We start from the raw sequence: 57,342 nt of genomic DNA, 5'->3' as shown, positions 1-57,342 counted from the left end.
TCAGCCGAGGCGGAAACAGCCGCCGGCGAGAAGAAGCCGGCAAGGCGCTCCCGCAAGAAGGCTGCCGCCGAGCCGGAGGCCGTTACGGCTGTCGAAGCGGCACCTCCTGCGGAAGAGCCGACTTCCGAAGCCGCTGCCGTCTCGAGCGAAGGCGGGGACGGACTGGATTCGGCCGCCGAACCGGTTGCCGCCACGGAGGCGGCCGCGCAGTCGACCGCCGCCCAACCCGCTCCGGCATCGGACGAGGCCGAACCTGCGGTGGAGACCAATTCCCAAAGGCCTTCGCAGTCTGCGCCGGTCGCGGCGGAACCTGCCCCCAACCGCCCCAAGAAGACGGGCTGGTGGCAGCGCAAGGGGTTTTTCTGATCGCCGCAAACTGACGCGAGAACAATGTAGGCCGGCGGGGCTGTGGCTCCGCCGGCCTTATCATTTTGACCATCCTCTCAATCCGATCCGGCTGCTGCACCTTTCAGTCGGCTTCGAGCCTATTGATGCCTTCTCGAAATCCGGAAGGCCATCTACAGCTTCACAGTAGGCTCCCGCGCCCAAAGCCGGAGCTTCGAGCAGGCTTCGATGAACGGCGAAATGTCGGCCTTGGAAGCCAGGGGTATCACGCCCTCGTCGGGTTCTACACCGGCCTTGTCGAGCAGCGGCTGCGCTGCCGCGACGTAGCCTATGAACTTGCAATGTGCGAAGGCGTCCGCCACGAAGTCCCGCGTGGCAGCCTCCTTGGTAAGTTTCTCCGCGCCTTCCGGACTGACGATGAGGGCGACGGCGTCGTAGAGCACGGACGGGCCGCCGTCGATCATCTGCTTGCCTTCGATGTGACTGCCGTCGGACGCTTCGACGCCTCCCACACGGGGGGCAACGATCTCCATCGTCGCCCCTTCCTTGGCCAGCGCAGTCTCAAGATCGCTGACAAGAGTCGCATCGCAACCGTCGCTGACCAGTACGCCGACCTTGCGTCCCTTGAAGCTTTCCGGGCCGTTCTTGATGATCGACAGAGGGTCCGAAGGCGGAAGGTCGTCCCGCGGCTCCACCGCGGGATCGGCCCGCTTAGGTAGTTTCCTGATCCCAAGCTTTTCGGCGACGGTCTCGGCCAGCCCTTCGTCGATGTTGAGCAGATGCGAGACCATCCGCTCGCGGATACTCGGCGTCTCCACCTTGGACAGTTCGAAGGTAAGCGCCATAGCGATATGGCGCTGCTCCGTCACGGTCTGGCTGACAAAGAACTGCCGCGCCTGGCTGTAGTGGTCGGCGAAACTTTCGGCGCGCAGCCTCACCTTCTGGCCTTCCTCCTGATTCGGGAAGGTTCGGAAACCCTTTTGCGGATTCTCCCGCGGCCCCATTCCCCACGAGTTCGGCTCATAGTTGGCGCGCCCCACCGGATTGCGCATGGCCATGTGGCCGTCTTGCTGGAAGTGGTGGAACGGACATTTGGGGGCATTGATGGGGATATGTGTGAAGTTTGGGCTGCCAAGCCGCTTCAACTGGGTATCGAGATAGGAGAAGTTGCGCCCCTGCAGCAGTGGGTCGTTCGAAAAATCAATGCCGGGGGGCACGTTCTGCGTCATAAAGGCGACCTGCTCGGTCTCAGCGAAGAAATTGTCCGGCATGCGGTCGAGGACGAGCCGGCCCACGGGCATCGCCTTGATGATCTCCTCGGGAATGATTTTGGTCGGGTCGAGAATGTCGAAATCGAACGAGTCCGCGAAATTCTGATCGAACAGTTGGACGCAAAGCTCCCATTCCGGAAAGTTGCCCGACTGGATGGCATCCCAGAGATCCCGTCGATGGAAGTCGGGTTCAGCGCCGTTTATCTTGACCGCCTCGTTCCAGACTACCGACTGCAATCCGAGTTTCGGCTTCCAGATGAATTTGACGAAGGTCGACTCGTTCTTCGCGTTGACGAACCTGAACGTGTGGACGCCGAAGCCTTCCATGAAGCGGAAGGAGCGCGGGATCGCGCGGTCCGACATCACCCACATGATCATGTGCATGCTTTCCGGGGTTAGGGAGATGAAGTCCCAGAAATTGTCGTGAGCCGACTGCGCCTGCGGGAACGCCCGATCCGGCTCGGGCTTCACCGAGTGGATGACGTCAGGGAACTTGATCGCGTCCTGGATGAAAAAGACGGGTATGTTGTTGCCGACGAGGTCCCAGTTGCCTTCCTGGGTGTAGAGCTTCACCGCGAAACCGCGGACATCCCGTGCAAGGTCGAACGACCCTTTCGAACCGGCCACGGTCGAAAAGCGCACGAAGGCCGGAGTCCGCTCGCCGGCTCGCTGGAAGATGTCAGCGCGGGTGTACTTCGCCAGCGACTCGTAGGTTTCGAAATAGCCGTGGGCGCCGTAGCCCCGCGCATGCACCACGCGCTCGGGAATGCGCTCGTGGTCGAAGTGAAAGATCTTCTCGCGGAAATGAAAATCCTCGATCAGCGTCGGGCCACGCTGGCCCACCCGCAAAGAATTCTGGTCATCGGAAATAGGCGCGCCCTGCGCGGTCGTCAGCACTTCGGTGGCGCCGTCGGTCACCTGGTGCAGTTCGCCGCCGTTGCCGCGGGAAAGCTCCTGATCGTGGATCGTGGCCTTAGCTCCGCGGGCGCTCCCATTCGAGGCGGAGGCTTTGCTGTTCCTGCTGGACTTTGCCATGTGCTTCCCTATCGGTTGTGATGCTTGGGGGCGTCGTTGTTGCTTGCGCCGGCCAGAAACACGCAGAATGGATTGGGTCGCGGCGTTGGGAGGCCATTCGCTTTCCGGTCAGGGAAGATCGCAAGCGGGAGACCAACCAACGCCTGATGCGTCACTATGTTCCCGCAGGAGTTGCAGCGGCCTTGAGCGTCCGGCTGGAACTCGTCACCCCGCTTCCTGGACTCCGATCGGATGACACCAGAAATGTCGCCTCCACGCGACAGGGCCAGGGCGGGTTGCAGCCGTATCTAGGCGGCAGTCACAATCAGGCGGACCGCTCTCGACGGTCCGGCGACGGCCCGAGTAAGGGCGATTGTCAGCAGGAATTTGGCTAGGCCAACCAGCGCTCGATTCGGTCGAGTGCCTCGATCATGTCCTCGTGCCGGCCGGCATAGGAGAAGCGCATGAAGCGGCTGCCCTGAGCCAGGTCGAAGTCGCGCCCCGGAGTGGCCGCAACATAAGCTTCGGCAAGCATGCGCCTTGCGAAAGCCATGCTGTCATTGGTGAGCTTCGAGACGTCACAGAAGGCATAGAACGCGCCGTCCATTGGCGCCGCTAGCGAAAAGCCGAGTTCCGGCAGCCGGCGCATCAGCAGGTCGCGGTTCGTAGAATACCGCGCCTTCACCACATCGAGGTCAGCGCTCACTCCGAACGCCTCGATTGCGGCGATCTGCGAAAGCTCCGGCGGCGAGATGTAGAGGCTCTGCTGGATCCGCTCGACCGGGCGGACCAGCGCCTCGGGCAGAACCATCCAGCCGATTCGCCAACCCGTCATGCAGTAGTATTTGGAGAAGGAGTTGATGACGGTGACATCGTCGTCGAGCGACAGCGCGGTCACATCCGGGCCGACGAAATTCAGCCGATGATAGATCTCGTCCGAGATGACCGAGATGCCTAGTCTCTTCGCTGTTTCAAGCAGGTCGCGCATGGCGTCTTCGGGCACGACGGCGCCGGTCGGATTCGCGGGGCTCGCGAACAGCAGTCCTTTGAGCTTATGGCGCTTGCTGGCCTCCTGAAGCTGTTCGGCGGTGAGGTAGGGGGCGTCCTCCATCTCGATCTCGACCACCTCGATCCCGAGCGCGGTCATGATGTTGCGATAGGCCGGATAGCCGGGCGAGGCGATCGCCACTGCATCGCCGGGATCGAACATCGCCAGGAAGACCAGGTTGAAAGCCGCTGAAGACCCGGTGGTTGCGACGACGCGCTCCACAGGAACCTCAATGCCATAATGCTCAAGATAGTGCCGCGCGACAGCGGAGCGGAATGCGACGGTGCCGAGCGCGTCGGTATAACCGATGTTGCCGTCGCGCAGTGCCCTTGCCGCTGCTTCCCTGACCGCGGCCGGAGCAGGATCCGACGGCTGGCCCACCGCCATCGAGATGACCGGGGCCCCGGCCGCCTTCAACCGATTTGCTTCGGCAAGCACATCCATTGCATGGAACGGCTCGACCTGACCGCGCCGGGAAACCAACACCATTCTTGCGTCCTGCACCTTGTTCCTCTGCCCGCCACGCCGCACAAATGCCCGAAAGGTATGAGGATCACAAGTTGATGAAAATCGGAGCATATCCTTTGCTTGCGCACCGCGCTCGGATAGCACTTGTTCCCGACATGTCGGAATCTCATCCTCGGGGGAAATTTTCGATGCCAGGCCGGTTGATGAGTGCCCTTGTCGCGGCCGCGCTCGTTGCCGCCTCCTGCCTGCCATCGCATGCGCAGCGGCGAATCCCGCTCGTGCGCGACGCCGAGATTGAAGCGCTGGTGCGCGACTATGCCCGGCCGATCTTCAAGGCGGCGGGGCTGTCCAAGGCGGGCGTGGAGATCATCCTCGTCAACGACCAGAGCTTCAACGCCTTCGTTGCCGGCCGGCGGATGTTCATCAACACCGGCGCGCTGCTCCAGGCGGAGACGCCGAACGAGATCATCGGCGTGATCGCGCATGAGGCAGGGCATCTGGCGGGCGGCCACCAGGAGCGCCTCAGGGATCAGATCGCCCGCGCGCAGACGATGGCCATCGTCGGCAGCCTGCTCGGCCTTGGCGCCATCGCAGCGGGAGCGGCGACCGATTCGCGAGAGCTTGCGGGCGCCGGAGGCGGCATCATGATGGGCGGTGGCGAGGCGGCCAGGCGCAGCCTTCTCGGCTACCAGCGCAGCGAGGAGACCACCGCCGATCGCTCCGCGATCACCTATCTCCAAGCAACCGGCCAATCGGCCAAGGGCATGCTCAAGACGTTCGAGCGCTTCCAGAGCGCCCTTGCGCTGTCCGGAACGAAGATCGACCCCTATCGGGTCAGCCATCCGGCCCCGCGTGACCGAATCGCCAACCTCCAGGCCCTAGCGACCGCCAGCAATTACTACGATGTCGTGGATCCCCCTGCCCTGCAGCAGCGCCATGACATGATGCGCGCCAAGATCGCAGTGTACACCCAGGGACAGGCCGGAGCAGCGCGGCTGCTTCGCAAAGGTGGCGACGGCCTCGCGGCGCAGTATGGCGACGCGATGGCGACCCATCTCTACGGCAATCTGCAGTCCGCGGTGAAGAAGGCAGATGCGCTAGTCAAGGCACAGCCGAAGAACCCGTACTTCCACGAACTGAATGGCGACGTGCTGATGAAGGCGAACAAGCCTGCGCAGGCGGCGGAAGCCTACCGCAACGCCGTTCGCCTGGATCCCGCCAAGTCGGGGCTGCTCAGGATCGCACTCGGGCAGGCGCTTATCGCAACCGGCGATCCGGCCTCGCTCAACAAGGCGCTGACGGAGCTCGAGGCTGGTCTCGAGCGCGACCGCGAGAACCCGACTGGCTACCGCTATCTGGCGCAGGCTTATGGCCAACTCGGCAATATCCCCGAAGCGGAACTGGCGACAGCCGAGGGTTACTACTACTCCGGTGCCTTCCAGGACGCGAAAGTCATGGCGGCCCGTGCCCAGTCGAAGATGAAGCGCGGCTCGCCTGGATGGGTGCGCGCCCAGGACATCATCAACTTCAAGACACCGAAATCAAACAAGAACTAGCGACGCGCAGTGCAGCCGAATCGCATTGGAGACCGGACCTGATGAACAAGGCAATCCTGCTGGGCACGACCGGGCTGGCTGCGGCCTTCGCGATGCTGGCCATCGGCTTCGCGGCCGGAAAGACCGGAACGGCTTCTGACGATCCGCCCCGACCACAGATCGTGGCCGAGGCCGGTCTCGACCGTGGCAAGGTTGAGCAGATCGTGCGCGACTATCTTCTGGCCAACCCGGAAGTGATGCTTGAGGTGCAGACCGCCCTCGAGGACAAGCAGAAGCAGGAGTTGCAACTCGCCGCCCTCAAGGTCATCGACGATTCCAAGAACGAGATCTTCAATTCGGTGCATGACGGCGTCGTCGGCAATCCGAACGGGAAGATCACGATCGTCGAGTTCTACGATTACAACTGCGGCTTCTGCAAACGCGCGCTGCAGGACATGGTCGACCTGACCAAGAGCAACCCGGATCTCCGCTTCGTCCTCAAAGAGTTCCCGATCCTAGGACCGGATTCGCAGAAGGCCCACATGGTTTCGCAGGCGTTCCTTAAGCTGATGCCGGACAAATATGGCGAGTTCCACAATGCGCTGCTGGGCGGGCAGGGACGCGCCACGGAAGAAAGCGCAATAAGGCTTGCCGTTTCGCTCGGCGCCAACGAGGCGCAACTGCGCGATGCAATGAACGACCCGCAGATCCGCGAGACCTTCGCAAGCACCTACGAACTCGCCAACAGGCTCTCGATCACCGGCACCCCTTCCTATGTGGTGGGCAAGGAAGTGGTGTACGGTGCACTCGGACGCGACGTGCTCGCCGAAAGAATTGCCGAGGCTACGGCCTGTCTGGAAGCGTCTTGCTGATTCCTGCCTCTTGCCAAGTCGCAAGAGCAGGGGTGAAAGACGCCAACGCTCTTTCCGGGATCGGACTTGCCGTTTATAGAGGGCGCCTGCGCGGTTGGGGAATCCAGGCCGCGCGGATCGGGGTCTAGTCATTGAAGACAGTTTACGTTCTCAACGGTCCTAATTTGAACATGCTGGGCAAGCGCGAGCCCGGCATCTATGGCGGCATGACGCTCGCCGAGATCGAGACGCTGTGCACGAAGGCGGCTGAGCCGCTGGGTCTTGCCGTGGAGTTCCGCCAGTCCAATCATGAAGGTGATCTGGTCGACTGGCTGCACGAAGCGGCCGACAATGCATTCGGCGTTGTCCTCAATGCAGGCGCATATACGCACACTTCAGTCGCGCTTCACGACGCAATCCGCGCCATCGCGCCGCTGCCGGTGATTGAAGTACATCTTTCCAATATCCACGCGCGAGAGGCGTTCCGCCACAAGTCGATGATCGCGCCGGTCGCTATAGGCATGATATGCGGCTTCGGCCCGACCGGGTATTCGCTCGCGATCCAGGCACTCGCTGCCCGGCTCTAACGCCACGCATCAAGAAGGGGAAAAGGGCTCACATGTCGACAAAGAAAACGGATGTTGATCAGCAACTCATCCGCGATCTGGCCGGGATTCTAAACGATACGAATCTCTCGGAAATCGAAGTCGAGCTCGGCGATCTTAAGCTGCGCGTCGCACGTCATGCCACCCCGGTCCATGCCATTGCACAAGCCGTTCCGGCACCGCTTCCCGTCCCGGCCGCCGCCGCGCCGGCTGCCGCTGCGGTGCCCGTAGCGGCCGGCAGCGAGGCCTCCAAGAACGCGGTCACCTCCCCCATGGTGGGCACCGCTTATCTCGCGCCCTCGCCGGATGCGAAGCCGTTCGTCGAGATCGGCCAGACGGTTCGCGAAGGCCAGACCCTGCTGATCATCGAGGCCATGAAGACGATGAATCAAATCCCCTCGCCCCGCTCCGGCGTGGTGACGGCGATCCTCGTCGAAGACGCGCAGCCGGTAGAATACGGCATGCCGCTCATCGTCATCGACTAGGCCGCGAGAGCAGATGTTCCACAAGATCCTCATCGCCAACCGGGGCGAAATCGCTCTCAGGGTGCTCCGCGCCGCCAAGGAATTGGGCATCAAGACGGTCGTCGTCCATTCGACCGCCGACGCCGACGCCATGCACGTGCGGCTGGCTGACGAAAGCGTCTGCATAGGCCCGCCGCCGTCGCGCGAGAGCTACCTCAACATCCACCAGATCGTGGCGGCCTGCGAGATCACCGGCGCCGATGCCGTGCATCCGGGCTACGGCTTCCTGTCGGAGAATGCAAAGTTCGCCGACATACTCGCCGCCCATCACATCACGTTCATAGGCCCCTCGGCGGATCATATCCGCACCATGGGCGACAAGATCGAGGCCAAGCGGACCGCCAAGCGCCTCGGCATCCCCGTCGTTCCGGGTTCCGACGGAGCCATCTCCGACGAGCGCGAGGCCAAGCGCCTGGCCGCCGAGATCGGCTACCCCGTCATCATCAAGGCCTCCGCCGGCGGCGGCGGCCGCGGCATGAAGGTGGCCCGCACCGAGGCGGATCTCGTCGAGGCGCTGCACACCGCCCGCACGGAAGCCGGCGCCGCTTTCGGCGACGACTCCGTCTACATCGAGAAGTTCCTCGAGAAGCCGCGGCACATCGAGCTTCAGGTTTTCGGCGATGGGTCCGGCAAGGGCGTCCATCTCGGCGAGCGCGACTGTTCGCTGCAGAGGCGCCACCAGAAGGTCTGGGAGGAGGCCGGGTCCCCTGCCCTCAACGCAGAGGAACGCGCGCGAATTGGCGAGATCTGCGCCAATGCCGTGGCTGAGCTCGGCTATTCCGGCGCGGGCACGATCGAGTTCCTTTATGAGAACGGGGAATTCTACTTCATCGAGATGAATACCCGCCTCCAGGTGGAACATCCGGTGACCGAGGCGATCACGGGCCTCGACCTGGTCCATGAGCAGATCCGCGTGGCCTCTGGCGGCGGCCTTTCGATCAACCAGGCGAACGTGAAGTTCCGCGGTCACGCAATCGAGTGCCGAATCAACGCGGAGGACCCGCGCACCTTCATGCCGTCGCCCGGCACCATCACGCACTTCCATACGCCTGGAGGTCTGGGGGTGCGGGTCGATTCCGGCGTCTATTCCGGCTATCGCATCCCGCCCTACTACGATAGTCTTATCGGCAAGCTCATCGTTCACGGCCGCAACCGGGTCGAGTGCATGATGCGCCTGCGGCGTGCTTTGGGCGAGTTCGTGGTGGATGGCATCAAGACGACCCTGCCACTGTTCCAGGACCTGGTGGGCAACAGCGACATCGCCAATGGCGATTACGACATTCACTGGCTGGAAAAGTACCTTGCACAGAGCGCCGACTAGGGCGCTGGAAAAATGACCCGCCCATTTGCACCTGGGCATCGCATACCGACAGACCTCCTGCTGAAGGCCTACGCGTCGGGCGTCTTCCCGATGGCCGAAACGGCGGACGACCCCGACGTCTTCTGGGTGAGGCCGGAATCCCGGGGCATCATTCCGCTCGACACGTTCCACGTGCCGAAAAGCCTGCGCAAGACGATTCGCCAGGGCCGGTTCGAGATGCGCATCGACACGAGTTTTGCGGGCGTCATCGACGCCTGCGCGGAGGAGCGCGAGGATCGCAGGACGACCTGGATCAACGGGCCGATCCGCGAGGCCTATATCGAACTCAACCGCATCGGCCATGCCCATTGCGTGGAGGCTTGGCGCCAGGAGCGGCTGGTCGGTGGCCTCTATGGCGTGACGCTGGGTAGGGCCTTCTTCGGCGAGAGCATGTTCTCGCGCGAGACGGACGCTTCCAAGGTCTGCCTGGTTTACCTCGTGGAGCGGCTGCGAGCGCGCAACTTCGTGCTGCTCGACACCCAGTTCACCACGGAGCACCTTAAACGCTTCGGGGCGATCGATGTGCCGCGGCGCCAGTATGAGATGCTGCTGGCTGAGGCACTCGAATCGAACGCGAAGTTCTACCCCTGATTTCGATAGTTGAGGGTCAGTTCTCGCCCTCGCCCGCCGGCTTGCCCTGCGGCGCCTTGGCCTCCTCAGGAGCAGGAACGTCCGAGCTCTGCGTGCAGCTCTTCAGCCACACGTCATAGACGGCGTGCTCGACGGCGTTGAGGCCGGGGCTCTCGGCGAACATCCAGCCGGTGAAGATACGCCTTATCTTGCGGTCAAGGGTGATCTCGTCGACTTCGACGAAGGAGTCGGTCTTCGGCTCCTCTTCCTTCGGCCGGGAGTAACAGACCCGCGGTGTCACCTGCAGGGCGCCGAACTGGACGGTCTCGTTCACATAGACGTCGAAGGTGATGATGCGACCCGTGATCTTGTCCACGCCGGTGAACTCGGCCACAGGATTGGTCACACGCTCGGCCAGAACCGGTCCCGTCGCGCCGAGAAGGACGCCCGCTGCAAGCGCCGCCGCGACAATCTTGCGGCGCGATGTAGGAAGGAACATCCGCATAGGAACCATTCCGGAAAGTATCCCCCAACCGACGGCTAGGCCGCCGTCATACAGCATGCGGTTAATCCGGGATTGTGGCGAGAAACGATCGGTCACCCACCCGGCGTCCAAGCGTCGTAGTCGCCCGTGACCTGGGGACGGCGAAGGCCGTGCGCGATCGACCCCTTTGGCCGATAGGCACTGGGAGAGCCCGTGAGGTTCGGCTCATGCGGCTTCTGCCACTCACGCGGCCAGTAGTTCTCCTCGGAGGGCGCCAAGTTGGTGCGGTGATGCATCCAGCCATGCCAGCCGGGCGGGATGCGCGAAGCCTCGGCCTCGCCATTATAGATGACCCAGCGGCGCGTACGGCCTTCGGAGTCGACGCCGCCTTCGTAATAGATGTTGCCGAAATCGTCCTGGCCCACCTTCTTGCCCTTGCGCCAGGTATGGAAGCGCGTGCCGAGGGTCTGGCCGTTCCACCAGGTGAAGAACTGGACGAGGAAGTTTTTCATTCGGATCCCTGCCGTTTAGCGGTCCGGCACACAAAGCCCGCTGCGTTATGACCGCCTGCGGCCCCGGTTTCAAGGGGGTGGCCTTCGCGCAGATCGCCGCGCGCTCCTTGCGCACCTCGGAACCAAGCGAGGGCCGGACAGTTGAGTTCCTAATCACCCGTTCAAGGAGGACGGCCATGAGACTCATCTCTTCGATGCTACTTGCCACAGCGCTGTCGCTGTCGGGCGGTGCGGCATTCGCGGCCTGCCCCGATCATTCAACCAGCGCCGGCACCGACATGGGTACGACCGGCTCGGTCACGAAGGACACCTCGCCCGGAGCCGCCGGCCACGGCACGGAAAACAAGATCGCAAAGAGCGGCTCGCAGGCTCCGATGGAAGGCGCGAGCCAGCCCGGCACGCAGACCTATGGACAACCCGGTAACAAGATCGCCAAGGAGGGCAAAAACTTGCCGCTTGGCACCGAAGCGAACCGAGCGACCTCACAGCAGGACGTGAACGCCCAGCAGCACGGCGGCAAGACCGCCGCAGCTACAGGCATGGACAAAGACTGCGTGAAGTGAACTTGGTAGACAGCGGCGCCGACCGGCATGAAGTCGGTCGGCCGCTGCGGCCTTTAGCCCTCTATTCCGAGCTTTGACTTGACGAGTTCGTTCACGGCCTGCGGATTGGCCTTTCCGCCCGTCGCCTTCATCACCTGACCGACGAACCAGCCCGCGAGGGTGGGCTTCGCCCGGGCCTGCTCGACTTTGTCGGGATTTGCGGCGATCACGTCGTCCACCGCCTTCTCGATCGCACCGGTGTCGGTGACCTGCTTCATCCCGCGGCTTTCGACGAGTTCGCGGGGGTCGCCGCCCTCGTTCCAGACGATCTCGAACAGATCCTTTGCGATCTTGCCGGAGATCGTGCCTTCCTTGATGAGGTCAACGATCGCGCCGAGTTGGTCCGGCGACATGGGCGCTTCCTCGATGCCCTTGCCCGCCTTGTTCAAGGCACCGAGCAGATCGTTGATCACCCAGTTCGCGGCGCTCTTTCCGTCCCGGCCGGCAGCCACCTTCTCGAAATAGTCGGCGATCGCCTTTTCCGAGACGAGGATCGACGCGTCGTAAGGCGTCAGGCCAAGGCTGGAGATGAGACGCGTACGCTTCTCATCCGGCAGTTCCGGCAGATCGGCCGCGAGCGCATCGACGTAGGCCTGGTCGAATTCTAGCGGCAGCAGGTCCGGATCGGGGAAGTAGCGGTAGTCGTGCGCCTCTTCCTTCGAGCGCATCGAGCGGGTCTCGCCCTTGTTCGGGTCGAACAGGCGAGTCTCCTGATCGATCGATCCGCCATCCTCCAGGATCGCGATCTGACGGCGCGCCTCGTACTCGATCGCCTGGCCGACGAAGCGGATCGAGTTGACGTTCTTGATCTCGCAGCGGGTGCCGAACGGCTCGCCCGGCCGGCGCACGGAGACATTGACGTCGGCGCGCATCGAGCCTTCGTCCATGTTGCCGTCGCAGGTGCCGAGATAGCGCACGATGGTGCGAAGCTTGGTCAGATAGGCCTTTGCCTCGTCGGACGAGCGCATGTCCGGCTTTGAGACGATTTCCATGAGCGCCACGCCCGAACGGTTCAGGTCGACATAGGACATGGTCGGGTGCTGGTCGTGCATGGACTTGCCGGCGTCCTGCTCAAGGTGCAGCCGTTCGATCCCGACCTCTATGTCCTCGAAATTGCCCTTCGAGTCCGGTCCGACCGAGACCGCGACGGTACCCTCGCCTACGATCGGCTGCTTGTACTGCGAGATCTGATAGCCCTGAGGCAGGTCGGGATAAAAATAGTTCTTGCGGTCGAAGACCGAGCGGTGATTGATCTGCGCCTTCAGCCCGACGCCGGTGCGGATGGCTTGGCGCACGCACTCCTCGTTGATGACCGGCAGCATGCCCGGCATGGCGGCGTCAACGAGGCTGACATTGGCGTTAGGAGCCGCGCCGAACGCGGTCGAGGCGCCCGAAAACAGCTTGGCCTCGGACGTGACCTGGGCGTGCACCTCCAGGCCGATGATCACCTCCCAGTCGCCGGTGGCGCCGGGGATGAGCCTCTTCGGGTCGGGCGTGCGGGTATCGATGATGGTCATGATCTCGCTCAAGGGCAGACTTCCTGGCACTCGCTAAGCGAAAGCCGATGAGCTTGGCAAGAGCGGAATTGCCGTGGGCGGCCTAGGGCTCGGACCCGGGATCCCATTTTCGCGAGCAAAGAGCGTGGCCGCCAGGCTGAAACACGCGACGGTGTGCTCTGGCTAATCACCAACGCCTGCGACTAGCGGCAGAGCACCCGCTGGCGGCCTATCAAGCCGTCGCGATATACTCCTTGATCTGCTCCGTCTCGCGCTCGGCGTCCTCGATCCGGCGCTTCACCACATCTCCGATCGAGACGATGCCACTCAGTTTCCCGTCCTTTTCGACCGGCAGGTGCCTGAAACGGTTCTTGGTCATGATGCTCATGACCTCGTGCACCGTGTGATTCTCGTTGCAGATGCTGACCTTCGGCGTCATCACGTCCCGCACCAACTCGTCCAGCGCAGCGGCGCCCTTCAGGCCGACCACCCTGACGATATCGCGTTCCGACAGGATTCCGACGATCTTCTCGTCGGAGTTGGTGATCACCAGCGCGCCGATCTTGTGATCGACCAGCATCCTCGCGGCCGTCGAGAGTTTCTCGTTCGGACCAAGCGTGACCACGTCGTGGCCTTTCGCCTCCAGGATTGCCTTGACCGTCATGGCGTCCTCCATGCCAACTAATCCGGACGGCTCACGCGGACGGCGCTTCGCCGGCCCTGGGGAGCATCGTGCCTTCCGCTTCCGCCTATTGCAAGCGAACTCTCCGGGACCGGTTAAGGCGGACCGGTCGTCAGCCGGAGCGGGGCAGGAACCAGCGCAGGCCGAAAAAGCCGACCACGAAGCCGCCGATATGGGCCTCCCAGGCGATGTTCGCCTCAGGTCCGGCTCCGAGGCCGACCAGGCCGGTCACCAGATTGATCGCGAACCAGACGGCCAGGAAGGTGACCACGGCTCGCAGCCGCAGAGCCAGCCCGATCGGCAGAACCGGGCCGGCAAAAGCTGCGCGCCCGTCGCGCCGTTCCATCTGAAAACCGAACCGTGCGGCCGCTCCCATCATGCCCGATATCGCGCCCGAGGCGCCGACCAACGGCGCCTGATCCAGCGGGTGGACAGCCCAGTGCAAAGCGGCCGCGGCCAACGACGTCACCGCCCAGAAGGCGAGGAAGCGAATGGTGCCGAGCCGGTTCGCCAGCGGCGATCCAAAAGCCGCCAGCCACACCATGTTGATCGCCAGATGCGCCAGATTGCCGTGCAGGAAGGCGTAAGTGAAGGGCGTGGTGAAGGCGTAAAGGTCGAGCTCGAAGCGACCGGAATAGCGGACCGGAATGAAGGCCGCGCGCACCAGCAGCCCGATGTCCTGGTCGAGAGTAAGGACATGGAACTGCACCACGTACACCCCGGTGCACAGCGCAACGAGGCAGAGGACGACGGTGGGTATGTTGAATAGGGGCTCCCGCCGAGTTTCGGCGGGTTCGGAGGGCAATTCTTGAGGAGCATCGTTCATCCGAGCGCTAGCTAGCGCATCGGCGGCGAAAGCTGAATGGGTTGCGCGAGGATTTTATTTGCAGCACCGGCGGCAGACCGACGAAAACTCCTGCCCGACATGGTCGGACAGTTCTGCAGCCCTTTATTCAGCGGCATACACTATTGGGCCAAACAGCGACTTCGGCGGAAAACCTATTCCTGCTTCTGCCGGAGGTGCTGGCGCGGTGGGACACGCTTCCTCAGCGCCGTGGCGGGGACAGGCTTCTCGAGTATGGTCGTGATCTCGGCGGGAAGGCCGGCGCGAAGCGGCCGCTTGGTCGCAACACCGTCGGCGATACGCAGCACGCTGTCGTAGAAATCCTCTCCCGAGGCGGATTTCGGCGGCTCGGCCTCGTGCATGATGCTGATCACCGTGATGGCAGGGCAGGCATCCTTCAGCGCCTGGTGGAAGACCGCCTTTGCTTCGACATCGAGGGCGGACGTGGCCTCGTCGAGGAACAGCAGCCCCGGCTGGTGCAAGAGGATCCGGGCGAGCACCAGCTTCTGCTTCTGGCCACCCGACAGCACCTCCTCCCAGATCTTGCCGTCACGGCTCGGCTCCAGCAGGAACTCGATGAACTCCCCCAGCCCCGCCTTGTGCAGCAGCGCCGCCACCTTGGTATCGGAGTGCTCATCCTCATGAGCGGGCAGGCAGACCAGTTGCTTCAGCGATACCGGCGGCAGCCGCACATCCTGGGTCGCATAGAAGGTGGTCGCCCCCTCCGGCAGAGTGATCTCGCCGCCGCCGTGCGGCCACAGCCCATTGAAAGCCTTGATCAGGCTGGTCTTGCCGGATCCGGACTCGCCCTTGACGAAGGTCCACTCGCCACGCCGGAACCGCAGATGGGGTACAGAGAGGAAGGGCTGCGCATCCTCGCCGGTGTGCACGAGTTCCAGATCCTTGACGGTCAGCCCGAAGACGGAATGCTGGGTGCCGAAGCGGAAGTCCGAGCGGCCGGTCTGACGATAGAAGTCGTCCGGGCGCTGCACCCGCTCGATCGCCTCGGCCAGTTCGGTCACGCGGCGTGCGTTGGTCCTGAGCGTGGCGATCTCCGGCATCACATGGATGAACCATGAGCACTGCGATATCAGCGAGTTCACCAGTTCGGCCCCGGTGATGTAGCCTTTCAGGCTGATTTTCTCGTTCATGTACGGGACGAGACCCGGCGCGTAGGAGACGATCCGCGCCGCCATGAAATTATAGATCAGCTCAAAGGACATATAGCCCGCGTTGAACCAGTTCAGGCGCGACCAGGTACGGTCGATGTCTGAATAGAGCCGATCGTGCGTGGCCTTCTGCACTGCCTCGCCGCGCGTGGCGGCGACGTGGAAGCTGCGCCTCAGGAAGGTGGTGAGTTCGCCGCGGTAGCTGCCTTCGGCCTGCTGCATGGTATTGGTGAGCCGCTGCAGGGCACGCCCCACCTTCACGGCGATGTAGGTGTTGAGCGGCACGTAGAGGACGACCGCCGTAAGCGCCAGCACCGCGCTACCGTAGCTGCCCAGGAAGTCCAGGCCGCTTACCGGCCCGGAGGTCTCGATCAGTTTCTCGCCGACGAACCAAAGCGAGGTGAACACGCCGATCACGCCCATTGCAAGGCCGATCGCGCCCCCGGTCATCCCCTTGATCGATTCCTGGAGGCGCTGCTCGATATTGTCAGGTGTTGGGACCGGAGTGCCGTCAGCGGCGCGGGTTGCATGCTGGATGTGGAAATGGGTGTGATTGCGGTCGAGCAGAGCCTGATTGAAGCGCTCGTCGAGCCAGCCCCGCCACTTGCGATGAAGGGTGGTCGAGAAGAGATGCCGCGTCCCGATCAGGCCAAGGTCCTTGAACAGGACGAGCAGCATCAGAAGCCCGGCGCTCGTCAGTACCGTCTGCAGCGGCGTGGCATTGTCGGGGTGGTGGAAAAAGGCGATCCCGTTGACCAGTTCAGCGGAGGCCTCGGCCATCCATACACTGGTTTTGCTGGCCAGCGCCGTGATGCCGATGATCACGGCCGTCAAAGCCCAGGCTTCCCGCCATCTTTCCGAGACCCAGTAGGCCCTCATCAGGCCCCAGAAGCCTCGCATCGAAGAGACAGGCGTCAACTGCGGCTGAGCTTTTCGACGGTGCCATGCACCTGCGAGACTTGGCCAGGGTCTGGCGACCCTCGTCCGAATCAAACCGATATACCCCCTTGGCCCAATATTTTGTCAGAACGTAACATGATTTGGGCCTATTCAAACCGATTTCCGGCAGAACGAAATGTCGCCCCCGATCACTCTTTATTGTTTTGTAGGCTTCGATTCGTCACAGATTGGGCGTCGGCACTGAGGCGCCGCGACATTGTCTTGATACGAACAAAGCCTATCCAAGGACCGGGTCGGCGGAAGCTGCCGCCAACAAGTGCGAAGTCGCGCGCCGGGAGCCGCTGGGCAAGACAGCGCACCCTATAACGAAATGGGAGTCGACGCCGTCGAACTGCTGAGCCGCAGCAGCCTTACCGTAAGTCCATCTAGGGCGCTGAGCTTGCTCACGAGTGCAATGCGGCCCGCACGCGCTCCAGTCCGGTGATGATGACCGCCTCCATGGCGGCGCGGGCCCCTGCCCGGTCGCGCCGGCGAATCGCCTCGACGATCGCGCGGTGGGACTGCGATGCGTCGAGGACCGCCTGCCTGTCGGTAGTCGGCGAGCTCAGCCTGAAGACCCCGACGAGCGCCGCCTCGATCAGGCTGCCCACGGAACGCAGGAACGGATTGCGCGAGGCTTCGGCCACCGCGAGATGAAAACGCAGATCCGCGAGCGTGTGGCTTTCGGGCGTATGATCCACCCGGCCCATATCGTCCGCGAGTTGGTCCAGCCGAACGATGTCCTCGGGCGTGGCGCGCTCGGCAGCCAAGGCTGCGGCGTAAGGCTCGAAAGCCAGCCTGATCTCGCTGAGATGAACGAGGAAGGCCTCGTCGATGCCGCAGTCGAAATGCCAGTTTAGGATGTCCGGATCGAACAGGCTCCAGTTCTCGCGCCCCGTCACCCGCGTCCCGATACCGGCCCGCGGCACGATCAGCCCTTTTGCGGCAAGCGTCTTCAGGGCCTCGCGCAGCACCGTGCGGGAGACGCCGAAGCGCGCCATCAGCTCGGCGTCGCCCGGCAGTGTCGCGCCGCTGGGAATGGCTCCGGAGACGATGTCGCGGCCGAGCGAACCCACGATATGCGCATGATTGCTGCGCACTCGCTGGCCGGAAATCGCCGTCTGAAGAAGTCCCATCATTCGGTTCGCGCGGCCTTCAGATTGAGGTCGCTCTTGTGGTGCGTCCTTCGAGGAGCCTCGAGGGGCGCACCATGACGCGCCTCAGTGATTGTCCCGCGGAATGCCCTTGGTTTGGGCGATGCGCTGGTAGCGCACCGCCGGCTCCAGGACCGCGCCAGTCTCGAGCTGGCTGACGATGCCGCGCTGGATTTCCTGCCAGGGCGTCTGGTGGTCGGGATATTTGTAGCCGCCGGCCGCCTCCAGTTCGGCGCGGCGCCGCTCCAGTTCCTCGTCGGAGATCAGGATGTCGGCCGTGCCTTTCTCAAGATCGATGCGGACGCGGTCGCCAGTCCGCAGCAAAGCGAGCCCGCCGCCGGCCGCAGCCTCCGGAGAGGCGTTGAGGATCGAGGGCGAGCCGGAGGTGCCCGACTGCCGGCCGTCGCCAATGCAGGGCAGTGAGTGGATGCCCCTCTTCAGCAGGTAGTCGGGCGCGCGCATGTTCACGACTTCCGCAGCACCCGGATAGCCGATCGGGCCGGCTCCGCGCATGAACAGCACCGTCTTCTCGTCGATCTTGAGGTCCGGATTGTCGATGCGTGCGTGATAATCCTCCGGGCCATCGAACACGACCGCCGGTCCTTCGAAGGCGTTCGGATCGTTTGGATTGGAAAGATAGCGGTCGCGGAACTCCTGCGAGATCACGCTGAGCTTCATAATGGCAGAATCGAAGAGATTGCCGCGCAGCACCCGGAAACCGGCATGATCCTTGAGCGGCCGATCGATCGGACGGATCACGTTCTCGTCCATGATCGTCGCATCGCGGCAGTTCTCGCCGATGGTCTTGCCGTTGGCGGTGAGGGCGTCCTCGTGGATAAGATCTTTCTTCATGAGTTGGGCAACCACGGCGGGCACACCGCCGGCATGGTGATAGTCCTCACCAAGATAATCGCCCGCCGGCTGCAGGTTGACCAGCAGCGGGATCTCCTCGCCATAGGTCTGCCAATCGTCGATCGTGAGTTCGACGCCGACATGGCGGGCAAGGCCGTTCAGGTGGATGGGGGCATTGGTCGAGCCGCCGATTGCGCTGTTGACGCGGATGGCGTTGATGAAGGCCTCGCGCGTCAGGATGTCGGAGGGTTTCAGGTCTTCGTTCACCATCTCGACGATGCGCTTACCGGTCAGATACGCCATCTCCTGGCGGTCCCGGTGCGGGGCGGGAATGGCGGCCGAACCCGGAAGCTGCATGCCGAGAGCCTCGGCGAGCGAGTTCATGGTGGTAGCCGTGCCCATGGTGTTGCAGTAGCCGGTCGACGGCGCCGAGGATGCGACCAGCGCCACGAAGCCGGCGTAGTCGATCTCGCCGGCCGCCATCATCTCGCGCGCCTTCCAGACGATGGTGCCGGAGCCGGTGCGCTGACCCCGGAACCAGCCGTTGAGCATCGGCCCGACCGACAGCGCGATCGCCGGGATGTTCACGGTCGCGGCGGCCATCAGGCAGGCCGGCGTGGTCTTGTCGCAGCCGATGGTGAGCACAACGCCGTCGATAGGATAGCCGTACAGCGACTCGACAAGGCTGAGATAGGCGAGATTGCGGTCGAGGCCGGCCGTGGGGCGCTTGCCCGTCTCCTGGATCGGATGGACCGGGAACTCGAGCGCGATGCCACCCGCCTCACGAATGCCTTCGCGAACACGCTTGGCGAGATCGAGATGGTGCCGGTTGCAGGGCGAGAGGTCCGAGCCGGTCTGGGCGATGCCGATGATCGGACGTCCCGACTGGAACTCCTCCTGCGAGATGCCGAAGTTCATGTAGCGCTCGAGATAAAGCGCCGTCATGTCCGGATTCTCCGGATTGTCGAACCATGCCTGCGACCTGCGCACCGGCTTGGTCCCTTTGGGCTGCTGCGCTCCGTTACCTGGCTTCTTCATGGGCTTGGTTTCCTGGTCCCTAGTCTTCGAACGGTTCGACGAACTCGTGGCGGCCGATCATAAACGCGTCGGCGACATGGCGCAGCGGCCGCAGATCGACGTCACTTTCGCGGGCGGCGATCAACTCGGCGAAGCGCCAGTAAATGCCGGCGTATTCGGCATCGCCGCTGTCCACGACCGTCTGGCCGTCGATCAAAAGCTTGTCGCCGCCCGACCGGAGCAGCAGTTCGCCATTATCGGTCGAGACGTGAATATCCCAGGTCTGCGGCCCGGTCTGGCGCCAGTCGAAGGTCGCGCTCGCCCGATCCGGGCCGTCGGCATCGGCAAAGACAAGTTCGGCGGCGATGGGCTGGGCACGGTTCTCGGGGAACTGGAGCCGCGCCGAAGTCAGGTGGATCGGCATCGGGAGGATATCCGTCACGATCGACAGGGCGTTGATGCCGGGATCGAACACGCCAAAACCGCCCGGCTCCCAGATCCAGGCCTGGCCCGGATGCCATTTTCGCACGTCTTCCTTCCAGTCGATGCGGACGGAGCGGATGGTTTTACCTGCGAGCCAGTCCTTCGCCTGCGCGACACCGCCCGCAAAGCGGGAATGCCAGGTGGCGAACAGGCTGACGCGCTTCCTGGCTGCTTCCGCCACCAGATCGTCGACCTCGCTGACCGTGGCCCCAGGCGGCTTTTCCAGGAGCACGTGCTTGCCGGCCCTGAGCGCCGTCAGCGCCGCCGAATACCGTGGGCCCGGCGGCATGCACAGCGCCACCGCGTCGAGGTCCTTCACATTCTCGAGCAGGGATTCGATGTCCGGGAAGCTTGGCACTCCTTCGACCTTCCCGTGCCGGCTGGCGGTGGCCACCAGCGCAAAATCCGGATTGCCGGCAATCGAGGGCACGTGCTGGTCCTTGGCGATCTTGCCGACGCCAACGATTGCAATACGGATAGAACCCATGGCGTCTCTCCGCCGGTTCAGAGAGCCTTTATTTCGAACGGCTGCGCCTTCGCGATCTCCAGCCGATTCCTCAGCGGCAGCGTGAACGGCTTCGCCTCGATCTCGAACGTATCACCCTCTTCCGGCTTCACGCCATCGGAGAAGGAGAGCGTGTCGGTGCCGAAGAAATGCACGTGCACGTCACCCGGCCGTCGGAACAGGCCGTACTTGAAATGATGGTGCTCGAGATTGGCGATCGTATGGGACATGTTGTCCTCGCCGGAAAGGAACGGTTTTTCCCAGATCACCGCGCCGTTGCGGCGGATACGCGAAGAACCTTCGACATGGCCGGGCAGCGCTCCGACCAGGAGTTCCGGGCCAATCGAGGCTTGCCTCAGCTTCGAATGCGCAAGCCAGAGATAGTTCTGCCGCTCGGTGACATGATCCGAGAACTCGTTGCCGAGGGCGAAACCAAGCCGAAATGGTGTCCCGTCGGGACCGATCACATAAATCGCGGCGATTTCCGGCTCCTCACCGCCGTCGAGTGCGAAGGCGGGAGAGACGAGCGGCGCCTCCGGGCCGACGACAGTCGATCCGTCGCCCTTGAAGAACCACTCCGGCTGCACGCCGACCTCGCCAGGCTTCGGCTTGCCGCCCTCCAGGCCCATCAGGAACATGCGCATCGAATCAGTCGGCTTTTCCGCCGAGGCGGCCGCCTTGTGCATCTTGTCCCGTCCCTCGGCCGAGCCGAGATGCGTCAGGCCGGTGCCGGTCAGTGCGAGATGCGCGGGATCGGGGTGATCGATCGGCGCCAGCACCCTGCCCTCGGAAAGCGCCGCCTGAAGATCGATCTCCGGTCCGGCCGGAAGGCTCGAAACGGTAGCCTCCAGGCTCTTGCCGGTCGCAATCGCCGATTGCGCGAGTTCATAGGTGGAAGCGACATTGGCGACCAGACGGGCCGAGCCGCCATCGTCGACGGCGGCAACACGCCGCCCGCCCTCGTGCACGAACTGTACCAGTCTCAATGCCATGTGCAGCCCGGCGAGACCGCCGGCTCCTCCCCATAGGTCAAGGGAAAGTCATATAGTACGACTTTTTTGAGCTGTATAGCTGGCGCGAGCCTTCATTCGGGCGGCCTGCCGATCTGTGAGAGGATCTTCGCGTAGAGCGCCGCTGCGGCCGGCGAAAGGACCCGGTTGCGCACCTTGATCAGGCTGTAGGGCTGGACGTCGATGTCGAAGTCGAGAGGCAGCACTTCGATCGCACCGGCCAGACCATGCTCGCCTCCGATGAATTTCGCGACCTCCACCGAGACCGGCGCGATGGCGTCCGACTGGGCGACCATGACCAGCGTGAGCAGAAGCGAGCCGGTGTTCAGCACGCGCTCGGGAAGCGGTACGTTGCGGCTGATCAGGATGCGCTCGACGGTGCGTCTCAGCAGCGATCCCTCGGGTTGAAAGACCCAGTCGAACTCCACTAGGCGCTCGGGATCGACCTCCTCGGCACCCATGAGAGGATGGCCGCGGCGAACGATCAGGCACGCCTTCTCGACGCCGATCTCCTGGATTTCGAACAGGCGCGGATTGAGGTCGTCCGGGACACGCGCGATGATGAAATCGTGTCGGGAGGCGAGCAGTTCGCGCGTAAGAACCGGGCTGCTCTCTACCTGTATGCTCACCTGCAGCCCAGGATTCTCCTCGCGCATCCGGCGGATCGCCGGCACCGCAAGTTCGATCGCCGGAGCCGTGACGCAGCCGAGCAAAACCGTGCCGCCGCGGCCGGAGCGGAGTTCGGAGATCTCGCGGTCGACCTCCCTCAGTTCCAAAAGGATTGCGCGGGCCCGGCGGGCAAGCGCCCTTCCATATTGAGTGAGGCCCATCCCCCGCGACAGACGCTCGCAGAGCGGCGCCTTCAGGATGCTCTCCATCTCGGCGATCATCCGTGAGGCCGCCGGCTGCGACATGCCGAGCACGTTGGCCGCCGCGCTGACCTGCCCATGGTCGTCGAGAGCGACAATCATGCGCATATGCGTAAGCTTAAGCCCGCTCTTTAGGAGCGTGTCGGCGCCTATGGCGGGAACGTCCCCATAGTTCGGAAGCGGCCGTTCGGTCCGTAGTTGCTTCATGGCTGCCCCCTGCCCGCCCCATCTATAGCATCATTGGTATATCGTAAGTCATAAATGATATTTGACAGCTATATCGATTGAATTCAGTTTCGGCCCGCCCAGGTTGTAACTCCGGCAACGCGATTGCATGCGTCAGCCGGGCCTAACGGTCCGGGCGCGGGAGGGCTTGGGGGGTAAGGAATCAGGACATTGCCCGACAGGGCCGCCATATGCGCAGCGCCGCACCGGCGGGTCGCTGTTCTTTGCAGTAAAGGGAGAGAATACTGTGAGAGTTATTAAAGCATTGGTGGGCGCGCTCGCGATCAGCCTCGCCGGCATGACGTTTGCCGCGCACGCCGAGGACAAGGGCCTGGTGGGCATCGCCATGCCGACGAAATCGTCGCTGCGCTGGATCAGCGACGGCAACGAGTTGAAGGCCGCGTTGGAGGCGAAGGGCTATACCGTCGACCTGCAGTATGCCGAGGACGACATTCCGAACCAGCTCGCCCAGATCGAGAACATGGTGACAAAGGGCTCCAAGGCCCTGGTGATCGCTTCGATCGACGGCACCACGCTGTCGTCCGTCCTGCAGCAGGCCAAGGATAGCGGCGCGATCGTCGTAGCCTATGACCGCCTCATCCGCGGCAGCGGCAACGTCGACTATTACACCACCTTCGACAACTTCAAGGTCGGCGTGCTCCAGGCCGATTCGCTGGTCAAGGGCCTCGAGGAACACTACGCGGACCAGAAGCCCTGGAACGTCGAGTTGTTCGGCGGCTCGCCGGACGACAACAACGCGTTCTTCTTCTACGACGGAGCGATGTCGGTGCTGCAGCCGATGATCGACAAAGGCGACATCGTCATCAAGTCTGGCCAGATGGGCATGGAAAAGGTCGGCACGCTGCGCTGGGATGCGGCGGTCGCCCAGGCTCGCATGGACAACATCCTGTCGGCCAACTACGCCGACGGAAGCCGCGTGCATGGCGTGCTGGCGCCCTATGACGGCCTCTCCCGCGGCATCATCTCGTCGCTGCGCGGCGTCGGTTACGGCTCGGCGGACCAGCCGTGGCCGATCATCACCGGCCAGGATGCCGAGACCCCCTCGATCAAGGCGATCATCGCCGGCGAGCAGTATTCGACCGTGTTCAAGGACACGCGCGAGCTCGCCAAGGTGACCGCCCAGCTCGTGGACGACGCGCTCTCCGGCAAGGAGCCGCAGATCAACGACACCAAGACCTATGAGAACGGCGTCAAGGTCGTTCCGTCCTATCTTCTGGTCCCGGTCTCCGTCGACAAGACGAACTACGAGGAGATCGTCGTGAAGTCCGGCTATATCAAGGCCGAAGAGCTTCAGTAAGTCTTTGCTTGCCCCTAACCCCGCGCCCGAAAAGCGCGGGGTTCTTTTTTTTCGTAGTCCTGCCTTGTGCGGGGGATGTTGAACGGAACGGCACTCAATCTAAACTGGGGCAGGAGACTCGCAGGCGAGCGGACGAATGGCAGAAACCATCCTGGAGATGCGCGGCATCACCAAGACGTTTCCCGGCGTAAAGGCGCTGTCGAACGTCAACCTCGACGTCCGCAAGGGGGAAATCCATGCAATCGTCGGCGAGAACGGCGCCGGCAAGTCGACGCTGATGAAGGTCCTCTCCGGTGTCTATCCGTTTGGCACCTATACCGGAGACATCCACTACGAGGGTCACGAGTGCCGTTTCACCGGCATCCACGACAGCGAAAAGCGCGCCATCGTCATCATCCACCAGGAACTCGCGCTGGTCCCGCTGCTGTCGATCACCGAGAACATCTTCCTGGGCAACGAACAGGCCCGCTTCGGCGTCATAGACTGGAACCGTGCCAAGCGGCGCGCAGCGGAACTGCTGCGCAAGGTGGGGCTGCGCGAAGACCCCGACACGCTAATCACCGACATCGGCACCGGCAAGCAGCAGTTGGTCGAGATCGCCAAGGCGCTGTCGAAGGACGTCAAGCTGCTGATCCTCGACGAGCCGACCGCCAGCCTGTCCGAGAAGGACAGCCAGCACCTTCTGGATCTCCTGCTCGAGTTCAAGCGCCAGGGGATGACGGCGATCCTGATCTCGCACAAACTCAATGAGGTGAAGCGCGTCGCCGACCGCGTGACCGTGATCCGCGACGGCCAGACCATCGAGACGATGGATAAGGCCGACGTGACCGAGGACCGGATCATCACCTCGATGGTCGGCCGCACGATGGAAGACCGCTATCCAACGCGCGAGCCGAAGATCGGCGAGACGATCTTCGAAGTCCGCAACTGGACCGTGCACCATCCGGTCCATCCAGAGCGCCAGGTGATCAAGGGCATCAACCTCCACTTGAAGAAGGGCGAGATCGTCGGCCTAGCCGGACTGATGGGCGCCGGCCGCACCGAATTCGCCATGAGCGTGTTCGGGCGCAGCTACGGCGTGAACGTCAGCGGCGAGATCCTGCTGCATGGTAAGCCGGCGGACACGTCGACAGTGAGCAAGGCGGTGGCAAGCGGGCTCGCCTATGCGACCGAGGACCGAAAGGTGTACGGCCTCAACCTCATCGACCACATCAAGCACAACGTGACCGTCGCCAACCTGCCGGGCGTGTCGAAGTCCGGCGTGATCGACGACATGGCGGAACTGAGGGTCGCAAACGACTACCGGAAGAAGACCAATATCCGCTCCTCGAGCATCTACCAGATCACCGGCAATCTTTCGGGCGGCAACCAGCAGAAGGTGGTGCTGTCGAAGTGGCTCTTCGCAAACCCGCAAGTGCTGATCCTCGACGAGCCCACGCGCGGCATCGACGTCGGGGCGAAATACGAGATCTACACCATCATCAACAAGCTCGCGGACGAAGGCAGGGGCATCCTGGTCATCTCGTCCGAGATGCCGGAGCTCCTCGGCATCTGCGACCGCATCTACGTCCTCAACGAGGGCCGCATCGTCGGCGAGTTCGGCCGGCACGAAGCGAGCCAGGAGAAGATCATGCGGGCGATCGTCCGTGGTGAAGAGAAAGCAGCGTCATGAGCACGGAAATCGCTCCGTCCACCGTGAACCCGGCCAAGGCCTCGGCACAGCAGGCGATCAAGGAGAACCTTCGCGAGTACGGGCTGGTGCTGGCCCTCATCGCAATCATGGTGTTCTTCCAGTTCATGACCGGCGGCATCCTGTTCCTGCCGGTCAACCTTACCAACGTCGTCCTGCAGAACTCCTACATCATCGTGATGGCGCTCGGCATGCTGCTGGTCATCGTGGCAGGCCACATCGATCTTTCCGTCGGTTCCGTGGCGGGCTTCGTAGGCGCGGTCGCAGCCGTGCTGATGGTGGATTACGGCATCAATCCGCTGCTTGCGGGCATTCTTTGCATTGCAGTCGGGGCGATCATCGGCGGCGCGCAGGGCTACTTCATCGCATACATGAAGATCCCGTCCTTCATCGTCACCCTGGCGGGCATGCTGGTGTTCAAGGGCCTGTTGCTTGCCCTGCTCGGGGGCCGCTCGGTCGGCCCCTTCCCGACCGAATTCCAGTTGCTCAGCGCCGGTTTCATCCCGGACGTTTTTGGCCCGATCACGCTTGTCGCGCCAGCGCTCAACGCCTCCCGCAATCCAATACCGAACACCGGCGTCGTCCTCCATGCCACAACGATGGTGATCGCGGTCCTGATCGTCGCGGCGATGCTCTATTTCGCTCTGAAGAGCCGCCGCGCCCGCGAAAGCCACGGCTACGAGGCCGAGCCGTTCGCCCTGTTCATCGTCAAGAACCTTGTGATGTCGGGCATCGTCCTGTTCCTGATGTACAAGTTCGCCTCCTACAAGGGGCTGCCGAACGTACTCATCGTGATGGGCCTGCTGATCGCGCTGTTCGTTTTCCTGACCAAGCGCATGACGTTCGGCCGCCGCATCTTTGCGATGGGCGGCAACGTGAAGGCGGCGGCGCTCTCGGGCATCAACACGGAGCGGCTGACCTTCTTCGTCTTCGTCATCATGGGGATGCTCGCGGCGCTGGCCGGCCTTATCTATGCGGCGCGGCTCAACCAGGCGACGCCGAAGGCGGGCGCCGGCATGGAACTCGACGTGATCGCTGCCGTATTCGTCGGCGGGGCGTCCGCCATGGGCGGCGTCGGCGAAGTGGCCGGCGCGGTGATCGGCGCGTTCATCATGGGCGTGATGAACAACGGCATGGGCATCATGGGCATCAACATCGACTGGCAGCAGGTCATCAAGGGCATGGTGCTGCTCGGGGCCGTCGCCTTCGACCTCTACAACAAGAAGAAGTCCTGACCTCAGAGCTTCGGCGCTGCGCTCCCAGCGGATGGCTTCACGCCGTCCGCACTCGTGCGGGGCTGCTGCTTTCGTCGTTGGCCGCCGAAAGCCCGAGTTGCGCGGCGAGGCTGGTCGCCGGCATCGGGCTGGCGAAATAGAAGCCCTGAAGTATATCACAGCCGGACTCGCGCAAAAAGTTCGCCTGCTCCTCGGTCTCAACGCCCCCGGCCGCAACTCTGAGCCGCAGTGAACGCGCCAGGCTGATAGTCGCCTTGAGGATATCGCGGCCGCGTGGCGTCCCCGTATGCGCCGCGACGAACGAGCGGTCGATCTTCACGGTGTCGCCCGCGAAATCGACAAGCTGCGGAAGACCTGTCTGACCTGTGCCAAGATCGTCCATCGTAATCCGCACTCCGGCGCTGCGCAGGTCCTGCAGCTTGCCGGCGATTCCCTTCGAGGGATCGGCCAGCAGTCCGTCCCTCAGTTCGATCTCCAACCTGCGCGGGTCTACATCCGCCGCCTCCAGCGCACCGAGCACGCTGCCCACGACGTCGCAGGTGCGGAACTGCTTGGCCGAAAGATTGATGGCGATGCTGAGGCGCGGAGGCAGTTGCGCCAGCATCCTGGCAGCCTCCTCGATGGTCCAGGACCCGATATCGCAGATCAGGCTTGAGCGTTCCGCGGTTGGAATGAATTCCGGAGGCAGCAGCAGCCCCCGCCGCGGGTGATTCCAGCGTATCAATGCCTCGAAGCCGGAGACCACGCCCTCGACCGGGGAAACGAGGGGCTGAAAGTGGAGGACGAACTCGTTGCGCGTGATCGCCTCGGCGAGTTCGGCCTGAAGCGTGCGGCGATCTCGAACCTGCGCGTCCATTTCGGTTTCGAAGAAGGAGTAGCGGTTTCCCCCTGCCTGCTTCGAGCGGTAGAGCGCGAGATCGGCATGATGCAGGAGCTCATCCGGATTTCGGCCATTTGCCGGCGCAAGCGCGATGCCGACGCTCAATCCGACCGAAAGCGTACTTCCGTTTATGGTGAACGGCTTCGCCATCTCCGACACAAGCCGCTGCGCCAGTTCCGAGACGCCGCTCGCTTCGGCCGCCTCCGGCATGATGATGCAGAATTCGTCTCCGCCGAGGCGGGCGACGAGGTCGATCTCGCGCAACTGTGCCTTGAGGCGCTTGCCGGCCTCGACCAGGAGATGATCGCCGGCTTGATGGCCTTCGGAGTCGTTCACCGCCTTGAACTTATCAAGGTCGAGATAAAGCAGCGCGAATGGCGTGCCATACCGGTCGAGGCGTGCGGCGCTCTCCGCCAGCTTGGCCGTAAGGCGTGAACGGTTGGGAAGCCCGGTCAGATGGTCGTGGAAGGCGAGATAGCTAACCTTCTCCCTGGCCTTCACCTCGACCGTCGCGTCCGTTGCGGTTCCAATATAGCCGGCGAACCGATCGTCCCGGAAAACCGGCTTGCCGGCCAGACGCCACCAGCGCAGCCCGCCCTTCGCTGGGACCGCGACTTCGAGCCCGGAGAAGGACCGCTTGTGCCTAAAAGCGAGCGCCAGGTCGGACTGTGCTTCCTGACTGGCGGTACCGTTCTCTGCAGCCCGTCGCAGGAAATCCGCAAAGTCCCTCCCTTCGAGTTCCGCAACCGAGAGACCTGCGTGTCTTGCGAATTTCTCGGTCACGCCGCGAAGCATGCCGTCGGAATCGGTGGACCAGAGCCATCCGCCCCGCTCGGCGGCGTAGTCCCTGAGCAGCAGACTAAGCAGTTCCTTCTGGTCGCGGGCGGCGGCGTCCTGCCTGCGAGTGCGCAGGCGAATCAGCAATGCCGGCACAGAGCCGAAGATCAGGCCGCAGCCGGGGGCCAGCATCAGCCAGATGACCTCGGGCCGCCATTCGACGGGTGCAAAGAACTGAATCGCCAGGCACGACGCGGTGATGAAGGAGATCATCACGATTTCCGGGAGGTGGTCCGACAGCCTGGTTCGCGACGGCACCGGAATCGGCGCGCCGGCTCTGTGGCTTCGACCACTGTGGCTTACCCGCGCCTGGCCTGGCCGGTACCCCAACACGAACGCACACCCCCAACATCTGATTGGTACCGCATAGTAAGAGGGCTTCCTCAACAGCACCTTCAACAGATGACTAAAACTGTTCGGACCCCTGCCGGCCAGACGATTTTCCACAGGTTGAACGGGCCAATCGCACAGAAGGTGCTCAGCCGGCTGCATCAAAGCCAGAACATGCCGCCAACGGCTCGGCTTGTGAAAAATGCCGAGAAGGCACGCGCAGATTTTCCCAAGAATGGCATGACAGAGGGCTGGACAGGCCCGATCCGCATGGCTATATCGCGCCCAGCCTTCACCGGCTGCCGGGTGATTAGCTCAGTTGGTAGAGCAGCTGACTCTTAATCAGCGGGTCACAGGTTCGATCCCTGTATCACCCACCAATTTTCTCCAATAGATCAGAATGTTACGTTGACTGGATGAGTCAGCGAAGGAAACACGGCCACCCCCGCTAGATCGCCATTGGATCACGCAGGGCTAAGTATCTGATCTCCGTTCTCCTGTCGTTCTAGCGCCAACAGAATTGTGGATAGCCCGCGGTCCGCGAACAGTTCGGCGATATCCTTCTGGAACTTCCGAAACTTTCGAGGCGCTCAGGCGCTTTGAAGTCGGAAGCCGTCCGACGAAGGGCGGCTCCAATATGCGAGGTGACGGGATATCAATGAACCGTCGCGGGGACGAACTTGGGATTCGGATTGGGAACCCCGGGAGCATGCCATAGCTCGCGAAAGCGTGCGGCAATGCAATCCATCTTTATCGGCTCCAGTTCCTCTTCGGCCGAGGTCTCAGGATCTCGGCCGCTTCCATTTCTGGCGGCGCCTTGTAGATCGGCAGAACCTCTTTCCGCTCAAGACTCCGTGCGCAGCCGAGCCTTGCTCCCTGGAAGATGATCTCGGTGCGGTAGCCGTCCCACTTGATCGCGCGAATCCAATCATCGCCGACACGAACCAGGCAATTTCACAGCAGGACGTAACTGCCCAGCAGCACGGCGGCAGGACCGCGGCTGCCAACAACTGCGAGGGTCGATCGCACTCTCATTGGCCCGAGCCTGGTGCTATGCTGCTCTATCAAGCGCTAACCCGTTGGCTTGAAGTCGCCACATCCTCTCGAAAAGGCCCGCGCGGGCGCGAAGTTCCGCGGCGGTTCCATCTTCGACGATAGATCCGTGTTCCATGACCAGGATGCGGTCGAAGTTGTTCAGCGTTGAGAGCCGATGCGCGACAGCAATTACCGTTCGATCACGAAACTCAACAATTGCGTTTTGGATTTTCAACTCGGATTCCGTGTCAAGCGCCGAGGTTGCCTCGTCGAGAACGATGATCGGCGAGGTCTTGAGGAAAGCACGGGCAATCCCAATACGCTGGCGCTGGCCACCTGAGAGCTTTACACCGCGCTCCCCTACCAGCGTATGATAGCCATTCGCCAGTCGCGAGATGAACAAGTCGCACTGGGCGGCACGGGCAACAGCGAAGACCTCGTCGTCCCTCGCACCCGGCCGCGCGATTCGAATGTTCTCCATGACGCTGCGGTGAAAGAGCACCAGTTCCTGTGGAACAACAGCCAGCTTCTCGCGCAAACTGTCCTGCCGAATGCGGGCAATGTTCTGTCCGTCGATCAGGATCTCACCCGTGTGGACGTCATATAGCCGTTGTAGAAGATGGACCAGGGTCGACTTTCCGGCTCCCGAAGGCCCGACGATTCCCACCTTCTGACCGGGCTCGATCGAAAAGTCGATGTTGTGAACCGCATCCCTTGTGTCCTCATAGCCGAAGGAAACGCCTCGGAAAACAATGGCTCCCTTCTGAGCCTCGAGCGCAGGTGCGCCGGGTAAGTCAACAACGGTTTGCGGTTGGCCGATCACATGCAAGGTGTCTTCGATGAAACCGAACTGCTGCACCATCTCAACCAGAGATAAGGCCATATCTCTCGAACCGTGAAGGATACGAAAGGTCAGCGCGCTGACGACCACGACATCGCCCGGGCTTATGCTGTCGGTGCGCCACAATTGTACGGCCCAGGTCAGCATCCCACCTGCCATGAGCCAAAGCGCAATGTCGTGGATCAGCCGTGCTTTCTCGGTGTACATCCAGCTGGTCCGCTGGGCAGCTTCCTCGCGCCTGAAAATTCTGGCCAGTCGCCTCTGTTCGTTTCTCTGTGCCGAGAAGGCCTTCACGCACCACATGTTTGTGATGATGTCGACGAGATCGCCGCATGCATCACTTGCATGCGCAGCATACTCGCGATGGTGGCGACGACCGTGTTCGCCGAAGATGATGAGGCCTAGTGTGATAACCAGGACCGAGGCTGCGAGTGCGATCGCCATTCGCCAATCCACGATCGAGAAAACAACCATCGCGCCCAGAAAATCCACACTCGGCGGTACGATGCGCCACACGATCGTATTCGCTAAGGCGCCAAAGTTGCCTGCGGTCGACGTGATGCGTTGCCCGAGCGCGCCGGCCGGGTTGTCGCTGAAATAGCGCATCGGCTGTCCGCTGAGGAACTCGAATAGATCGAGCCGCATGTCGACACCGATGGCCAGCGTCGTTCGGCACCCGAACCAGCCACTAAGCCGCCACAGGATGCTTTCGACAGCAATAAAGATGATGAAGACCATCAGGGCTGTTTCAGCCAAACCGCTGTCGCGCGGCCCTGCCATGGCATCCACCAGAAGCTTCATCACATACTGCACCGCAACCGCGCAGGAACTTGCAGCGACCACCATGATGGCGAGGCAGATGAAGCTGAGGCGCCGGCGATATACGTAGTGGGCCAGGAATCTGCCAGGCCCTTTGAGAAAAGGCGGCGCTGTTCGCGGCGAGGGCCTTCTATTGTAGGCTCTCTGCAACGGCATAGATCCTTCCATCCTCCTGCGGCATCGACATCGACGAAAGCACCGATTGGATGCGACGCTCTTGGGCGAGAATCTCTTCGGCAGTACGGCGACAGACCCGTCGCTGACCTGAATGGTCTGCCGCACCGAGAAGCCCTACCTCGCACAGGCGCCCGTTATCCCAGCCGGGGTAGTCGAGGACCGGGTAGAGACACATCCCTTCAATCCGGACGCCTTCCATCAATGCCTGGCGCACCTCGGAGCCGACGTAATGCAACCAGGAGGGCCTCGCGGTTCGCTCTGCGCCGGTTTCCGTGATGAGTAGCGGGCGCCTGTATCGCCGCTCGACCTCCTTTAGAATCTCCGCCAGCGGGCGGTAGGAATGGTGCCCGAATGGGATGGTTGGCCCGTCGAGCAACCATTGATTATCCGGATAGTAGTTCAGCCCAAGCACATCGACATATTCCGGCCGACCACCGAGTTCCGGCTCCATCCAGCCGCCCAGCAGATCGATCGACTCGAATTGAGCCTGTCGGTAGTGTTCCGCAGCAGAAATGTGGGCGATCTCGGACGATTGGCTCGCCACATGGATCAGTGGTTCGGCGGTGACGAGGCGCGCTCGGGAATCAACGTCCCGGATCGCGTTGATGGCAGCGATTGTCGCCCGTACCAGTTGACGCTTGAGGCGTCGACCGCAGCCGACCAGGTATGGGTTCATCCGGGCGGTCTCGCCGCCCGCCCATGACCAGTAAGAAATTTCGTTTATGGGGCAGTAGAACGGTGCGAGATCGCTCTCTTCCCGCACAAGGCGCGCAGCGGCAGCGGCGAATTTCGCGAAGCGCGTGACGAATTCTTCGGAGAAGATGTCAAGTCCGTCAGGCCACCCGTAGTGACAGAGGTCCCATGCCACCTGCATGCCGCATTCGGCTGCAGCCCTCAGCATGGGAAGGAAGCTCGACCAGTCGTAACCTGCGGGGCTGATTTCGATCAGATGCCACCGCACACCGTCGCGTACGGCGCGAATTCCATGTTCCTGAAGCTGGAGGTAGTCGGAACGCGCTAGGTGATCATGTAGTGTCGCACTTGTGAGATCGAGTCTTGTGCCATCAGTCCGCCGATGGCTCGAACACTCGAAACCGCCCAGACAAAAGCTACTGAAAAGCGTCATGGCGTTCACACGAGCCCAGGCATGAAGCCGTTTCGATGGAGCCGCTGGCAGCGTCTCTGAACTGCTCATGCTCCTGTTTGCAGTCAGACGGGATGTACCCGCCCCACGGATGCCGCATCCGCGGCGATGGTTTCCAATCGACTTGATTGGTCCGATCTGCTCGCCCAAGCCCCTGGACTAATCATAGATCAGGTCGCCACGGAGCGCATTATGTAAACGAGGCCGGGGATTGGCGCCGCGTCGAGAAGTGAGCAACGCACTCCCAGCTGAAGCAATTGCGACTTTGGACGCCGTCCAAGCAGTCGGCCGGCGGGAAGCTAGCTGCTCAGGCAGATCGCATCGCGTCTGGCTCAATAACGGACGGTGCAGGGCTCCCGATTGACCAGCATCACAATCCGAAGCACAGCGCGCGGTGTAGCCCCCCAAACTGGCTAAGGGGCCGCGATTTCGCGACCCCAGCCAACTGACTCGCCAGCGCTCCCTATCGGCTGCGGGGCTGGAGATAAATGAGCAGGCTGCTGGCAGCAAGCAAGACCGCCAAGCCACGAGTTGCCTCGTCCCTGAACTATAGAGGAAAAGGTTCGGGCGTGGCCCCCTCGTGAGCGTTTCCTCAACCAGTTAAGTGAGCGAGGCTCGCGCCGCGCCCAGTCCTCTCCTAACCAGCCGCCCGGCGGCGTGTGCTGATCCGGTTGGCAAATTCAGGATGAACCACCCCGGAACGACCGCCGTACCATCCGGCGATGGCTCCGAGCACGAGCGCAACGAAGGCGGCCAGTGCTCCCTTGGATAACACCGAACTTGCGGCATCCGCTGCCTGTTCGGCCTGCTGCTTCGTCCGATCCACCGTCTGTCGATACTGCTGTTCGATCTGCGCCACCTGCTGCTTGGCTTGGTCGACAGGTATGTTGCGGGCTCTGGCCAGCGCCTCGGCTGCCTGTTGGCGGGCGGCGTCAGCATTTGCCTGATCGCCTGTGACAAGTGCTCGTATCGCATTGGCGGCCGCATTGTTCAGCGCTTGCGGGTCCGCGCCGGTTGCTCGAATCTGCGCTTCAAGCGCCTCCAGGGGGTTGGATGTCGCTACGAGGGGTGCTGCAGTTCGAGCCACTGTCTGGCCGAGGCCACCGACTGCATAGGAGATTCCGCTGAAGACCCCGCCGACCAAGCCGCCCACGGCGGTGGTGACCAGGTAAATTATGACAAGCGTTGTGAGGGCCCAGGTCGTCAGCCCGTGGAAGGCTCCAGTGGCCGGATCGCTCTTGCCGGAAAGACGAGCCGCGATGTAGCCGCCGAGATAAGCGGCGATGATGCCGGACACGATATACCAGATCGCGGCGACGATCGAGAACGTCGAGACATCGGTATTGCTTCCAGCGCGCGGGCTGAGCGTTCCGACGCCGATGCCGAGTCCGAGCAACGTCAATAGGACTTGCACCACAAGAGCAATGATGACGCCGGCGAAGACCGCGCCCCAACTGACCTTGTGAAGCATGACTGTGGCCGCGACCGTGTCCAGGTCGGATGCCGCTGACGAGGGGGTGCGAAAGGTCTCGCTCATGTTCTTGACCTTTATTGCGCCCGCCACCCGAACGACGGGTGCGAGCGTGGGATGGGGCAAGGAGCATTCGATGGATGGGCGCCAGGCTATCAGGCTACGGCGTCACCCCCCGGCCAAAACCGTGGGAGACTCTGTGATCTCGCACTGGCAATTCGAACCATGCATCCGAGTCAATGTTCCAAGAATTGGCTCGGCGTGCGTGATTTAAGAGAGCCTGCACAGGAGTGGGCGGACCTCTAGGCCGGAACACGAGGTCCACCCGCAGGATCACCGCGTGGAACGGCACAACATCGCACCGGGCAAGTCGATGCAGAACGGCTACATCGAGAGCTTGAACGGCCGGATGCGCGATGAGCTTTTGAACGAGAGCCTGTTCTTTCGCCTCCATCATGCCGCCGCTCCATCGCCGAAATGGGTCGTGGACTAACACTGCGAGGCCCAGTCCTCGCTCGGCTACCAGATTTCGGCGACCTTCGCCGCGATCATCACCGCAACCGGCGCCCACGCTGCTTTTAATGGCGGCTTTCGTCCGCCAGTTGCTCAACCGGCGCCCTACGGCGTAACAGAAATGGCCGAGGCTCTAATCGCCGCTGGATGAAAGTTCAGTGGCAGGTCAGCGACTTGATCTCCCCGCGGCTCGATCAGCCCTTCTTTGTTAGCCAAGCCAGCACGTTGCGCCAGAGCGTGGCGTAGCCAGGCCATTCGTAGAAGGACGCCGGTAGCCAATGCGGGCTGATGTCCGATGTCCAGGCCAGCGTGCGGCCCTTGCCGTAGCTGCCGGTCACCAGCAGGGGATGCCCGCCTTCGTCCTCTGGCAGTCTCGCGAGCACCTCCACATTATCCGCCTTCTTCACCTTGACTTCGTTTGCGCCGAGCAGGATCGGCCATTTGCCTTCCAGACCTTTCAAGATCGGATGGCTGTTCTTAGGATTGATCACTGCGCTGAAGCCGTTGGGAATCTCCAGCCGATCGTCATTCGGCAGGCATTCCACCGGCAGAACCTCCTCGACTGGCGTGCGGTGCCAGCGGGCACGGCCGTCGATACCCTGGAACGACAAATATCCGCCTATCATTGCGAGACCGCCACCGCCCTCGGTCCATGCTTTCAGAAGCTTCAGCCGGTTGGCGACGGGCTTGCCGTTTAGCCACACATCGGGATGCAGTAGTAGCGAGTTTGCGCCGATATCGGACAGCAGGATCGCATCATAGGCATTCAAACCGTCGAGATCGAACGGAAGTTTCTCGACCGCTTCATGTGCAGGCATGTGGATGAGCTCGAAGTCGCTGCCCGACAGCGCTTTGATGAGGGGCGCCGCGCCGGAATGGAAGGTGACGCTGCCGAATTGATCAAAGCCCTTGAAGTGGCTCGCCGTGCTCATCCAGGTCTCACCGACCAGCAACACCTTCTTCTTTTCGTTCGACACGGTGGCATTCCTCCTTCAATCAGTGCTTTAACCGACGTGGATCGTCAGTATCGAGTGATCTATTCTGAGCCGACTCAAGAGGCAAAGCTTGCAAGGGGCCTTGACAAGCCGGCGTGAACTGAGCGGGTGGGGTCCTGATCACGAGCAGTCGCCTCTCTTGTCTTGTGCCAATTTCGAGCGCTCCGTGCAGTCAGGATGACAACGACCGTCTCGCGATCCGGATCAATACGCACGTATCGATACCGTCATGTCGCCCTGCCCAGAGATGCCCGAAAAGCTGCAACCGCGGCGTGGCTCGCGATGCCGCCCGCTGGCCCTCGGATCGTGACGGCACGCGCGGACGCTGCGACCGCGAGTTCCAGCGCGTCATCCATGCTACCGCCCTGCCCAAGGACATGGACCAGCGCGCCGCCGAACGTGTCCCCGGCGCCGGTTACATCCTCGACGGAAACCGCATAACCGGAAACGTCATATCGCGTCTCCCGGTCGAAGGCCTCGGCACCGTTGGCTGCCCGGGTCCGGATGACCGTACCGACGGCATTCTCTTCCATCCAGCCGCCGAGGCTCTCGACGGGGCAATCACCGAATGCCGCCGCGTAGCCGACCTGGTTTAGGATAAGGACCGACGCACCTTGCAGATAGGGCAGATCGGCCTCGCCGAAGCCGCCGACATCGAGATCGAAAACCGTTCGCCGGCCATGCGCGCGCAGGTCCTGCAGGAGGGCTGCCTGCTCCAGGTCACCGTGGCGCAAGCGTCTGGAGCGATAGAGCGTCGTGTACAGATATCCCGGCTGACGAAGGTCCCGCATCAGTTCCCCCGACAGCGCCATGGGCTGGAATCCCATGTCCACGGTCAGTACCACGTGCTCGCCCTCGGCGAGGAAGATGATGTTACGCGATTCAGCAATTCCCTCCTGGCGCAACATATGCCGGACCGAGACACCCCGCGCCTCCAATTCGGCGATCAGGCGGTCGGAGACCGGGCTGAAGTTGAGCAGGGAGACAAATTCCGTCGGCGAGCCAAGTCCGGCATGGACCGAGGCCGCATTGGCTATGCTGCCGCCGACATAACTTCCTAAAAGATCTACGAAACCCTTGTCGGCCAGGCCTGGCCAGCGCTCCGAGGCGTAATATTCGTCCAGGGATACGTCGCCGATGAAGAATGCCGGGGCGAGATTCATGCCACAGGCTCCGCCACCACGGAAACCGGTCCGCCTTCGACGTCCTGCCATTCCGTACCGGTGCGCACCCTCGCCATCCAGTAATAGGTCGTGGGGCCGTGCAGCCCGCGACAGGCATCATGCCAGGTGCCGGGGTGCATCACCGCCACCGTGCCGGGCGGAATCGAGAAGGCCCGCAGGTTCCCGGCATCGGGCCTCACCTGTGGTCCTGCCGCCGCAACGACGAGGACGATCGGCCCTTCGGCGCAGAACAGGGCTTCCTGGGTGTTCGGATGCCGCTCCATCTGGCGCACCTCGAAGGGCGTGCCGCCGGAACGGGTCATGCCGAGGCTCGCGTTCGTCGCAAGCAGGGGATCGTGCGTGTAGGCGTCGGACCAGCCCGGCCCATCCGTGCGAACGATGTTCTCGTCGGGATCGGCGGATCCTTCCATCGCAAGGACCTTGCCGAAAGGCGCGAAGGCGGCGGCATCGATGGGTTCTATGCGGATCGTCGCAGGTGGCGCACCGCGGACCTTGCGGACCTCTTCCATGAGCTCGCGGACATGGGCGACATCGACGATGCCCGTATCCTTGTAGCTGTCCTTGAAATAGGAGCCGACGATTGCGCCATCGGCGATCCGCATCTGATCGGCGGCGGTCGCCGCCGTCATGCCCGCGCCGACGATCAGCGGGTAGTCCGTTCCGACCACGGCACGAAAGCGCAGGATCTTCCCGTTGTCGGTGCCCTGCCCGGTCGCTTCACCGGTGACGACGAGTGCATCGGCACGGGCCATGCCAAGGCGGACATCCTCTTCCTCGCTGCGTCCAGACTTCACCGGCTGATACTTGAACCTCACGCCGCCGAAGAGCAGCGCATCGGTGGCCGCGCGGCGCTCCGCAAGTTCGGCAGCGTAGTCGGCGTCCTCATCGGGAGGGAGGTGGCCGCAGACCGAGTCGATCTGCAGGAAGGAAAGGCCGAACTCATCGACAAGCTCGAACCCGAGCCGGAAGTCACGCAGAAGGTTCAGTCCCACGACGATGCCCGGCGCATTCCTCTCGAAAGCCTCAAGCACGCGCCGCACGTCGTCGGGATCGCCGAAATAGTTCTCGACCACGAGCGCATCGACACCACCGGCGATCATGTCCCGGGTTTCGGCCAGAGCGCGCGCGAGGCGTTCTTCCGGCGTTGCGCCCCCGAGATGCAGCATGCCGAGCACCGGCTTGCCGTGGGGAAAAAGTATCTCGATCTTTGCTCGCATGTTTTCCCTGCGCCGGTGCAGAAGGGGCCGGACTCTCAGCCGGCCCTTGCTTCGTTGTCAGACCCGCGAGATCGCGAGATCCGGCTTGAGCAGATAGGCCGGGAGCCAGCCTGCAAGGTTGCTGAAGGGGAGCACCTCCGGCTTCACCCGGATGCCGAGATCATCCGCCATGAAGGCTCGGCGTGCTTCGATGCGGCCCCAGGCTTCGGGGAAGCGCTCGGCGAATTCCGCCCTGCCCCACTCATCCAGCAGGGCGATGCCGTCCTCGATATTGGTCGTGAAGTAGGAATTGCCGGGAGCAGGTATCATGTCAATCTGGATCGCCTGGCTCGAACGGAAGGCTTCCGTGCTGCCAGGACGGACCGGAGAGTGCATCCATTCGTCGATATGGATCAGGTGGCCCGGATTGAGCGCCAGCCTGAAGAAATCGTTGTCCAGCCGTGCGCGCATCTTCGCGTCGAGCTCGCCGCCGGTAACGCCGATGCCGATCGTCTCATACCACTCGGCTGCGGCCTCCCAATAGCGGGCGACGAACGCGTCGGCATAGTCGCGGGCATTGGCGGGCAGTTCGTCCGCGCTCTCGGCCACAAAACCGGCGCGCGCCGTCAGCGAACCCTGATAGCCGAAGGCGGTGGTGAACATCGCGCCCCGCTCGATCACCGCGTCGGAGGGGCTACCGACCCCGAAGCGCGCGCGTTCGCCGGTCGACAGCATCGGATGGCAGCAAAGCGGATAGCCGAGAGGCTGCATCAGGCTGGCGGCTTCAAACTCCGTCATCCCGGGCTTGAGACCGAAGATGACGCGCTTGACCGATTCCGAGCCATGCGTGGCAAGGAATTCGAAGCGCGCCAATTCTTCGATCTCGACCTCGGCGCGCAGCCCGTCGACGGGATGCATCAGAAGGCCGGCTGCATTCGTCACCGGCCCGATGGCGGCAAGCATTGCCGCCACATAGGCGGGCAGGTCCACCGCGCTGTCCGCGCTGGCCACTTCGGTGGGCAGAAAGTACTTCCAGCCCACGGCGCCGATCCTGTGCCCCTTCTCCAGTCCAGCGCTCGCCAGCAACTCGGGCAGCGGGACGGCCTTCGTCCTGTCCTGCCCAAGAAGGCCGAATCCTGGCCACAGCAGGGAGGATGTTCCGAGCATCGAGACGGCCGCGAGGCCGACATTCTCCGGCCCGGTGACGATCACCGGTTCCTTGCCCTTCACCGCGATCAGCAAAGCTTCCTCGAAACGTGGATCGAAGCCGGTGAGCCATGAAATGTTGGCGCAGTGCTCGCGGTCGGCATAGACGACTGCCGCATCGAGCCCTTTGGCGGCAATGCGGTCCATGAAGCGCGCAAAACGCGCCTGATAGGTCGCTGCCGCGATCTTCGGGATCTGGCGCGGAACTCCGTAGTCCGGGAGCGCGATCGGCTTCAGCCTGGCGGTACCAGTCAAAACGATTTCCTTTCAGGTTGCGGGCGGCCTTTGACGACCGCATCGTTTCTATCTCAGCACGCCGACGGCTTCGGGCCGGGCGTGGAACGTCAGGTCCTTGCCGAGCGCGTCCTCGGCAACGAGGTCGGCCGAAATCGACGCGACGAAGGTTTCACCGCTCCGCAACCGCAGCGCCAGCCGGTTATGCGTTCCGCCGAAGACGAAGTCCTCGACCTTGGCGGTGAAGCTGATGTCGCCGTCACGGCCAGTACCAAACCCGATATCGCCCGGGCGAAGCCACAGCGTGGCCGAGCCGGCGTCTTCGCCGGAATCCCGCTGCTCGGGCAGCGAGAAGCTGGTTCCGAAGCCCTGCCAGACGCCGTTCGCGCGGCTGCCCTTCACGAAGTTGTTCTCGCCGAGAAATTCGGCGACGAAACGCGTCGTCGGAGATTTGAACAGTCGGGTCGGCGAGCCTTCCTCGACGATCTTGCCCTTTTCGAACACGGCGATCCGGTCCGACATGGTCAGCGCTTCCTGCTGGTCGTGCGTGACATAAAGGAAGGTGACGCCCGTCTCCCTGTGCAGACGGCGCAGTTCCGTCTGCATCTGTTCCCGCAGCATACGGTCAAGCGCCGACAGCGGCTCGTCGAGCAACAGCACGCGCGGGCCGAAGGAGAGAGCGCGCGCCAGCGCCACGCGCTGCTGCTGGCCGCCGGAGAGCTGACGCGGTTTGCGGTCGGCGAGGCTCTTTAGCCCGACGAGCGCGAGCATCTCTTCGACGCGTGCGCGGATGCGCACCGCATCCCATTTCCGAACCTTCAGCGGAAACGCGATGTTGCCGCTGACCGAAAGGTGCGGGAACAACGCGTACCCCTGGAAGACGAAACCGAAATCACGATCCTCGGGCTCCCGGGCGATAATGTCCTGCCCGTCGAGCAGGATCCGGCCGGAGGTGGGCTTGTTGAACCCCGCAAGCGACATCAGAAGAGTCGTCTTACCCGAACCGGAGGGGCCAAGCAGGGAGATGAACTCCCCCTCCTTGACGGTCAGAGACACGTCGTTGAGCGCCCTCAGGGGCCCGTAGGTCATCGTCAGGCTGTCAACGACGAGAAAGGACATCTTAGACCGGGTCCCGAGCAAGAGGTGCCGTCGAGCAGTGAATGCCGCCGCCACCCGCCTCGACAGGCTCATAGTCGCAGGTGATCAGTTCGACGCCGGCGTCCGCAAGGCGATCCTCGAGGCGCTTCGAGCGGCTGCCGTGCATGACGACCTTGCTCGGAGCGATGGCGAGCGAATTGAGCGAGAAGGCGTTGTCCTCCGGCGGAAGCTCGATGAGCTTGATGCCGCGCTTCTGCAGGTATTCGATGAAGAACCAGGGAAGCTCGTTGAGGTTCACGATCGCCTTGTCGACGTCGATCATGTTGAAGGCGCCGTCGATATGGATGCGGTAGCCCATGCCCGGCAACGTGATCAGTTCGACGCCATGATAGGCGAGGATCGCCTGCATCTGGCGAACGCCTTCCTCGTTGCACGCCACCGAGACGCAGCAGACCGCCGTCTTCTCGTCGATGTTGGCGTAGCCGCCGCCTTCGAACACGGCGTTGCCGGTCAGCGTAGCGACGATCGGGCAGCCAACACGCGCCAGCGCGCGGGTGACCGGCAGTTCCTCGCCGCGACGCACCTTGCGGGCGAGTCGGGTCACGATGGCGCCGCTCTTGATTCCGACGCAGCTGTCGCGGGTGTAGACCTGCTTCATGCGGCCGGGCGCCGCCTCACCGACCAGCACGACGTTGACGCCTTCCTTGCGCAGGATGTCGGTGAACTGGTCGTGGGCCCTCTGCATCGCGGCCAGGTCGGGAAGTTCCTTGCCGATCCAGTACCAGCCCTTCTCGGGATCGCCAAAACCGCCCACCTCGGGCATCGGCTTGTCGGCTCTGACGACCTTGAGCTCGTCGCCAGGACGATGCATCAGCACGGCGCGCAGCTTGCCCACGTCATTGGAGCAGCCCCAGACCCCGCCCCACACTTCCTGCTGTTCCTTAGGATCGTCGAAGGCCGGCTCGGGAACGGATCCGAAAGTCTGGAAGAAGACTTTCTCCCGGTATTCGTGATCACTCATTGCATGCGCTTGACCCATCTGAATTCCTTTTCGTTGCACGAGGGTGAGGCCTACTTCGCGGACCCTGCCCGCGCTCCGCGCCCCTTAAGAAGGGTCTGCGCGATCAGCACCGCCATGGTGGCGATCAGCAGAACCGCGGCGATTGCGGCCAGGGCCGGGTCGATCGAGTCGGTGATCGAGGTGTAGATCCGCCGCGGCAGCGTGACGAAGTGCCGGGCAGTGATGAACAGCGTAACGGTGATTTCGTCCCAGGAGGTGATGAAGGCCAGAAAGGCCCCTGCGGCGAGCCCCGGGGCGATGTTGGGCAAGATTACGCGTCCGAAGATCGTAATCGGCCGCGCGCCAAGGCTGCGCGCTGCGGTCACCATGCGGTTGTCGAGGTTCGCGAGCGAGGCGGCGATGGCCAGGAATGCCATGGGCAGCGAGAGCACGACATGGACGACGAGGACACCCCAGAACGTGTCGAGCATCGATACCTTCGACAGCACGCGCACCATGCCGACTGCATAGATGATCGGCGGCACGATCAGCGGCGACAGCATGAGCAGCCGCACCGCCGAGGGCCACCATCCCGACCTGATCCATGCGCCTACGGCGAATGCCGCCGCGATGCCCGTCGCCATGATCGCGGTCGCGATGGCGGCCAACGCGGAGTTGCGGAAACTGGGCACCCAGCCTTTGGCCGGGTCGGTAAGCGAGCCGTAGTGCTCGAAGGAAATCCCGTCGGCGGGAAGCGACAGGTAGGACTTGTCGGTGACGGAAACGGGGATCACCACCAGGACCGGCAGGAACAACAGCAGCAGGAAGAGCCAGACGACTGCCATCAGGAGCCGGTTGCGTGTTCTGGCGCTCATTTCGAGCTCCCCCCAAATGCCGCCCGCATAGCGGGGCTGCGCAAGGCCAGCGCAAGCAGCAGTCCGACGACAATCAGCAGCGCGGCCGACAGAGAGGTGGCGAGGTCCCACCGCCCGGTGTTGGAGATCTGCACCGAAATGTATTCGGCGATCATCAGGGTCCGGCCGCCGCCGAGCAGCGCGGGCGTGATCAGGAAGCCCAGCGAGAACACCAGGATGAAGAGCGAAGCCACAGCGATTCCGGGCAGGCTCATGGGCAGCCAGACCCGCAGGAACACGCTCACCGGCCGAGCACCGAGCGAACGGGCCGCCTGAACGACGCGCCGGTCGATATCGGTCAGGTTGGCGTAGAGCAGAAGCACCGCGAACGGCACCATGTAGTGAACCATGCCGATCGTCACGCCGACGCGATTGTAGACGAGCTGGATTGGCTCTGTGATCGCTCCGATGGACATCAGCCCACTGTTGAGCACCCCCTGGGAGCGCAGGATGGTGATCCAGGCGAAGGCACGGACCAGAACCGAGACCCAGAACGGAATCGACACCATGAGCAGCGCCACCTTTCGCTGCCGGTCGCTCATGTGGATCATCCCGAACGCGATCACATAGGCAATCACCATGGTGATGACGGTCGTGCTGATGGAAACGGCCAACGTTGTCTGCACCACGCCCGCCACGGCGCGGCTGGTGAACAGGCGCTCGTAATTTGCGATTGCCCCCTGGCCTTCGGTCAGGGAAAGCCCGAGCACCTGAAGGATCGGCAGGGCATAGAGCAGGATCACCAACAGGCCGGCCGGCACTGTCAGATATAGGGCGAAGCGTTCGAAGCGTGACGACATGTCCGTTCCCGCGAAGGCCGCAGACGAGTTTCGATTGCGGGGGCCGCCCGCACTCGCCGGCAGGGCAAGTGCGGGACGGCTTCACGAGATCAGGTAGCGATCAAGTCGAGGAACTTGTTCTGCACCTCCGCTTCGTGCGCCGCGTACCAGGCGGGATCGACGAGAACCTGCCCGGTGGTGTTGGTCCCGGAGGTCGGGTTGAAGACGCGATCCTCGTCGGTCATCAGCGCTTCTGCGGCCGGATTGGTCGGGCCGTTGCCCATCAGGCGCAGCAGGGTGATCTGCGGCTCGGGGTCGAGTGCGGAGTTGATAAACTCGAACACCTTCTTGCCGGCCGGATTGCCCTTCGGCACAGACCACGCGCTGACCAGCAGGGTGTTCTGGTTCCACGTGATGGCGTAGTCTGAGTTTTCCTGGACGAGCAGCTTGGCGCGGGTGTGCCAGATGTTGCCCATGACCACTTCGCCGTCACGGAAGAGCTGCTGGCTCTGGGCGCCGCCTTCCCAGAAGATGATTTTGTCGAGGTGAGGTTGCAGCTTGGCGAAGGCACGATCGACGTCGAGCGGGTAGAGATTTTCGGGAGCGACGCCGTCGGCCAGCAGGACTACCTCCAACTGACCCTGGATCCACTTGCACATGGTGCGCTTGCCCGGGAACTTCTCGAAGTCGAAGAAATCCCTCCAGTCAGTCAGCGTGTCGGCGCCGGTAGCCTTCTTGTTGTGGAAGAGGACGTTGGCAAACGCATAGTTGCCGACGCCAAATTCCTGCGCAAAGTTGGGAACCTTGTTCTTGTCGACGATGCTGTAGTCGATCGGCTCGACATAGTTGCCGGTCGCCAGCACGCGCGCGTCGATCAGGCCGTTGTCCATGACGTCCCAGATGACATTGCCGCTATCGACCATGGTGCGCACGGAGCCCAACGCCGGACCGGCGCCGTCTATGACAAGCTTCATACCGGTCTGGGCGGTGAACGGGCCACCGAAAGCTTCCTGGAAAGCATCGACGGCGACGCCGCCCCAATTGCAGAGCACGATTTCGTTCTCGGCAGCGTTGCCGGTGCTCGGGCGCAGCGTCACGCCAAGGCCCAATGCCGCCAGCGCCGTGAGGAAGCCACGACGATCGACGTGGCCGGCCTGGAATTTCTGCAGCAGAATCTCTGCGGAGTCCTTTGCGAAGCGGTTACTCATTGTCATTCCCCCTTTTCTGAGTTCGATTTGCCTTTGCCGCTGTTTTCGGCTTCGGCGATGCTCCTCTCGGTGCGGAGCGCCAGTGACGGCGCTGGCGCGGCTGGGTGACGGAGCTGCGCTTGACGAGCTCGACATCGACATACTCGACAACGTCTTGGGTCAGTTCGCCGTTCAGCAGGCTGACCAGCATCTGGACTCCCCGAACCGCGAACGCTTCGGCCGACTGGCGGATCGTCGTGAGCGGCGGCCCGATCACGTCGGCATTCGGGATATCGTCGAACCCGACGAGGGACAGGTCCTCCGGGACCGACAGGCCGGCCCCGCGAGCCGATCTGAGAATACCGAGGGCGACCATGTCGGCAGCGGCAAAAATTGCCGTGGGCGGCTCGTCGAGCAGGTCGAGGGCGGCGAAGGCCGCCTCGCCATCCTCCGAATTGTAGCCGGCAAGCAACATCAGGGCCGGGTCGACGGGAATTCCCCTGGTTTCGAGCGCCTCACGATAGCCGGCCATCCGTTCTGAACTGGAGATCAGGCCCTCTTGACCGCCGACAAAAGCGATCCGGCGATGGCCGGCGGCAAGCAGATGCTCGGTCGCAAGCCGCCCGCCCTCGCGATTGCGCGCATAGATGCGCGGAGCTTCGGCATCCGGCGCATCCTCGTCGAGCAGAACGACATTGCGCACACGGTTGATCGTTTCGGCGATCTCGGAAGCGTTGGAATGGTTGGTCATGAACAGGATGCCATCCACCTGCGCGCTCTCGATACGCCGCAGAGCGGCGATCTCGTTTTCGATGATGTTCCTGCTGCTGAAGACCAGGAGGCTGTAACCAAGCCGCGCGCATTCCGCCTCGGCCGCGCTCGCGATGGCGGAAAAGAACGGATGAGCGATATCCGAGAGCACGAAACCGAGCGATTCGCTGCTGCCGAGGCTCAGCCTGCGGGCAGCGACATTAGGGCGGTAACCGAGAGCACTTGCGGCAGCCTCGATGCGAGCCACCGTCTCGACCGGCAGGGCAATTCGATTGTTGAAGTGCCGCGACACGGCCGTCACCGATAGCTGGGCGGCCGCCGCGACGTCGCGAATCGTCACAGCGCGCTGCTTAGCGGCGCGAGGCCTCATCAGAACACCTCCGCGCCATAACAGCCCTGCAGATTGTCGCAGTTCTCCATCCGGCGCTCCTCAGCCGCAGCCCCAGTACAGCGAGCATAGATCATCCATCTGAGCTTTGTAAAGCGATTTACTAAACCGCTTTATCTGTATTATATACGGCCATGCCCGGACGCGGCCGCGCCACCCCGAGCGCCGAGGAGAAAAGCGAGATGCGGAGCCTGGGAAAATATCTCGTGGAGATCCTGGAGGCGAACGGCGTCGACTTCGTCTTCGGCATACCCGGGGTCCACACCGTCGATCTCTATCGCGGCCTTGAGAAGTCGAGCATCCGCCACGTTACGCCCCGGCACGAACAGGGCGCGGGCTTCATGGCGGACGGCTACGCGCGGGTGACCGGAAAGCCGGGGGTCTGCTTCATCATCACCGGCCCGGGCATGACGAACATTGCGACGGCCATGGGACAGGCCTACGGGGATTCGATCCCGATGCTGGTCATCTCCTCGGTGAATTCGCCAGGCGAGATCGGATCCGGCCGGGGCCACCTCCACGAACTGAAGGACCAGCGCGCCTTGATTCGCGGGGTGTCGGCCTTCAGCCACACGATCCTCGATGTCCGCGAGATCGAGCCGGTGCTCGCGCGGGCCTTCGCGCTCTTCTCGGCTGGCCGGCCAAGGCCCGTCCATATCGAGATCCCGGTCGCGCTGCTCAACGCCGACGCCTCGGCCATGCCCCCTGCCGGGCGCTTTTCGCTTCCGCCACCGCCCGGTCCCCCGGCCGATGCGGTCAAGGAAATCGCCACCCGGCTCGCCGGGGCCAGGCGCCCGCTGATCGTCGCCGGCGGCGGCGCTCTGCGTGCGGCAGGCGCCATTCGGTCCTTGGCCGAGCGGCTCGGCGCTCCGGTCCTGATGACGGTCAATGCACGAGGCGTCTTCCCGGGCGATCACCCGCTTGCGGTTCCGTTGACCGGGGAGTCGGACCCCGTCATCGAATTCCTGAAGGGGGCGGACGCGACACTCGCGCTCGGAACGGAGTTCGGTCCCACCGATTTCGCCGACGCCCTGCCGGCCACCGCACGCCTGCCCGGCTGGCTTGCCCGGGCCGACCTTGACGCCGAACAACTGATGCGCGGACTGCTGGCCGACCTGCCGCTCCTGGCCGATGCGCGGCTAACGGCCGAAGCCGTGCTCGCGGCGATGCCTGCGGGTGAACCCGGCGGCGTCGGCGCCCGGACCGCGCAGGCCGCGCGGCAGGAGGTCGAAGCGGCGATGAATCCCGTACTGTCGGCCGGGCTGCGGATGCTCGACATGCTGGCTGAAACCTTCCCCGACGCCATCGTCGCCGGGGATTCGACCCAGCCGGTCTACGCTGGCTGCACCGCCTTCGGAGCGCCGCAGCCTGGGGGCTTCTTCTGTTCCGCCACCGGCTTTGGGACGTTGGGATATGCGCTTCCCGCAGCCATCGGCGCCGCTTTGGGCGCACCTGACAGACCCGTGTTCGGGCTGATCGGCGATGGCGGGCTGCAGTTCACCATTGGCGAGATGGCAAGCGCAACAGAGGCGGGAACCTGCGTCCGCCTGATTTTGTGGAACAATGCCGGATACAGCGAGATCAAGAAATACATGACGGATGCCGGAGTCGCTCCGCTGGGCGTCGATATCCACACCCCGAACTTCGAGCCGATCGCCAAAGGATTCGGCTGGCGATACAGCAAGGTTGCCAACATGAGCGAGTTCGCTGCCGCCCTTGCCTCTCCGGGCAAGGGCAATGAGGTCATCGAGATCGACGAAACCTCCTTCGTCGCCAGTCTCGCAGGAGGCGACGCATGAGCGAAGACGCGACCGGCGACTGGTTCGTCGTTGCCGATCTCGGCGGCGGACTGTTCAGGATCCATGAGCCGCATGTGCACCGGTTCTTCCGGGGCAACGTCTTTCTGCTGCGAGGACGCGATGCCAACCTCCTGATCGATTTCGGCATGGGCCTGCGTCCGCTTGCCCCGCTGGTGGCCGGGCTGGCGGGGCGCGCGCCCCTGATTGCGGTGGCGACCCACAGCCATGCGGACCATATCGGCGGGCTCCATGAATTCGCCGACCGTCGTGCCCATTCCAGCGAGGCGGTCGCCTGTGCGTCGATGCCCGACAGCGCCACATTCGCGCCGATGTTCCGCGCGCTCGACGAACCGGTGACTGTCCCGCCCGGGCCCGGCTGGCAAAAGCAGTACTGGCGCATCGCCCCCGCTCCGCTCACCGCGACGCTGGACGAGGGCCAAATCATCGATCTCGGCGATCGGCGCTTCGAGGTGCTGCATCTCCCCGGCCATTCACCCGGCAGCATCGGGCTACTCGATCGCGAGAACGGCCTGTTCTTTGCGGGCGACGCCATCTACCGCGGCACGCTGGTCGACGATCTGCCGCACAGCGACAGGGTCGTCTACCGCAAGACTATGGCCCGGATCGCCAGTCTCGACGTGGCCATCGCTCATGGCGGCCATGGCGAGGCGCTTTCGGCGCAGGAGATGCGCGAGATTGCGCTTGGCTACCTGGCGGGCGCCTGATCGCCAAGCACCCTGCCTTGAAGAGGATTCCGGCAGGATCAGCGCGGCTTTGATCGCCCGCATCGCGGCAAGTTCTCTCGGGCTGCGGAGCTAGTGAAGAAACGTCAATGTTCGAGCCGTCTCCGGTGATAGCCAAATCGAGGGAACGATCAAGCGTGAAACAAATCGAGTTTTCCGCCCCGGGGTCGAGCGTTACCACCACTCGGAAAGGACGGACGAGATGATCAAAGCCAAACCATTTGACTTTCCATACGACGGAAACCTTGATCCTGCTGCGACGGCGCTGATCGTCATCGACATGCAGCACGATTTCCTCTCGAAGGATGGCTACTTCGCCAAGCAGGGCTACGATCCGTCGCCGCTGCGGGCGATATTGCCGACCATTTCGAAGCTAATCTCAACCTGCCGCACTGCTGGCATCCGGGTGATCCACACAAGGCAGGGTTATCGCGCCGATTTGGCGGACATGACGCCCTACGAAAAATGGCGCCGCGAGCGATCCGGGATGAATGGCACCGATGTTCTGGTGCGTGGGAGTCCTGGGTTCGAAATCGTTCCCGAGATCGACGTCCGTTTGGAGGACATCATCGTCGACAAGACGTGCAACAGCGCATTCACCTATACCGACCTCGAACATATCCTTCATGCACGGGGCATCACGCACCTCCTGTTTACCGGATGTACGACCGATGTTTGCGTCCACACGACGCTGCGTGAGGCTTGCGACCGAAACTTCCAGTGCCTGACGATCGCCGATGCATGTGCAAGCGGGGACCAATACGCGCATGAAGCTGCTGTGCACATGGTGACCGTCGAGAATGGCATCTTCGGTGCGCTCTCCGATGCCTCCGCAGTGCTCAGGGCGCTATCCGAACTACAAAATTCATGACAGGAAAGACAGCGACCATGGTCCATCAGAAGTACGTCTCCCTAATGAAGCTCACCGAGAAGGGGCTTCGGGAGTTGGCCGACAGTCCGAAGCGGCGGGAGGTCAGCGAGGCCCGCGTAGCGGCAGTAGGAGGCCGTTCCCTCGCATTCTACGCCGTCGTGGGTGCCTACGACTTCGTACAAGTGTTTGAAATGCCAAACAACGAGGCCATGATGCGATACGTCTTAACCGCGAGACGCGATGGGCATGTCGAGCCGCTAATTCTACCAGCGTTCGACACGAACGTGTGGAGCGATATTGTAGGCCATTTTCAATGACGAGGCTTGCCTGTTGAGTGTGCAGAATGCGCGTTTCGGAGAGGGATTTGTGGTCCCTCATCCGGAAAGGATTCGGTGCGACAGGGCGGCCATCGCTCAAACGATTACCGGATGACGCGATCAGACCGGGGATCGTGCTAGGGGCGCGCCTCAGGGCACCCCTTCTCACAAAACCGGGCACACGGTCGTTACCGCGGCGGTTCGACTCCGCACCTACGATGGGCGGCTCTCGCAGAAATACTCGTGTCGGTGCGCGTCATGCATCAGCGGTCACGCGAGCGGCGTAAGAAGTCGGCGAATCTCGTTGCGGAGTGGAGTTGACATCTGCCCCTCAGTGAAGACACGCAGGTTCATGTCTTCGATAATCCGCTCGCGCAGCGCATTACCGGTTGGGCGCGAAGAATCGATGGTCCTCAGTTGCTCCTCTCAGGCAGAGAGGGATGCCCTTTATGCTCGGGGGTGGCAGATGCCCGCCCGTCACCCCTCCTCGCTTGCAGCCTCGACAACGCTGCTATCCTCGCGCCAGTTCCCACGCAGCGCCTTCCGCGCGAGCCGGTTTGTTTCCCACGCAACCGCGACTTACAGATCCTCATGGCTCTGTCCGCTTTCAGGATAGGCTATCTCTATGGCCGAGATGCGGTGCAGGCCTGTCGGACGGCTAAAACGGGCCGAAAAGGGACGGCAGCTTTCAGGCCTCATGGTGCCGAAAGCTGACATTCTTGTGACCCGAGCATCAAGCTGATTCTAACGAGCGATGCTCGGTTGTCCTGTCTCCTCGTAGGATAACGGCTGAAGCTGCCATGGCCGAATGACTGCCAAGGGAAGGCTTCGATCTTGCCCTCGGGGTATTAATGCCGGAAAGACTCTAGTGTCGCCATAAGATCGCAGCAGCAGATCCGCATGCGCCCACGTTCCTGCGCCACGCCTTGCAGACACGACGATCTTGGATATGCTTGCGCTCGCATGGAGTATTCTAGTTTGATTCAGGTTCGAATGCGAATAATTTTGCGGCGCTGTTACTTGGAGCCGCACGCGATAAGACTACTAGTGTTTAGCTCAATTGGAGACTTTTACCCAATTTTGCGGAGTTGCAGTTCCAGACGCCCAATGAAATCCTGATTTTCTACGAACGAGAACGAGGGAGTCAGTGTGATGCTTGAATCCAAGTCAGCCTTGTTCCCATCGTGTTCCCATGATGAGGGCTTTGTGAAGACTGACCTATTTCATGTCAGCGACTTTGCAAAAGAGGCGGGATATTGCGTTCTTCGTGATGCAGCGTTCACTCAAATTGGTTTTCTGAATCATCACGGTTCGGGTTTGCTAGTACCGTTGCATGAAGCGAGCATGATAGATCACCTGACAAATCTGGGGGACCGGCTGGCCGTTGTATTGACAACGGCGGAGATGGCAGAGGCAGTCGGCGGGCAAGTCGGCTTGATTATTGCAGACTCCCCGTTGGATGCCTTCTGGCGGCTGCACCTCGCCATTGGACGCCGGCTAGAACGTGAGCAGCCTCTGAAGCCCACGGTGATAGCCGCCACAGCGAGAATCCATCCCAGCGCCCACATCGACGAGCGGGGCATTGAAATCGGCGCGGGCAGCGTGATTGGTCCGAACTCCAGCATCATCGGGCGAGTAATAATTGGCAATGAGGCAATCATTGGTGCCAACGTGGCAATCGGGACTGAGGGTTATCAGGTGGCGCGCCTCAACGGACAGGTTACCAACGTACGCCATTTGGGCGGCGTGCGAGTCGGCGACCGTGTCGAGATTCAGGCCGGAACAATTATCAATCGCAGTCTGTGGACGGATTTTACTGAAATAGGCGACGACACTAAGGTGGGTGGATCTGCCTTCATCGCTCATGGCACGATTATTGGCCACAGATGCAGAGTGATGACTAAGTCAGTCATATGCGGCAGTGCGCTTATCGGGAATGACGCTGTAGTAGGTGTCGGTGCCATTGTCTCCAACGGCATTTCTATTGGCAGCGGTGCGACAGTGATGATCTCAGAACTCGTCCGGCACGACCTTCCTGAAGGCATGCTGCAGTTGCAGGGGCGGCACATCGAATCGCGTAGGTTTGCGCTCATACGTGCGTTGACGAACTGATCATTGAGTTCGCTGAGAGGAATAACGGTCCGCTAGCTCCTTTGTTGGCCGCCAACACAGAAGGATCTTCGGGTGGAAACGAACCCTCCGGACATAGGCGCAATGAACCGATTTGGCAGGGACACCGTAATCGGCAAGGTTGCGCACGGTCCTCTGGAGAACGACGCGTCAATCCAAAATCCGTCCTTGCCTGGCTTCTCTTTGCCTCGGCTTCGGACGCTGATGCGTCACGCAATCGACTCAACCGAGCTAGATTTATCCGGCCTGACCGTCCTCACTGAGGCGGCGAGCGGAGCTTATGCAACAACTGCAGTGATAGCGGCGATGGCTGGCGCCGAGAAAGTTAATGCATTTGTTCGGCCTAGTCGTTATGGCTCAGTCGCGGACGTTCAATCCTGCGTCATGCAACTCGCATCATTTGTCGGTGTCGAAAACCAGGTCACCATTCTTGAGGACCTGCGGGAAGATGCGCTCAGCAGGGTCGACATAGTTACTAATAGCGGCCATCTCCGCCCTCTATCGGCTGACCTCATCGACAATCTGCCTGATTATGCGGTCATAGCCTTGATGTTCGAAGCATGGGAGTTTAGGGCGAATGACATCGACGTAGACGCTTGCCGTCGTCGAAACATTCCCATTGTAGGCGTGAACGAAAGACATCCCGCCGTCGACGTCTTTTCCTTTCTCGGTCCCCTTTGCGTGAAGCAACTGCACGATTGTGGGTTCGCCGGCTATCGCAACCGTGTTGCGCTTATTTGCGACAACGATTTTGGAGCGTCTTTGGCCCATGGATTGTCGGCTGTCGGGGCAAGCATCGATGTGTTCACGGATGCTGGCGATCTGGTTCGCGAAGAGTGGGATGCGATAGTCATTGCACTGACACCCGGGGAGGAGCCACGAGTGGGTCCGTCGGAAATACATCACATTGCCAATTGCGTCCCGCCGGGAGCCGTTGTCATTCAGTTTTGGGGAGATGTGGACCACGAAGCAGCGCGGAGCATGGGCCTTAGCATTTGGCCCGCTTTACGACCTAGGCCCGGGCACATGGCCGTGCTGTTGTCGGATATTGGACCTGAGCCGATCGTAAGATTACAAGCAGGCGGTCTCCGGGCGGCGGAGTTGGTCAGGCGTGAGGGTACGCAATCGCGAAATGAACTCGCTCAACTAGTGTCTCTCAATGAACTTTAACGCGCTCTTGGCGGAACTACGAATAGCCGTGTTCGGGACATCGCCGTCATGCCTAGATCTTGGAGCCGCCCCACAGCGTCTTCGAGGAACACATGCGGTCGATTTCGGCCACCCACGTCCTTAATCGGGCAGCCCGTTGTATTCGCCTCGATTTTGAGTACTGGAGCGTAGTATGACCGCGATAGGGAGCACCCGCGACTTCGGGCCGATTTGGATGAAACAGGATGACAGCGGTCGCCTATAGGGTTCCGCTTGAAGTCACGCATTACCGGCGGCTGAGATGTCGCGTCATCAGTTCCCTTACTATTTCTGCACGTCCCACTTGGCACTGGCCTCCATCGGCATCAGCCCAGCGACAACCTGCGCCATGCCGTCGATGGTGGAGAACGTCTCCGACAGGAGCGCCTCGTCAGGAACTTCAACGCCAAAGACTTCCGTGATGTAGGCGAGCGTCTCAATGACGCCGACCGAGTCGACGTAGCCCGCCATGAACAGATCGACAGAGCGGTTGAAGCCAGGATCGTCTTCAGCGATCCCAAAGGATACGCAAAGGAACTGCTCAAGTTTTTCTGCTATTCCAGAAGCATTCATGCCCATGCTCCTTCTACACAGGGATTGCAGACCGAAAGCGGCCGGCCCGGATGAAACGGTCGAGTGCCTCGTCCTCGCCGACCTCGTGAAGCCGGCGTGCCACCTCCATGCATGTCGCCGATCTAGGCACGAACCTTAGGACGTCGATACGGTCGAACTGTCGAGACCGCCAGACAGGCACAGGTAAACACGCCGGCCGGGACACGCGGCAGCGATGGCGCAGAGATAAGAATCCAGAAACTGCCGAATCTGCGCTCCTATTTCGGCGAGACTCACCTCGAAGGTTTGCTTCGCCTCCGTTGAGGTCGCCTTCACGTCAGAGACGGGACGACCATGCTCGTTGAGTGTCACTATGCGCCCACGCGGCAGTGCCATGATATCGTCGAAGGCGTAACCGGCATGGACGAGATGTGCTGGCCGCGCGGCAAAGATGAGAGTGTCGTCCTCACGGCGCCCCCAGAACAGCTTGCCAAGGCCCAGTCGGTCGCGGAATATGCGCGCTCCGCCTCTGCCGAGGAACTGGACCGCGGAAGCGATGCCATCAAGATGCGCCGGGGACGCTCGACCCGCAGCAACGTCATCGGTTGCATAGGCATGTTGACCGTCCCAGCCCAGAACGGGATCGGGCTCCCCAAGGAAGGTCATGCCAGGCATTGGGCCGCCTCTTCTTCGAACACACTGAGTGCCCGCTCGAGCATCGGCTCAGAGCCTGTGAGCGCCAGCCGAAACCAGGCGGCATGATGGAAAACTGGCGCCGGGAGGACAAGGACACCGCGTGTTGCGAGGCGTCTCGTGAACTCCCAGTCGGTGAAACCTGGCGGCGTCTCGACATAAACGAAGAGAGTGGCGTCCGCCTCGACGGTGCGGTAACCGGAGGCGCGCAGCCGATGCATCAGCCGCCCACGCCAACTGTTGAGCCAGCCATGATCGTAGGTCAGCGCGAGCAACCGGGGTAGCGCTTGCTGCATTAACGCGGTGGGAGTGGCAATGCCGGTGATCCGCGTCCAGCGCTCAAGTTCTGGTGCAATCTCGGCTCGGTTGGGATGGCTGGGCGAGACGGCGGCATAGCCCAGGCGCTGGCCCTGCATGTAATGGTACTTGCCGAACGAGTAGACGATCACGGTGCGTGGGAAATAGCGCACTAAACTCTGATAGCTATTGGGCGCCGTGAAGTCGCGGTGAGTTTCGTCTGCAATCAAGGTGATGGTCGCACCGAGTGCAGTTGCACGCGCAGAGATTGCGCTGGTAAGAGCATCCAGCGTCGCATGACTGTAGTTTTCCCCAGTCGGATTGCTAGGGTGGGATAGCAGGACCACACGGGTCTGTTCCGTCACGGCGAGCGCGATCGCGGCTGGATCGAGAGTAGCATTGCGATTCGGCGGCACCATCACCGGCGCTGCGCCGATATGTCGAACGTAGACCGGGTAGTCGAGCCAGCAGGGAGTCGGAATGATGACTTCACCCCCTGGAGCATCTGCCGCCAGTAAAGCGATCTGCAGCGCCGACATGGCACCTGGCGTCAGGACAACATCGCGGTAGCGGAAAGGCAGGTTGTGGCTCTGCCGCAATGCATCAGCCACGAGCCGGCGGGCGATGGTCTGGCCTCCGAAAGGCGCATATTGGAGGCCGAGCAAACGGCGCTGCGCAAGGGCATCCCGCAGCGCCATCAAGGCGCCTTCCTGAGCTCCTTGATAAGGATTGGCGTAAGACAAATCGCATACACGGTCGCCAAGCCGCACTGCCTTGCGGCGGATTTCTTCGAAGGTCTCAAGCGGCTCGAGCAGCGAAACGATCGACGCAGGCACCATCGTCATCACCCCTCTATGTTAGACAGGGCTCTGCTGTCGTGCTTGCCGCTTGCGGTACGGGCAAGTGCCTCATGAACTGTGTAGCGCACCGGCTGCATGTAGCGCGGCATTTCGCGCGCAGCATATTGCTTCAGCCGCTCAAGACTTCCGCCCGCTTTGAGCACCACGTGGGCGATGATGGCATCGCCCCGCATCTCGTCGGGTTCTGTCGTGATGACACTTTCGACGATCTCGTCCGAGCCGTAGAGAACCTCGGTAATCTCATCTGGGCTGACCCGGTGACCTAGCGACTTGATCAATGTGTCGCGGCGACCAATGAAGAAGAGGTCGCCGTCCTCGTCCATACGCACAAGGTCGCCAGAAAAGACGACACGCTCGGCATCTGGGGTGCCGGCCGGACGCAACGGATTGGAACCGAATCGCGCACAGGTGGCCACGGGATCGTTCCAATAGCCAAGCGTTACGGTCGGGCCCCGATGCACAAGTTGGCCAATCTCACCCGGCGCACACGGAGTGAGATCGTCCCGCACCACCAGAATCTCGGCACCGGGAATGGCGCGCCCGATCGAGCCAGGCTTGCGGTCCACCAAATCAGGGGGAAGATAGGTGCTGCGAAACGCTTCGGTCAGGCCATACATGAGAATGAGATCGGCGCCGGGTTGGGAGCCACGCAGGGAACGTACAGCTCCCGTCGGCATCCGCCCGCCGGTATTGGTCATGACGCGAAGACTCGGAAGCCTTTCTGCACGAAAGCGCCCGACATTAAGAAGCTGCAGCCATAGCGGCGGCACCGCCGGCAGTACTGTAATTTTGTGATCAAAGAGCGTCTGGACAATGCGCTGCGGCACCGGAGAGCGCTCTACGACAAGCGTCGCACCAGCACCGATTGCGCAGAGCAATTGATTGAGACCGTAGTCAAAGCCGAACGGCAGAAGGCTGGCAATCCGATCATGCTGGTTGATATGGAGATAGGCAACCACAGCGCGCATACCGGCCCACACATTGGCGTGGCTGACCACAACGCCCCTGGGCATACCAGTCGAACCCGAGGTATAGATGATATGCGACATGTCGGCACCGGTGCGCGGCGTGAGATCCAAGTCCGCAGCGGGCATTTGCTCCGACAACCCGTTGATCTTGATCACTTTGGCATCAGACGGCAGAAGCTCAGGCAACCGGTCAAGAAGACCATCGGCACAGACCACGAAACGCGCACCAGAATGGCTTAGGATGTAGTCGATCTGTCGGGCTTTCAGCGTCTCGCTGAGGAGAACGGCCACCCCGCCGCATGCAAGGACACCAAAATAGGATGTGGCGCTCTCCACGCCGCGCTCGAGCAGAATGGCGACCCGGTCGCCTGATCGAACGCCGGAATTTCGAAGACGGCAGGCAAGCGCGAGCGCCCTTCTCCACAGTCCCTCAAAGCTGACCATGCGGCCCCCTGAGGCCTCGAGTACGGCAGTTCGCTCGCCGAAATGCCGCGCTGCGATTAGAAGACTACCTGCTGCATTGCCCAATTCTGTATTGAACACACTGATTGAATTCATGCTTTTGTTCCACAATACATCTCCACCGCGAAAGCAGCTTATTATAAACCGTATCTATACAACATCGACACGCGCAAATAGTTAGACTCAATCAAGATTTGGTGACTAGTTATGATATTTAGCGTATTAATTCTGCTTCTTTGAGATTTCTATGAGAACAAGCCTCACAAAAGGCGTATAAGTGAAGTGTCGAAGACGAATGCCGTTCGACGCTTCGCCAGCACGGGGCACTGCGGCTTGCGCTTGACGTAGACCTCGGCTTCAGGCGGGTAGTTCGGGTTGAGGAGGCGCTTGGCATAGGCCCCCGCGGAACATCCTGTCGTTCAAGTCCAATAGGCGTGGCACCGAAGCCAAGACCTGAGCGGACCCTGCCTCTGCGGTCACCAGCCGAAGCCCGGTAAGACGCCCACCAGCTTGGTAGAGTGCAGGAGGCAGGGATCCAACATGCTCTGCTCTGGATGACTGTCTCGGGTCCTCGCTCGCCTTCCAGACCGTCTGGATGACCTTTGCGGCCTGCGGTCTTGGACTAATAGCCCGTCAACATGCTAGATTCAGAGAAGGGGAGCACTTCGAGCAGCCGCCGCACTGAGATCGCAGTGATGCCAATGCCGATTGTGAATCGGCGTGCAATTTTGACCCCTTAGCAGGGAGGATCGGCGTCCAAAATTGACCCCCCTCATTCAGTCGATC

Annotated in this window: 48 protein-coding genes, 1 tRNA gene and 1 pseudogene (1 of these 50 only partly in view); 19 read left to right on the top strand and 31 right to left on the bottom strand. The window is 62.2% G+C overall.

Features of this window, described 5'->3' with window-relative positions; all coding sequences use genetic code 11:
- On the top strand, positions 1-366 hold the 3' end of the coding sequence (locus tag HUI96_RS26580) for an Rne/Rng family ribonuclease (protein WP_188257723.1). Its footprint begins 2,802 nt before the window's first position; the window shows 366 of its 3,168 coding nt (coding positions 2,803-3,168); its start codon lies off the left edge, out of view; the stop codon is at positions 364-366.
- A gap of 152 nt (positions 367-518) precedes the next feature.
- Here the strand turns inward: HUI96_RS26580 and HUI96_RS26575 are convergent, their stop codons facing one another.
- Together HUI96_RS26575 and HUI96_RS26570 are read right to left on the bottom strand one after the other, a co-directional pair.
- Entirely contained in the window at positions 519-2,651 is a 2,133-nt protein-coding gene (locus HUI96_RS26575; RefSeq protein WP_188257722.1) for a catalase, read from the bottom strand.
- 370 nt (positions 2,652-3,021) lie between these two features.
- Positions 3,022-4,167 carry a pyridoxal phosphate-dependent aminotransferase gene (locus HUI96_RS26570; RefSeq protein WP_188257721.1) on the bottom strand — a complete coding sequence of 382 codons (1,146 nt, stop codon included), beginning with the start codon at positions 4,165-4,167 and terminating at the stop codon, positions 3,022-3,024.
- A 182-nt stretch (positions 4,168-4,349) separates the two neighbouring features.
- On the opposite strand from HUI96_RS26570, the gene HUI96_RS26565 reads away from it, so the two are divergent.
- The 6 genes from HUI96_RS26565 to aat all read left to right on the top strand — a co-directional run bounded on the left by HUI96_RS26565 (position 4,350) and on the right by aat (position 9,612).
- Positions 4,350-5,702 (top strand): M48 family metalloprotease, encoded by a 1,353-nt coding sequence (locus HUI96_RS26565; RefSeq protein ID WP_425299308.1) that lies wholly within the window; start codon positions 4,350-4,352, stop codon positions 5,700-5,702.
- A gap of 41 nt (positions 5,703-5,743) precedes the next feature.
- Complete coding sequence (locus HUI96_RS26560) at positions 5,744-6,553, top strand: DsbA family protein (protein WP_188257719.1); 810 nt, start codon at positions 5,744-5,746, stop codon at positions 6,551-6,553.
- Positions 6,554-6,684: 131 nt separating this feature from the next.
- Positions 6,685-7,119: a type II 3-dehydroquinate dehydratase gene (gene aroQ / locus HUI96_RS26555; protein ID WP_188257718.1), complete on the top strand. Its 435-nt coding sequence runs from the start codon at positions 6,685-6,687 to the stop codon at positions 7,117-7,119.
- A gap of 32 nt (positions 7,120-7,151) precedes the next feature.
- Positions 7,152-7,622, top strand: a complete 471-nt coding sequence (accB, locus tag HUI96_RS26550) for an acetyl-CoA carboxylase biotin carboxyl carrier protein (RefSeq protein ID WP_188257717.1) — start codon at positions 7,152-7,154, stop codon at positions 7,620-7,622.
- A gap of 13 nt (positions 7,623-7,635) precedes the next feature.
- Positions 7,636-8,982 (top strand): acetyl-CoA carboxylase biotin carboxylase subunit, encoded by a 1,347-nt coding sequence (gene accC / locus HUI96_RS26545; RefSeq protein ID WP_188257716.1) that lies wholly within the window; start codon positions 7,636-7,638, stop codon positions 8,980-8,982.
- Between the two features lie 12 nt (positions 8,983-8,994).
- Positions 8,995-9,612 (top strand): leucyl/phenylalanyl-tRNA--protein transferase, encoded by a 618-nt coding sequence (gene aat, locus HUI96_RS26540; protein ID WP_188257715.1) that lies wholly within the window; start codon positions 8,995-8,997, stop codon positions 9,610-9,612.
- A gap of 16 nt (positions 9,613-9,628) precedes the next feature.
- On the opposite strand, the gene HUI96_RS26535 is transcribed toward aat, so the two are convergent.
- Both HUI96_RS26535 and HUI96_RS26530 read right to left on the bottom strand, forming a co-directional pair.
- Positions 9,629-10,096: a DUF2155 domain-containing protein gene (locus tag HUI96_RS26535; protein WP_237684396.1), complete on the bottom strand. Its 468-nt coding sequence runs from the start codon at positions 10,094-10,096 to the stop codon at positions 9,629-9,631.
- 92 nt (positions 10,097-10,188) lie between these two features.
- Positions 10,189-10,587 (bottom strand): NADH:ubiquinone oxidoreductase subunit NDUFA12, encoded by a 399-nt coding sequence (locus HUI96_RS26530; RefSeq protein WP_188257714.1) that lies wholly within the window; start codon positions 10,585-10,587, stop codon positions 10,189-10,191.
- Between the two features lie 176 nt (positions 10,588-10,763).
- On the opposite strand from HUI96_RS26530, the gene HUI96_RS26525 reads away from it, so the two are divergent.
- Complete coding sequence (locus HUI96_RS26525; RefSeq protein WP_188257713.1) at positions 10,764-11,150, top strand: hypothetical protein; 387 nt, start codon at positions 10,764-10,766, stop codon at positions 11,148-11,150.
- A gap of 53 nt (positions 11,151-11,203) precedes the next feature.
- Here HUI96_RS26525 and gatB read toward each other — a convergent pair whose 3' ends face one another.
- The 9 genes from gatB to HUI96_RS26480 all read right to left on the bottom strand — a co-directional run bounded on the left by gatB (position 11,204) and on the right by HUI96_RS26480 (position 22,416).
- On the bottom strand, positions 11,204-12,706 hold the full coding sequence (gene gatB, locus HUI96_RS26520; protein ID WP_188257736.1) for an Asp-tRNA(Asn)/Glu-tRNA(Gln) amidotransferase subunit GatB: 1,503 nt from the start codon (positions 12,704-12,706) through the stop codon (positions 11,204-11,206).
- A 211-nt stretch (positions 12,707-12,917) separates the two neighbouring features.
- A complete protein-coding gene (locus HUI96_RS26515) occupies positions 12,918-13,349 on the bottom strand; it encodes a CBS domain-containing protein (RefSeq protein ID WP_188257712.1) in 432 nt (143 codons plus the stop codon).
- A 130-nt stretch (positions 13,350-13,479) separates the two neighbouring features.
- Positions 13,480-14,193, bottom strand: a complete 714-nt coding sequence (locus HUI96_RS26510) for a rhomboid family intramembrane serine protease (protein WP_188257711.1) — start codon at positions 14,191-14,193, stop codon at positions 13,480-13,482.
- 173 nt (positions 14,194-14,366) lie between these two features.
- Positions 14,367-16,280, bottom strand: coding sequence for an ABC transporter ATP-binding protein/permease (locus HUI96_RS26505; protein ID WP_188257735.1), 1,914 nt, complete (start codon positions 16,278-16,280; stop codon positions 14,367-14,369).
- Positions 16,281-16,723: 443 nt separating this feature from the next.
- Entirely contained in the window at positions 16,724-17,455 is a 732-nt protein-coding gene (locus HUI96_RS26500; protein WP_188257734.1) for a FadR/GntR family transcriptional regulator, read from the bottom strand.
- An 84-nt stretch (positions 17,456-17,539) separates the two neighbouring features.
- A complete protein-coding gene (locus tag HUI96_RS26495; RefSeq protein WP_188257710.1) occupies positions 17,540-19,363 on the bottom strand; it encodes an IlvD/Edd family dehydratase in 1,824 nt (607 codons plus the stop codon).
- 19 nt (positions 19,364-19,382) lie between these two features.
- On the bottom strand, positions 19,383-20,312 hold the full coding sequence (locus HUI96_RS26490; RefSeq protein ID WP_188257709.1) for a Gfo/Idh/MocA family protein: 930 nt from the start codon (positions 20,310-20,312) through the stop codon (positions 19,383-19,385).
- 17 nt (positions 20,313-20,329) lie between these two features.
- Positions 20,330-21,322, bottom strand: a complete 993-nt coding sequence (gene araD1 / locus HUI96_RS26485; protein ID WP_188257708.1) for an AraD1 family protein — start codon at positions 21,320-21,322, stop codon at positions 20,330-20,332.
- 92 nt (positions 21,323-21,414) lie between these two features.
- Positions 21,415-22,416, bottom strand: a complete 1,002-nt coding sequence (locus HUI96_RS26480; protein ID WP_188257707.1) for a LysR family transcriptional regulator — start codon at positions 22,414-22,416, stop codon at positions 21,415-21,417.
- Between the two features lie 316 nt (positions 22,417-22,732).
- Here HUI96_RS26480 and chvE point away from each other — a divergent pair, with 316 nt between their 5' ends.
- The 3 genes from chvE to mmsB all read left to right on the top strand — a co-directional run bounded on the left by chvE (position 22,733) and on the right by mmsB (position 26,677).
- Complete coding sequence (chvE, locus tag HUI96_RS26475) at positions 22,733-23,752, top strand: multiple monosaccharide ABC transporter substrate-binding protein (protein WP_210320336.1); 1,020 nt, start codon at positions 22,733-22,735, stop codon at positions 23,750-23,752.
- A gap of 136 nt (positions 23,753-23,888) precedes the next feature.
- Positions 23,889-25,424, top strand: a complete 1,536-nt coding sequence (gene mmsA / locus HUI96_RS26470; protein WP_188257705.1) for a multiple monosaccharide ABC transporter ATP-binding protein — start codon at positions 23,889-23,891, stop codon at positions 25,422-25,424.
- A complete protein-coding gene (gene mmsB / locus HUI96_RS26465; RefSeq protein WP_188257704.1) occupies positions 25,421-26,677 on the top strand; it encodes a multiple monosaccharide ABC transporter permease in 1,257 nt (418 codons plus the stop codon). The genes mmsA and mmsB overlap by 4 nt, the downstream gene beginning before the upstream one ends.
- Positions 26,678-26,714: 37 nt before the next feature.
- Here the strand turns inward: mmsB and HUI96_RS26460 are convergent, their stop codons facing one another.
- Positions 26,715-28,607: a putative bifunctional diguanylate cyclase/phosphodiesterase gene (locus HUI96_RS26460; RefSeq protein WP_188257703.1), complete on the bottom strand. Its 1,893-nt coding sequence runs from the start codon at positions 28,605-28,607 to the stop codon at positions 26,715-26,717.
- Between the two features lie 421 nt (positions 28,608-29,028).
- On the opposite strand from HUI96_RS26460, the gene HUI96_RS26455 reads away from it, so the two are divergent.
- Positions 29,029-29,104, top strand: a tRNA-Lys gene (locus HUI96_RS26455).
- A 671-nt stretch (positions 29,105-29,775) separates the two neighbouring features.
- Here HUI96_RS26455 and HUI96_RS26450 read toward each other — a convergent pair.
- From HUI96_RS26450 to HUI96_RS26440, 3 genes are all read right to left on the bottom strand, one after another.
- A complete protein-coding gene (locus tag HUI96_RS26450) occupies positions 29,776-31,575 on the bottom strand; it encodes an ABC transporter ATP-binding protein (protein WP_188257702.1) in 1,800 nt (599 codons plus the stop codon).
- Positions 31,550-32,722: a beta-glucosidase gene (locus tag HUI96_RS26445; protein ID WP_237684397.1), complete on the bottom strand. Its 1,173-nt coding sequence runs from the start codon at positions 32,720-32,722 to the stop codon at positions 31,550-31,552. Before HUI96_RS26445 ends, HUI96_RS26450 begins: the two co-directional genes overlap by 26 nt.
- A gap of 655 nt (positions 32,723-33,377) precedes the next feature.
- Entirely contained in the window at positions 33,378-34,277 is a 900-nt protein-coding gene (locus HUI96_RS26440; RefSeq protein WP_188257700.1) for a PhnA-like protein, read from the bottom strand.
- A 274-nt stretch (positions 34,278-34,551) separates the two neighbouring features.
- Here HUI96_RS26440 and HUI96_RS30365 point away from each other — a divergent pair.
- Positions 34,552-34,758 (top strand): annotated as a pseudogene (locus HUI96_RS30365) (integrase core domain-containing protein); the annotation flags it as partial.
- 160 nt (positions 34,759-34,918) lie between these two features.
- Here the strand turns inward: HUI96_RS30365 and HUI96_RS26430 are convergent.
- The 10 genes from HUI96_RS26430 to HUI96_RS26385 all read right to left on the bottom strand — a co-directional run bounded on the left by HUI96_RS26430 (position 34,919) and on the right by HUI96_RS26385 (position 45,658).
- Positions 34,919-35,701 (bottom strand): glutamine amidotransferase, encoded by a 783-nt coding sequence (locus HUI96_RS26430; RefSeq protein ID WP_337918649.1) that lies wholly within the window; start codon positions 35,699-35,701, stop codon positions 34,919-34,921.
- 245 nt (positions 35,702-35,946) lie between these two features.
- Positions 35,947-36,882, bottom strand: a complete 936-nt coding sequence (locus HUI96_RS26425) for a carbohydrate kinase family protein (protein WP_188257698.1) — start codon at positions 36,880-36,882, stop codon at positions 35,947-35,949.
- A complete protein-coding gene (locus HUI96_RS26420; protein WP_188257697.1) occupies positions 36,879-38,120 on the bottom strand; it encodes a BtpA/SgcQ family protein in 1,242 nt (413 codons plus the stop codon). The genes HUI96_RS26425 and HUI96_RS26420 overlap by 4 nt, the downstream gene beginning before the upstream one ends.
- A 57-nt stretch (positions 38,121-38,177) precedes the next feature.
- Positions 38,178-39,560 carry an aminopeptidase P family N-terminal domain-containing protein gene (locus tag HUI96_RS26415; protein WP_237684394.1) on the bottom strand — a complete coding sequence of 461 codons (1,383 nt, stop codon included), beginning with the start codon at positions 39,558-39,560 and terminating at the stop codon, positions 38,178-38,180.
- A gap of 48 nt (positions 39,561-39,608) precedes the next feature.
- A complete protein-coding gene (locus HUI96_RS26410) occupies positions 39,609-40,658 on the bottom strand; it encodes an ABC transporter ATP-binding protein (protein WP_188257696.1) in 1,050 nt (349 codons plus the stop codon).
- A gap of 1 nt (position 40,659) precedes the next feature.
- Positions 40,660-41,658 carry a dimethylarginine dimethylaminohydrolase family protein gene (locus tag HUI96_RS26405; protein ID WP_237684393.1) on the bottom strand — a complete coding sequence of 333 codons (999 nt, stop codon included), beginning with the start codon at positions 41,656-41,658 and terminating at the stop codon, positions 40,660-40,662.
- A gap of 50 nt (positions 41,659-41,708) precedes the next feature.
- A complete protein-coding gene (locus HUI96_RS26400) occupies positions 41,709-42,512 on the bottom strand; it encodes an ABC transporter permease (RefSeq protein WP_188257694.1) in 804 nt (267 codons plus the stop codon).
- A complete protein-coding gene (locus tag HUI96_RS26395) occupies positions 42,509-43,351 on the bottom strand; it encodes an ABC transporter permease (protein ID WP_188257693.1) in 843 nt (280 codons plus the stop codon). Before HUI96_RS26395 ends, HUI96_RS26400 begins: the two co-directional genes overlap by 4 nt.
- 89 nt (positions 43,352-43,440) lie before the next feature.
- Entirely contained in the window at positions 43,441-44,538 is a 1,098-nt protein-coding gene (locus HUI96_RS26390) for an ABC transporter substrate-binding protein (RefSeq protein WP_237684392.1), read from the bottom strand.
- On the bottom strand, positions 44,531-45,658 hold the full coding sequence (locus HUI96_RS26385) for a LacI family DNA-binding transcriptional regulator (RefSeq protein ID WP_188257691.1): 1,128 nt from the start codon (positions 45,656-45,658) through the stop codon (positions 44,531-44,533). The genes HUI96_RS26390 and HUI96_RS26385 overlap by 8 nt, the downstream gene beginning before the upstream one ends.
- A gap of 200 nt (positions 45,659-45,858) precedes the next feature.
- On the opposite strand from HUI96_RS26385, the gene HUI96_RS26380 reads away from it, so the two are divergent.
- The 6 genes from HUI96_RS26380 to HUI96_RS26355 all read left to right on the top strand — a co-directional run bounded on the left by HUI96_RS26380 (position 45,859) and on the right by HUI96_RS26355 (position 52,706).
- Positions 45,859-47,475, top strand: a complete 1,617-nt coding sequence (locus HUI96_RS26380) for a 5-guanidino-2-oxopentanoate decarboxylase (RefSeq protein WP_188257690.1) — start codon at positions 45,859-45,861, stop codon at positions 47,473-47,475.
- Complete coding sequence (locus HUI96_RS26375) at positions 47,472-48,200, top strand: MBL fold metallo-hydrolase (RefSeq protein WP_188257689.1); 729 nt, start codon at positions 47,472-47,474, stop codon at positions 48,198-48,200. The genes HUI96_RS26380 and HUI96_RS26375 overlap by 4 nt, the downstream gene beginning before the upstream one ends.
- A gap of 220 nt (positions 48,201-48,420) precedes the next feature.
- Positions 48,421-49,089 carry a cysteine hydrolase family protein gene (locus HUI96_RS26370; protein ID WP_188257688.1) on the top strand — a complete coding sequence of 223 codons (669 nt, stop codon included), beginning with the start codon at positions 48,421-48,423 and terminating at the stop codon, positions 49,087-49,089.
- A gap of 17 nt (positions 49,090-49,106) precedes the next feature.
- A complete protein-coding gene (locus HUI96_RS26365; protein ID WP_237684391.1) occupies positions 49,107-49,406 on the top strand; it encodes a GYD domain-containing protein in 300 nt (99 codons plus the stop codon).
- A gap of 1,152 nt (positions 49,407-50,558) precedes the next feature.
- Positions 50,559-51,518, top strand: a complete 960-nt coding sequence (locus HUI96_RS26360; RefSeq protein WP_188257686.1) for a DapH/DapD/GlmU-related protein — start codon at positions 50,559-50,561, stop codon at positions 51,516-51,518.
- Between the two features lie 222 nt (positions 51,519-51,740).
- A complete protein-coding gene (locus tag HUI96_RS26355) occupies positions 51,741-52,706 on the top strand; it encodes a hypothetical protein (RefSeq protein WP_188257685.1) in 966 nt (321 codons plus the stop codon).
- A gap of 303 nt (positions 52,707-53,009) precedes the next feature.
- Here HUI96_RS26355 and HUI96_RS26350 read toward each other — a convergent pair whose 3' ends face one another.
- From HUI96_RS26350 to HUI96_RS26335, 4 genes are all read right to left on the bottom strand, one after another.
- Positions 53,010-53,303, bottom strand: a complete 294-nt coding sequence (locus tag HUI96_RS26350; protein WP_188257684.1) for a phosphopantetheine-binding protein — start codon at positions 53,301-53,303, stop codon at positions 53,010-53,012.
- A gap of 129 nt (positions 53,304-53,432) precedes the next feature.
- On the bottom strand, positions 53,433-53,951 hold the full coding sequence (locus tag HUI96_RS26345; RefSeq protein WP_188257683.1) for a hypothetical protein: 519 nt from the start codon (positions 53,949-53,951) through the stop codon (positions 53,433-53,435).
- A complete protein-coding gene (locus HUI96_RS26340; RefSeq protein WP_188257682.1) occupies positions 53,939-55,111 on the bottom strand; it encodes an aminotransferase class I/II-fold pyridoxal phosphate-dependent enzyme in 1,173 nt (390 codons plus the stop codon). The genes HUI96_RS26345 and HUI96_RS26340 overlap by 13 nt, the downstream gene beginning before the upstream one ends.
- Positions 55,111-56,652, bottom strand: a complete 1,542-nt coding sequence (locus HUI96_RS26335; protein WP_188257681.1) for an AMP-binding protein — start codon at positions 56,650-56,652, stop codon at positions 55,111-55,113. Before HUI96_RS26335 ends, HUI96_RS26340 begins: the two co-directional genes overlap by 1 nt.
- Between the last annotated feature and the right edge of the window lie 690 nt (positions 56,653-57,342).

The organism is Pseudaminobacter soli (ex Zhang et al. 2022), assembly GCF_014595955.1.
Lineage (GTDB): Bacteria > Pseudomonadota > Alphaproteobacteria > Rhizobiales > Rhizobiaceae > Kumtagia > Kumtagia pseudosoli.
The sequence above is the reverse complement of the archived record's forward strand: the minus strand, read 5'-3'. Positions and strand labels throughout refer to the sequence as shown.

Coding starts and splice junctions, on each gene's coding strand:
- HUI96_RS26410 (WP_188257696.1), bottom strand. CDS start 40,658: ATGTCCTTTCTCGTCGTTGACAGCCTGACGATGACCTACGGGCCCCTG.
- HUI96_RS26525 (WP_188257713.1), top strand. CDS start 10,764: ATGAGACTCATCTCTTCGATGCTACTTGCCACAGCGCTGTCGCTGTCG.
- HUI96_RS26490 (WP_188257709.1), bottom strand. CDS start 20,312: ATGGGTTCTATCCGTATTGCAATCGTTGGCGTCGGCAAGATCGCCAAG.
- HUI96_RS26380 (WP_188257690.1), top strand. CDS start 45,859: ATGCGGAGCCTGGGAAAATATCTCGTGGAGATCCTGGAGGCGAACGGC.
- araD1 (WP_188257708.1), bottom strand. CDS start 21,322: ATGGCATTGAGACTGGTACAGTTCGTGCACGAGGGCGGGCGGCGTGTT.
- HUI96_RS26365 (WP_237684391.1), top strand. CDS start 49,107: ATGGTCCATCAGAAGTACGTCTCCCTAATGAAGCTCACCGAGAAGGGG.
- HUI96_RS26440 (WP_188257700.1), bottom strand. CDS start 34,277: ATGAGCGAGACCTTTCGCACCCCCTCGTCAGCGGCATCCGACCTGGAC.
- HUI96_RS26385 (WP_188257691.1), bottom strand. CDS start 45,658: ATGAGGCCTCGCGCCGCTAAGCAGCGCGCTGTGACGATTCGCGACGTC.
- HUI96_RS26390 (WP_237684392.1), bottom strand. CDS start 44,538: ATGAGTAACCGCTTCGCAAAGGACTCCGCAGAGATTCTGCTGCAGAAA.
- HUI96_RS26345 (WP_188257683.1), bottom strand. CDS start 53,951: ATGCCTGGCATGACCTTCCTTGGGGAGCCCGATCCCGTTCTGGGCTGG.
- accB (WP_188257717.1), top strand. CDS start 7,152: ATGTCGACAAAGAAAACGGATGTTGATCAGCAACTCATCCGCGATCTG.
- HUI96_RS26445 (WP_237684397.1), bottom strand. CDS start 32,722: ATGACGCTTTTCAGTAGCTTTTGTCTGGGCGGTTTCGAGTGTTCGAGC.
- HUI96_RS26530 (WP_188257714.1), bottom strand. CDS start 10,587: ATGAAAAACTTCCTCGTCCAGTTCTTCACCTGGTGGAACGGCCAGACC.
- HUI96_RS26420 (WP_188257697.1), bottom strand. CDS start 38,120: ATGCGAGCAAAGATCGAGATACTTTTTCCCCACGGCAAGCCGGTGCTC.
- HUI96_RS26450 (WP_188257702.1), bottom strand. CDS start 31,575: ATGCCGTTGCAGAGAGCCTACAATAGAAGGCCCTCGCCGCGAACAGCG.
- HUI96_RS26565 (WP_425299308.1), top strand. CDS start 4,350: ATGAGTGCCCTTGTCGCGGCCGCGCTCGTTGCCGCCTCCTGCCTGCCA.
- HUI96_RS26350 (WP_188257684.1), bottom strand. CDS start 53,303: ATGGGCATGAATGCTTCTGGAATAGCAGAAAAACTTGAGCAGTTCCTT.
- HUI96_RS26570 (WP_188257721.1), bottom strand. CDS start 4,167: ATGGTGTTGGTTTCCCGGCGCGGTCAGGTCGAGCCGTTCCATGCAATG.
- HUI96_RS26375 (WP_188257689.1), top strand. CDS start 47,472: ATGAGCGAAGACGCGACCGGCGACTGGTTCGTCGTTGCCGATCTCGGC.
- gatB (WP_188257736.1), bottom strand. CDS start 12,706: ATGACCATCATCGATACCCGCACGCCCGACCCGAAGAGGCTCATCCCC.
- HUI96_RS26560 (WP_188257719.1), top strand. CDS start 5,744: ATGAACAAGGCAATCCTGCTGGGCACGACCGGGCTGGCTGCGGCCTTC.
- chvE (WP_210320336.1), top strand. CDS start 22,733: ATGACGTTTGCCGCGCACGCCGAGGACAAGGGCCTGGTGGGCATCGCC.
- HUI96_RS26340 (WP_188257682.1), bottom strand. CDS start 55,111: ATGACGATGGTGCCTGCGTCGATCGTTTCGCTGCTCGAGCCGCTTGAG.
- mmsB (WP_188257704.1), top strand. CDS start 25,421: ATGAGCACGGAAATCGCTCCGTCCACCGTGAACCCGGCCAAGGCCTCG.
- HUI96_RS26335 (WP_188257681.1), bottom strand. CDS start 56,652: ATGAATTCAATCAGTGTGTTCAATACAGAATTGGGCAATGCAGCAGGT.
- HUI96_RS26425 (WP_188257698.1), bottom strand. CDS start 36,882: ATGAATCTCGCCCCGGCATTCTTCATCGGCGACGTATCCCTGGACGAA.
- HUI96_RS26510 (WP_188257711.1), bottom strand. CDS start 14,193: ATGAACGATGCTCCTCAAGAATTGCCCTCCGAACCCGCCGAAACTCGG.
- HUI96_RS26355 (WP_188257685.1), top strand. CDS start 51,741: ATGCGTCACGCAATCGACTCAACCGAGCTAGATTTATCCGGCCTGACC.
- HUI96_RS26460 (WP_188257703.1), bottom strand. CDS start 28,607: ATGATCTCCTTCATCACCGCGTCGTGCCTGGCGATTCAGTTCTTTGCA.
- mmsA (WP_188257705.1), top strand. CDS start 23,889: ATGGCAGAAACCATCCTGGAGATGCGCGGCATCACCAAGACGTTTCCC.
- HUI96_RS26360 (WP_188257686.1), top strand. CDS start 50,559: ATGCTTGAATCCAAGTCAGCCTTGTTCCCATCGTGTTCCCATGATGAG.
- HUI96_RS26405 (WP_237684393.1), bottom strand. CDS start 41,658: ATGAGTGATCACGAATACCGGGAGAAAGTCTTCTTCCAGACTTTCGGA.
- HUI96_RS26500 (WP_188257734.1), bottom strand. CDS start 17,455: ATGGGACTTCTTCAGACGGCGATTTCCGGCCAGCGAGTGCGCAGCAAT.
- HUI96_RS26515 (WP_188257712.1), bottom strand. CDS start 13,349: ATGACGGTCAAGGCAATCCTGGAGGCGAAAGGCCACGACGTGGTCACG.
- HUI96_RS26400 (WP_188257694.1), bottom strand. CDS start 42,512: ATGAGCGCCAGAACACGCAACCGGCTCCTGATGGCAGTCGTCTGGCTC.
- HUI96_RS26575 (WP_188257722.1), bottom strand. CDS start 2,651: ATGGCAAAGTCCAGCAGGAACAGCAAAGCCTCCGCCTCGAATGGGAGC.
- HUI96_RS26505 (WP_188257735.1), bottom strand. CDS start 16,280: ATGCGAGGCTTCTGGGGCCTGATGAGGGCCTACTGGGTCTCGGAAAGA.
- HUI96_RS26480 (WP_188257707.1), bottom strand. CDS start 22,416: ATGAAGCAACTACGGACCGAACGGCCGCTTCCGAACTATGGGGACGTT.
- HUI96_RS26535 (WP_237684396.1), bottom strand. CDS start 10,096: ATGCGGATGTTCCTTCCTACATCGCGCCGCAAGATTGTCGCGGCGGCG.
- accC (WP_188257716.1), top strand. CDS start 7,636: ATGTTCCACAAGATCCTCATCGCCAACCGGGGCGAAATCGCTCTCAGG.
- HUI96_RS26395 (WP_188257693.1), bottom strand. CDS start 43,351: ATGTCGTCACGCTTCGAACGCTTCGCCCTATATCTGACAGTGCCGGCC.
- aat (WP_188257715.1), top strand. CDS start 8,995: ATGACCCGCCCATTTGCACCTGGGCATCGCATACCGACAGACCTCCTG.
- HUI96_RS26370 (WP_188257688.1), top strand. CDS start 48,421: ATGATCAAAGCCAAACCATTTGACTTTCCATACGACGGAAACCTTGAT.
- HUI96_RS26495 (WP_188257710.1), bottom strand. CDS start 19,363: ATGAAGAAGCCAGGTAACGGAGCGCAGCAGCCCAAAGGGACCAAGCCG.